59 protein-coding genes and 1 pseudogene (2 of these 60 cut by a window edge) are annotated in these 54,352 nt (G+C 65.8%); 28 read left to right on the top strand and 32 right to left on the bottom strand.

Features of this window, described 5'->3' with window-relative positions; translation table 11 throughout:
• From AC1DZY_RS17660 to AC1DZY_RS17650, 3 genes are all read right to left on the bottom strand, one after another.
• Window positions 1-1,132 carry the 5' portion of a methyl-accepting chemotaxis protein gene (locus tag AC1DZY_RS17660; protein WP_476821446.1) on the bottom strand. 686 nt of this gene lie to the left of the window's left edge, so only the first 1,132 of its 1,818 coding nucleotides appear in the window; the start codon lies at window positions 1,130-1,132; the stop codon falls past the left edge of the window.
• Window positions 1,133-1,462: 330 nt separating this feature from the next.
• Window positions 1,463-2,221, bottom strand: a complete 759-nt coding sequence (locus tag AC1DZY_RS17655; protein WP_476821445.1) for a competence/damage-inducible protein A — start codon at window positions 2,219-2,221, stop codon at window positions 1,463-1,465.
• 125 nt (window positions 2,222-2,346) lie between these two features.
• Window positions 2,347-3,198: an FkbM family methyltransferase gene (locus tag AC1DZY_RS17650; RefSeq protein ID WP_476821527.1), complete on the bottom strand. Its 852-nt coding sequence runs from the start codon at window positions 3,196-3,198 to the stop codon at window positions 2,347-2,349.
• 132 nt (window positions 3,199-3,330) lie between these two features.
• Between AC1DZY_RS17650 and AC1DZY_RS17645 the strand changes: the two genes are divergently transcribed.
• Window positions 3,331-4,311, top strand: a complete 981-nt coding sequence (locus AC1DZY_RS17645; protein ID WP_476821444.1) for a TRAP transporter substrate-binding protein — start codon at window positions 3,331-3,333, stop codon at window positions 4,309-4,311.
• A gap of 6 nt (window positions 4,312-4,317) precedes the next feature.
• Here the strand turns inward: AC1DZY_RS17645 and AC1DZY_RS17640 are convergent, their stop codons facing one another.
• Window positions 4,318-4,794: a CinA family protein gene (locus tag AC1DZY_RS17640; protein WP_476821443.1), complete on the bottom strand. Its 477-nt coding sequence runs from the start codon at window positions 4,792-4,794 to the stop codon at window positions 4,318-4,320.
• Between the two features lie 109 nt (window positions 4,795-4,903).
• On the opposite strand from AC1DZY_RS17640, the gene map reads away from it, so the two are divergent.
• The 7 genes from map to AC1DZY_RS17605 all read left to right on the top strand — a co-directional run bounded on the left by map (window position 4,904) and on the right by AC1DZY_RS17605 (window position 13,006).
• Entirely contained in the window at window positions 4,904-5,728 is an 825-nt protein-coding gene (gene map / locus AC1DZY_RS17635) for a type I methionyl aminopeptidase (protein WP_476821442.1), read from the top strand.
• Window positions 5,725-6,462: a RadC family protein gene (gene radC / locus AC1DZY_RS17630; protein ID WP_476821441.1), complete on the top strand. Its 738-nt coding sequence runs from the start codon at window positions 5,725-5,727 to the stop codon at window positions 6,460-6,462. Before map ends, radC begins: the two co-directional genes overlap by 4 nt.
• Window positions 6,463-6,571: 109 nt before the next feature.
• Complete coding sequence (locus tag AC1DZY_RS17625; protein ID WP_476821440.1) at window positions 6,572-7,987, top strand: circularly permuted type 2 ATP-grasp protein; 1,416 nt, start codon at window positions 6,572-6,574, stop codon at window positions 7,985-7,987.
• Between the two features lie 67 nt (window positions 7,988-8,054).
• A complete protein-coding gene (locus AC1DZY_RS17620) occupies window positions 8,055-8,996 on the top strand; it encodes an alpha-E domain-containing protein (RefSeq protein ID WP_476821439.1) in 942 nt (313 codons plus the stop codon).
• Window positions 8,997-9,095: 99 nt separating this feature from the next.
• Window positions 9,096-9,923: a transglutaminase family protein gene (locus AC1DZY_RS17615; RefSeq protein ID WP_476821438.1), complete on the top strand. Its 828-nt coding sequence runs from the start codon at window positions 9,096-9,098 to the stop codon at window positions 9,921-9,923.
• Between the two features lie 46 nt (window positions 9,924-9,969).
• Window positions 9,970-10,719, top strand: coding sequence for a proteasome-type protease (locus AC1DZY_RS17610; protein ID WP_476821437.1), 750 nt, complete (start codon window positions 9,970-9,972; stop codon window positions 10,717-10,719).
• Between the two features lie 136 nt (window positions 10,720-10,855).
• Window positions 10,856-13,006 (top strand): putative bifunctional diguanylate cyclase/phosphodiesterase, encoded by a 2,151-nt coding sequence (locus tag AC1DZY_RS17605; RefSeq protein ID WP_476821436.1) that lies wholly within the window; start codon window positions 10,856-10,858, stop codon window positions 13,004-13,006.
• 9 nt (window positions 13,007-13,015) lie between these two features.
• Here AC1DZY_RS17605 and AC1DZY_RS17600 read toward each other — a convergent pair whose 3' ends face one another.
• Together AC1DZY_RS17600 and AC1DZY_RS17595 are read right to left on the bottom strand one after the other, a co-directional pair.
• Complete coding sequence (locus tag AC1DZY_RS17600; RefSeq protein WP_476821435.1) at window positions 13,016-13,612, bottom strand: exopolysaccharide biosynthesis protein; 597 nt, start codon at window positions 13,610-13,612, stop codon at window positions 13,016-13,018.
• A gap of 97 nt (window positions 13,613-13,709) precedes the next feature.
• On the bottom strand, window positions 13,710-13,979 hold the full coding sequence (locus AC1DZY_RS17595; protein ID WP_476821434.1) for an usg protein: 270 nt from the start codon (window positions 13,977-13,979) through the stop codon (window positions 13,710-13,712).
• A 182-nt stretch (window positions 13,980-14,161) separates the two neighbouring features.
• Here AC1DZY_RS17595 and bcsS point away from each other — a divergent pair, with 182 nt between their 5' ends.
• Complete coding sequence (gene bcsS, locus AC1DZY_RS17590) at window positions 14,162-14,902, top strand: cellulose biosynthesis protein BcsS (RefSeq protein ID WP_476821433.1); 741 nt, start codon at window positions 14,162-14,164, stop codon at window positions 14,900-14,902.
• A gap of 9 nt (window positions 14,903-14,911) precedes the next feature.
• Here bcsS and AC1DZY_RS17585 read toward each other — a convergent pair whose 3' ends face one another.
• Entirely contained in the window at window positions 14,912-16,474 is a 1,563-nt protein-coding gene (locus AC1DZY_RS17585; protein ID WP_476821432.1) for a cryptochrome/photolyase family protein, read from the bottom strand.
• Between the two features lie 91 nt (window positions 16,475-16,565).
• On the opposite strand from AC1DZY_RS17585, the gene AC1DZY_RS17580 reads away from it, so the two are divergent.
• A complete protein-coding gene (locus AC1DZY_RS17580) occupies window positions 16,566-16,712 on the top strand; it encodes a DUF2256 domain-containing protein (RefSeq protein ID WP_476821431.1) in 147 nt (48 codons plus the stop codon).
• Window positions 16,713-16,721: 9 nt separating this feature from the next.
• Here the strand turns inward: AC1DZY_RS17580 and AC1DZY_RS17575 are convergent, their stop codons facing one another.
• The 12 genes from AC1DZY_RS17575 to AC1DZY_RS17520 form a co-directional block, all read right to left on the bottom strand.
• The gene (locus AC1DZY_RS17575) at window positions 16,722-17,114 is read right to left on the bottom strand and encodes a type II toxin-antitoxin system VapC family toxin (RefSeq protein ID WP_476821430.1); all 393 of its coding nucleotides are present in this window, start codon (window positions 17,112-17,114) and stop codon (window positions 16,722-16,724) included.
• Complete coding sequence (locus tag AC1DZY_RS17570; protein WP_476821429.1) at window positions 17,111-17,368, bottom strand: type II toxin-antitoxin system Phd/YefM family antitoxin; 258 nt, start codon at window positions 17,366-17,368, stop codon at window positions 17,111-17,113. The genes AC1DZY_RS17575 and AC1DZY_RS17570 overlap by 4 nt, the downstream gene beginning before the upstream one ends.
• Before the next feature lie 56 nt (window positions 17,369-17,424).
• The gene (locus AC1DZY_RS17565) at window positions 17,425-19,041 is read right to left on the bottom strand and encodes an NTP transferase domain-containing protein (protein ID WP_476821428.1); all 1,617 of its coding nucleotides are present in this window, start codon (window positions 19,039-19,041) and stop codon (window positions 17,425-17,427) included.
• A gap of 10 nt (window positions 19,042-19,051) precedes the next feature.
• Window positions 19,052-19,744, bottom strand: a complete 693-nt coding sequence (locus AC1DZY_RS17560) for an XdhC family protein (RefSeq protein ID WP_476821427.1) — start codon at window positions 19,742-19,744, stop codon at window positions 19,052-19,054.
• 5 nt (window positions 19,745-19,749) lie between these two features.
• Entirely contained in the window at window positions 19,750-20,379 is a 630-nt protein-coding gene (locus AC1DZY_RS17555) for a LysE family translocator (protein ID WP_476821426.1), read from the bottom strand.
• The gene (locus AC1DZY_RS17550; RefSeq protein ID WP_476821425.1) at window positions 20,379-20,702 is read right to left on the bottom strand and encodes an XdhC family protein; all 324 of its coding nucleotides are present in this window, start codon (window positions 20,700-20,702) and stop codon (window positions 20,379-20,381) included. The genes AC1DZY_RS17555 and AC1DZY_RS17550 overlap by 1 nt, the downstream gene beginning before the upstream one ends.
• Window positions 20,703-20,901: 199 nt before the next feature.
• Window positions 20,902-22,104 carry a vWA domain-containing protein gene (locus AC1DZY_RS17545; RefSeq protein ID WP_476821424.1) on the bottom strand — a complete coding sequence of 401 codons (1,203 nt, stop codon included), beginning with the start codon at window positions 22,102-22,104 and terminating at the stop codon, window positions 20,902-20,904.
• Window positions 22,105-22,149: 45 nt separating this feature from the next.
• Entirely contained in the window at window positions 22,150-22,524 is a 375-nt protein-coding gene (locus tag AC1DZY_RS17540; protein ID WP_476821423.1) for a nuclear transport factor 2 family protein, read from the bottom strand.
• 166 nt (window positions 22,525-22,690) lie between these two features.
• Window positions 22,691-23,605: an AAA family ATPase gene (locus AC1DZY_RS17535; protein WP_476821422.1), complete on the bottom strand. Its 915-nt coding sequence runs from the start codon at window positions 23,603-23,605 to the stop codon at window positions 22,691-22,693.
• Between the two features lie 118 nt (window positions 23,606-23,723).
• Window positions 23,724-24,527: an FAD binding domain-containing protein gene (locus AC1DZY_RS17530; protein ID WP_476821421.1), complete on the bottom strand. Its 804-nt coding sequence runs from the start codon at window positions 24,525-24,527 to the stop codon at window positions 23,724-23,726.
• Between the two features lie 126 nt (window positions 24,528-24,653).
• Window positions 24,654-27,032: a xanthine dehydrogenase family protein molybdopterin-binding subunit gene (locus AC1DZY_RS17525; protein WP_476821420.1), complete on the bottom strand. Its 2,379-nt coding sequence runs from the start codon at window positions 27,030-27,032 to the stop codon at window positions 24,654-24,656.
• An 87-nt stretch (window positions 27,033-27,119) separates the two neighbouring features.
• Entirely contained in the window at window positions 27,120-27,620 is a 501-nt protein-coding gene (locus AC1DZY_RS17520; protein ID WP_476821419.1) for a (2Fe-2S)-binding protein, read from the bottom strand.
• 335 nt (window positions 27,621-27,955) lie between these two features.
• On the opposite strand from AC1DZY_RS17520, the gene AC1DZY_RS17515 reads away from it, so the two are divergent.
• A complete protein-coding gene (locus AC1DZY_RS17515) occupies window positions 27,956-29,299 on the top strand; it encodes a methyl-accepting chemotaxis protein (protein WP_476821418.1) in 1,344 nt (447 codons plus the stop codon).
• A gap of 43 nt (window positions 29,300-29,342) precedes the next feature.
• Here the strand turns inward: AC1DZY_RS17515 and AC1DZY_RS17510 are convergent, their stop codons facing one another.
• Window positions 29,343-29,795, bottom strand: a complete 453-nt coding sequence (locus AC1DZY_RS17510; RefSeq protein WP_476821417.1) for an SRPBCC family protein — start codon at window positions 29,793-29,795, stop codon at window positions 29,343-29,345.
• A 170-nt stretch (window positions 29,796-29,965) separates the two neighbouring features.
• Here AC1DZY_RS17510 and pcaB point away from each other — a divergent pair, with 170 nt between their 5' ends.
• Genes pcaB through pcaC form a run of 5 tightly spaced genes read left to right on the top strand, consistent with a single transcriptional unit; the run spans window position 29,966 to window position 34,228 of the window.
• A complete protein-coding gene (gene pcaB / locus AC1DZY_RS17505; protein WP_476821416.1) occupies window positions 29,966-31,354 on the top strand; it encodes a 3-carboxy-cis,cis-muconate cycloisomerase in 1,389 nt (462 codons plus the stop codon).
• A gap of 3 nt (window positions 31,355-31,357) precedes the next feature.
• Window positions 31,358-32,617 (top strand): aconitase X, encoded by a 1,260-nt coding sequence (locus tag AC1DZY_RS17500; RefSeq protein WP_476821415.1) that lies wholly within the window; start codon window positions 31,358-31,360, stop codon window positions 32,615-32,617.
• Window positions 32,608-33,018, top strand: coding sequence for an aconitase X swivel domain-containing protein (locus tag AC1DZY_RS17495; RefSeq protein ID WP_476821414.1), 411 nt, complete (start codon window positions 32,608-32,610; stop codon window positions 33,016-33,018). The genes AC1DZY_RS17500 and AC1DZY_RS17495 overlap by 10 nt, the downstream gene beginning before the upstream one ends.
• Window positions 33,019-33,036: 18 nt before the next feature.
• Entirely contained in the window at window positions 33,037-33,816 is a 780-nt protein-coding gene (pcaD, locus tag AC1DZY_RS17490) for a 3-oxoadipate enol-lactonase (protein WP_476821413.1), read from the top strand.
• 25 nt (window positions 33,817-33,841) lie between these two features.
• Entirely contained in the window at window positions 33,842-34,228 is a 387-nt protein-coding gene (gene pcaC / locus AC1DZY_RS17485; RefSeq protein WP_476821412.1) for a 4-carboxymuconolactone decarboxylase, read from the top strand.
• A gap of 1 nt (window position 34,229) precedes the next feature.
• Here pcaC and AC1DZY_RS17480 read toward each other — a convergent pair whose 3' ends face one another.
• The 4 genes from AC1DZY_RS17480 to AC1DZY_RS17465 form a co-directional block, all read right to left on the bottom strand.
• Complete coding sequence (locus AC1DZY_RS17480; protein WP_476821411.1) at window positions 34,230-34,742, bottom strand: flavin reductase; 513 nt, start codon at window positions 34,740-34,742, stop codon at window positions 34,230-34,232.
• A 95-nt stretch (window positions 34,743-34,837) separates the two neighbouring features.
• Entirely contained in the window at window positions 34,838-35,218 is a 381-nt protein-coding gene (locus AC1DZY_RS17475; RefSeq protein WP_476821410.1) for a PIN domain-containing protein, read from the bottom strand.
• Window positions 35,218-35,430 (bottom strand): AbrB/MazE/SpoVT family DNA-binding domain-containing protein, encoded by a 213-nt coding sequence (locus AC1DZY_RS17470; RefSeq protein WP_476821409.1) that lies wholly within the window; start codon window positions 35,428-35,430, stop codon window positions 35,218-35,220. Before AC1DZY_RS17470 ends, AC1DZY_RS17475 begins: the two co-directional genes overlap by 1 nt.
• A gap of 107 nt (window positions 35,431-35,537) precedes the next feature.
• On the bottom strand, window positions 35,538-36,239 hold the full coding sequence (locus AC1DZY_RS17465) for a GntR family transcriptional regulator (RefSeq protein WP_476821408.1): 702 nt from the start codon (window positions 36,237-36,239) through the stop codon (window positions 35,538-35,540).
• 255 nt (window positions 36,240-36,494) lie between these two features.
• Between AC1DZY_RS17465 and AC1DZY_RS17460 the strand changes: the two genes are divergently transcribed.
• The 9 genes and pseudogenes from AC1DZY_RS17460 (at window position 36,495) to AC1DZY_RS17420 (ending at window position 45,032) form a co-directional block, all read left to right on the top strand.
• Window positions 36,495-36,821 (top strand): cupin domain-containing protein, encoded by a 327-nt coding sequence (locus AC1DZY_RS17460; RefSeq protein ID WP_476821407.1) that lies wholly within the window; start codon window positions 36,495-36,497, stop codon window positions 36,819-36,821.
• A 10-nt stretch (window positions 36,822-36,831) separates the two neighbouring features.
• Window positions 36,832-38,064: an NAD(P)/FAD-dependent oxidoreductase gene (locus tag AC1DZY_RS17455; RefSeq protein WP_476821406.1), complete on the top strand. Its 1,233-nt coding sequence runs from the start codon at window positions 36,832-36,834 to the stop codon at window positions 38,062-38,064.
• A 194-nt stretch (window positions 38,065-38,258) separates the two neighbouring features.
• Window positions 38,259-39,269 carry a 4-hydroxyproline epimerase gene (locus AC1DZY_RS17450; RefSeq protein WP_476821405.1) on the top strand — a complete coding sequence of 337 codons (1,011 nt, stop codon included), beginning with the start codon at window positions 38,259-38,261 and terminating at the stop codon, window positions 39,267-39,269.
• Window positions 39,270-39,537: 268 nt separating this feature from the next.
• Window positions 39,538-40,455, top strand: coding sequence for a branched-chain amino acid ABC transporter permease (locus AC1DZY_RS17445; RefSeq protein WP_476821404.1), 918 nt, complete (start codon window positions 39,538-39,540; stop codon window positions 40,453-40,455).
• Window positions 40,456-40,457: 2 nt separating this feature from the next.
• A complete protein-coding gene (gene livM / locus AC1DZY_RS17440; RefSeq protein ID WP_476821403.1) occupies window positions 40,458-41,843 on the top strand; it encodes a high-affinity branched-chain amino acid ABC transporter permease LivM in 1,386 nt (461 codons plus the stop codon).
• Window positions 41,843-42,652 (top strand): annotated as a pseudogene (locus AC1DZY_RS17435) (ABC transporter ATP-binding protein); the annotation flags it as partial. The gene livM and the pseudogene AC1DZY_RS17435, both read left to right, overlap by 1 nt.
• Window positions 42,653-42,678: 26 nt before the next feature.
• A complete protein-coding gene (locus AC1DZY_RS17430) occupies window positions 42,679-43,410 on the top strand; it encodes an ABC transporter ATP-binding protein (RefSeq protein ID WP_476821402.1) in 732 nt (243 codons plus the stop codon).
• Window positions 43,411-43,412: 2 nt separating this feature from the next.
• The gene (locus tag AC1DZY_RS17425) at window positions 43,413-43,778 is read left to right on the top strand and encodes a DUF6867 family protein (protein WP_476821401.1); all 366 of its coding nucleotides are present in this window, start codon (window positions 43,413-43,415) and stop codon (window positions 43,776-43,778) included.
• A 138-nt stretch (window positions 43,779-43,916) separates the two neighbouring features.
• Window positions 43,917-45,032: a branched-chain amino acid ABC transporter substrate-binding protein gene (locus AC1DZY_RS17420; protein WP_476821400.1), complete on the top strand. Its 1,116-nt coding sequence runs from the start codon at window positions 43,917-43,919 to the stop codon at window positions 45,030-45,032.
• A 142-nt stretch (window positions 45,033-45,174) separates the two neighbouring features.
• Here AC1DZY_RS17420 and AC1DZY_RS17415 read toward each other — a convergent pair whose 3' ends face one another.
• The 8 genes from AC1DZY_RS17415 to AC1DZY_RS17380 form a co-directional block, all read right to left on the bottom strand.
• Window positions 45,175-45,729 (bottom strand): RBBP9/YdeN family alpha/beta hydrolase, encoded by a 555-nt coding sequence (locus AC1DZY_RS17415; RefSeq protein ID WP_476821399.1) that lies wholly within the window; start codon window positions 45,727-45,729, stop codon window positions 45,175-45,177.
• 6 nt (window positions 45,730-45,735) lie between these two features.
• Window positions 45,736-46,482, bottom strand: a complete 747-nt coding sequence (locus tag AC1DZY_RS17410; RefSeq protein WP_476821398.1) for a metallophosphoesterase family protein — start codon at window positions 46,480-46,482, stop codon at window positions 45,736-45,738.
• 11 nt (window positions 46,483-46,493) lie between these two features.
• On the bottom strand, window positions 46,494-46,904 hold the full coding sequence (locus AC1DZY_RS17405) for a type II toxin-antitoxin system VapC family toxin (RefSeq protein ID WP_476821397.1): 411 nt from the start codon (window positions 46,902-46,904) through the stop codon (window positions 46,494-46,496).
• Window positions 46,904-47,170 (bottom strand): type II toxin-antitoxin system Phd/YefM family antitoxin, encoded by a 267-nt coding sequence (locus AC1DZY_RS17400; RefSeq protein ID WP_476821396.1) that lies wholly within the window; start codon window positions 47,168-47,170, stop codon window positions 46,904-46,906. Before AC1DZY_RS17400 ends, AC1DZY_RS17405 begins: the two co-directional genes overlap by 1 nt.
• A 31-nt stretch (window positions 47,171-47,201) precedes the next feature.
• Window positions 47,202-48,509 (bottom strand): adenylosuccinate lyase, encoded by a 1,308-nt coding sequence (gene purB / locus AC1DZY_RS17395; protein WP_476821395.1) that lies wholly within the window; start codon window positions 48,507-48,509, stop codon window positions 47,202-47,204.
• Between the two features lie 148 nt (window positions 48,510-48,657).
• Entirely contained in the window at window positions 48,658-49,341 is a 684-nt protein-coding gene (gene rpe / locus AC1DZY_RS17390) for a ribulose-phosphate 3-epimerase (protein ID WP_476821394.1), read from the bottom strand.
• 52 nt (window positions 49,342-49,393) lie between these two features.
• On the bottom strand, window positions 49,394-50,071 hold the full coding sequence (locus tag AC1DZY_RS17385; RefSeq protein ID WP_476821393.1) for a glutathione S-transferase family protein: 678 nt from the start codon (window positions 50,069-50,071) through the stop codon (window positions 49,394-49,396).
• A gap of 47 nt (window positions 50,072-50,118) precedes the next feature.
• Window positions 50,119-51,102 (bottom strand): hypothetical protein, encoded by a 984-nt coding sequence (locus tag AC1DZY_RS17380; RefSeq protein WP_476821392.1) that lies wholly within the window; start codon window positions 51,100-51,102, stop codon window positions 50,119-50,121.
• Window positions 51,103-51,361: 259 nt separating this feature from the next.
• Here AC1DZY_RS17380 and AC1DZY_RS17375 point away from each other — a divergent pair, with 259 nt between their 5' ends.
• The 3 genes from AC1DZY_RS17375 to AC1DZY_RS17365 form a co-directional block, all read left to right on the top strand.
• Window positions 51,362-52,609 carry an NAD(P)/FAD-dependent oxidoreductase gene (locus AC1DZY_RS17375; protein ID WP_476821391.1) on the top strand — a complete coding sequence of 416 codons (1,248 nt, stop codon included), beginning with the start codon at window positions 51,362-51,364 and terminating at the stop codon, window positions 52,607-52,609.
• Between the two features lie 192 nt (window positions 52,610-52,801).
• On the top strand, window positions 52,802-53,941 hold the full coding sequence (locus AC1DZY_RS17370; RefSeq protein WP_476821390.1) for a dipeptidase: 1,140 nt from the start codon (window positions 52,802-52,804) through the stop codon (window positions 53,939-53,941).
• Between the two features lie 181 nt (window positions 53,942-54,122).
• On the top strand, window positions 54,123-54,352 hold the 5' end (the start) of the coding sequence (locus AC1DZY_RS17365; protein WP_476821389.1) for a methyl-accepting chemotaxis protein. 1,630 nt of this gene lie beyond the right edge of the window; 230 of the gene's 1,860 nt are visible here — the first part of the coding sequence; its start codon is at window positions 54,123-54,125; its stop codon lies beyond the right edge, outside the window.

The following is a 54,352-nucleotide window of genomic DNA, read 5'->3' as shown; positions in this document are numbered from 1 at the left end:
CGCGCGTGGCGACTGTGCTCGCCTCCTGGCCGAGCTCGACGGCCGCGCGCGAATGGCCCGCGCTGTGCTTGACGGAAGCAGCCAGCTCCTCGGTCGTCGCCGCCGTCTCCTGCAGGCTGGAAGCATTGGCTTCGGTGCGCTCCGCGAGTTGCGCGCTGTCGGAGGAAATCTTCAGCGAGGCGGCGTCGATGCGTCCGGAAATGTTGCGCACGGAGCCGACGACACCGGCCATCGTGTCGATCAGGTCGTTCACGCCAGAACAGAGCTGGGCGATTTCGCCGCTCTTGCCGTCGAGCGAAATCCGGCCGGTCAGGTCCTTGTTCTTGGCGCGCGCGATCACCTCGCCGGTCTCGCGCACGGCCGCCTCGAGCTGTCGCCCCTTGAAGGTCGCGGTGATGTCGGTGGCGAACTTGACGACTTTGTAGGCGCGGCCCTTGCCGTCCATGATCGGGTTGTAGCTTGCCTGGATCCAGATTTCCCTGCCGCCCTTGCCGATGCGCCGGTACTGCGCGGCCTCGTATTCGCCGCGCCCGAGCCGCTCCCAGAACTGGCGATAGGCCGAGCTCTCGCGCTCGGCGGGGTCGACGAACATGCTGTGATGACGCCCGACGATCTCGGGCAGCGAATAGCCGAGCACCGCCAGAAAGTTCTCGTTGGCGGTCAGGATCTTGCCGGTGAGATCGAATTCGATCACCGCCTGCGCCTTGCTGATCGCCTGCTGCTGGCCCTCGAGATCGGCCAGCCGGTTCTTCTGCGCGGTGATGTCGGTGGCGAACTTGATGACGCTGACCGGCTTTCCGCCCGACATGACAGGATTGTAGCTCGCCTGGATCCAGATTTCCTTGCCCGTCTTGGTGACGCGCAGATACTGGCCGGTGGAAAACTCGCCGCGTCCGAGTTCGGTCCAGAACTGCTTGTAGGCTTGGCTTTCGCGCTCTTCCGGCGAGACGAACATGCTGTGATGCCGACCCTTGATCTCGGCCAGTGAATAGCCCAGCGCCGCCAGGAAGTTCTCGTTGGCGTCGAGCACCTTGCCGGTGAGATCGAATTCGATCACCGCCTGCGAGCGGTTGATGGCGGCGATCTGGCCGGCGGTGCGCCGGTTCGAGAACAGGCTGGACAGGAACGGCATAGGCTCTTCCCCCTTTGTTTCCGGCATCGCGCTCCCGGTGACCGAAAGCCTTCCGCCGGACCTGCCCTGATCTTCCCCCGAAGTGGTCAGGCATCGACATGCCGTAGCGTCATCGCTCGCGGCAAGACAAAGGATCGCTCAATACGGTTTACATTTCCTTTATGGCAATAAAAATCGCACAATATTTGGTCAATAAAAATAAATATCGGGACGATGAGCACGCTGATAGGACAATTCTTATGGAAATCACTCGATGGAAGAATACCGCAAGTCTATGCCGCTTCAATAAATTGAATTTTACCCGTATAAGTTGTAACCAAATACGATAGCTTACCCGATCCTCGCCTGCTCCGAAGCGATCATCATCTTCACCGCGCTCATCGCTTCTGCGAGTTTCTCAGCGTCACGCGAGCGCACGACGATGTTGGTATCGGGCCCGGTTTCGGAGAAGAATGGATAGGAGCCGATCGAGACGTCGGGATGCGCCTTGGCGACCGCCGCCAGAGCCGTCCCGATATCGCCCTCGCGCAGGCCGGCGCGCACGGTGTCGGACAAGACCTTGACGCCCGTCTTCAGGGTCGGCGCGACAGCGTCGAGCATCGCCTGCATGATCGAGGGCACGCCGGCCATGACATGGACATTGCCGATGCGGAAACCCGGCGCCTTCGACACCGAATTTGCGATCAGGTCCGCGCCGGCGGGAATGCGCGCCATCCGCATCCGGGCCTCGTTCAGCTGGTCGGCCGGGAAGCGTTCCGACAGCATGGCGACGGCGCGCGGATCATGGTCGATCGAGACGCCGAAGGCCGCCGCCACCGAGTCCGCCGTGATGTCGTCATGCGTCGGGCCGATGCCGCCGGTGGTGAAGACATAGGTGTAGCGCGCGCGCAGCGCATTCAGCGCGGCCACGATCTCGTCAGTCAGGTCGGGCACGACCCGGACTTCGCGCAGCTCGATACCGATATTGGTCAGGTATTCGGCGATGTAGCCGATATTCTTGTCCTTGGTCCGGCCCGAGAGGATCTCGTCGCCGATCACCAGGATCGCGGCCGTGACCGGCTGTTGGGAGAGCGCATCGCTGGTCGTCATCGCCGGATCCTTCCGCTGGGCGCAGGGCGGGGAACGCCGGCGACCATCTGCCTCATAGAGCTAGGGGGTTGCAGCCGCTGGCTCAAGCGGCGGGCGCGGCGCGGCTGCCATGCATGCGCTAAGGCTCAGGCGGGCTTGCGCTCGAAGACGAGATTGAGCCGCGTCTGCGCGAGCAGGCTGTAGCCGCTGCGCTCCAGCAGTCCGATCAGATCGATCTGCCAGCGCTCGCGCGAATCCTCGATCACGATCATGCCGGGCCACAGCCCTGCGGGCGCATCGCGCAGAAACGGCTCTAGGATCAGGTCTTCGGCGCCCTCGACGTCGAGCTTGATCGCATCGAGGCGGTCATAGCCCTCGCTCTGGACCAGCGCGAGCAGCGTCGTCGCGGGAACCTTGACGGTGCTGCCGGTGCTGGAGCGCAGGATTCGCACGCTGGATTCGCCGCGATTGGCGGGATCGAGGAAGAGCGTCAGTTCGCCGGGCTTGTCGGCAAGCGCGCAGGCAATCGCCTTGATCGTGCCGAACGGGTTTTGCGCGATGTTGAAGGCGAGCCTTGCAAACACCTCCGGCTGCGGCTCGACGGCCAGAATGCGCGCGCTCGGGCCGGCCTTGGCGGCGACGAAGAGCGAATAAGCCCCGATATTGGCGCCGATATCGATGAAGCTGAAACCCTCGCGCAGCCGCGAAGCCAGGAGATCGCGCTCGAGCGGGTCGAAATATTGCGGCGTGAACAGCACGCGCTTCTCGCAGACATTGCCGTCCGGGTAGAGCCGCATCCGCGCGCCAAGCGATTCGATGTCGACCGGCGCGCCGTCGAGCGAGCGCAGCCCAAGCCGCCGCAGCGCGTAGGCGACCTTGCGGCCCAGAAACGAGTCGGGCGCGCTGCGCGTCCACGAGATGATGCGCGAGAGGACGCCATGGGGCGCAAACGCGCCAAACGGCTTCGCCTCGGCGGAGGGGTGATCGATATTGGCCATGGCGCCAGCCTGATACACGGCGCGCACCGCCAACGCCAGCCGGATCGGCTCCGGCCAGCCTTTGCCCAACATCGGGGCTTGGCATTTGACCAGTCCGCTCTACGCTCACGGCCCCTCCTCCGGAACCGAGCCATGAGATTTCTGCCAGCCCTCGCGTTCATGCTCAGCCTGACCTGTCCCGCGCTGGCGCAGGAGGTGACCTGGGAGCTCATCAACGAATATCCGGCCTCGTCGCTGCCCGGCGAGGCCGATGCGGTCTTCGCCGCCGCGGTCAAAACCAAAGCCGGCGGGAAGCTCGCGATCAGGCCTATTCCGGACGCGAAATCGGGCTTGCGCACTCGCGAGCAGCTCAAGGCGGTCTCGGATGGACGCTTTGCGATGGCCAACAGCTTCGCCGGCGCGCTCAGCGACGAGGATCCGCTGTTCCTGCTGTCCTCTTTACCCTTTGTCACGGCCTCCACAGCCGACGCGAACGCGCTCTACGAGGCTGCCAAGCCGCTCTATGAGAAGCTCTTCGCGGCGCGTGGGCAAAAGCTGCTCTATATTTCGCCGTGGCCGGCATCGGGCATCTGGTCGGCCGCGCCGCTGAAGGACATCGCCGCGCTCAAGGCCCTGAAGATTCGGACCTACGACAGAACCGGCACCGATGTGCTGGCCCAGGTCGCCGCCAGCGCCAGCGTCGTTTCCTTCGCCGATCTCAATGCGAAGCTCGAAGCGGGCGAAATCAACGCCGTGCTCTCCTCGGGCGATGGCGGCGCCGGGCGCCAACTCTGGAAATACGCCCGCAATTTCTCGGAGATCGTCTACGCCCTGCCCCTGAGCTTCGGCTCGGTCTCGCTCGATGCCTGGAACAAGCTCGACGCAACCACGCAAGGCGCGGTTCTGGCGGCCGCCGCCGAGACCAGCGCACATCAATGGCAGGCGATGTCGGGCCGCGTCGCCATCAACTATGCGCGGATGCGCGAGAACGGCGTCGCCATCGATGAAGCGCCCCCCAGGGAGGTGATGGAAGCCCTGCGGGCGGCAGCCGCGCAATCCGTGGCGCAGTGGAAGACGAAGGCCAGCCCCGAGGCGCAGGCGATCCTGACGGAGTTCCTGGCCCGCCCGCGCTGAGGTTCGCTACAGGTTGTCGTGCAGCAAGGTCAGGGCCGACGCGGCGAAGACGCGCATATTCGCCTGCCGGTCGGCCGAGCCGGTTTCGATCGTCTTGACGAGTTCGACCGGGCCCGAGATCGCAAGGCAGCTATGGCCTGCCGCATCGCCATAGCGGTTGCCCGAAGGCCCGGACGCGCCGGTTTCTGCGAGCCCCCAGACCACGCCGAAGCGCTCGCGCAGCCGCCGCGCGAGCAGGAGCGCATAGGGCTCGCTTGAAGACCGCATGCCCGTCATATCGACGGCGGATATGCCCATCAGACCTTCGCGCGCCTGCATGGTGTAGACGACCGCGCCGCTGACGAAGAAGGCCGAAGCTCCCGCCTGCGCCAGCAAGGCGGCCGCGATCAGGCCGCCGGCGGAGGATTCGGCGACCGCAACCGTCTCGCCACGCGACTTCAGTCTGTCGCCAACCTGCCCCGCCAGTTCCAGCAATGCCTGCATGGCCTTGTCCGATCCCGCTACGCCTCGCGACGCCCCCGGCCGGGGCAATCGTCTTGCACCTTACGCCAAACGCAATAGATATGGTCCGCTAAGGAGCAGCACCGGCGCCATGACATTTGAAGAGAATATCGGCAGGTCGCGCAGCCGCGACCCGGTCATCAAGCTGCATGGCGCGGAGGCCTTCGCGGCGATGCGCAAGGCCGGCAGGCTGACCGCGCTGGGCCTCGACATGCTTGGCGACTACGTCAGGCCGGGCGTCACCACGCAGCGACTCGACGATCTCGCTTTCCAGTTCGCCATGGACAACGGCGCCTATCCGGCGACGCTGAACTATCGCGGCTACACCAAATCGATCTGCACCTCGATCAACCATGTCGTCTGTCACGGCATCCCCGACGACAAGCCGCTGCGCGAGGGCGATGTCCTCAACATCGACTACACCCTAATCGTCGATGGCTGGCACGGCGATTCGAGCCGGATGTACGGCGTCGGCGATATCTCGCGAAAGTCTGAGCGGCTGATCGAGATCACTTATGAAAGCCTTCTGCGCGGTATCAAGGCTGTCAGGGCCGGCGCGACCACCGGCGATATCGGCTTCGCCATCCAGCGCTATGCCGAGAGCGAACGCTGTTCCGTGGTGCGCGATTTCTGCGGCCACGGACTCGGCCAGGTCTTCCACGATGCGCCCAATATCCTGCATTACGGCTCGCCCGGCGAAGGCGCGCTGCTGAAGCCGGGCATGCTCTTCACCATCGAGCCGATGATCAATCTCGGCAAGGCAGGCGTGAAGGTGCTCTCCGACGGCTGGACCGCCGTGACGCGCGACCGCTCGCTCTCGGCCCAGTTCGAACACACCGTCGGCGTCACCGAGACCGGCTGCGAGATCTTCACGCTGTCGCCGGCCGGCCGCGACAATCCGCTGAAGCCGCAATGAGCGTAGGAGGCGGCAAAGGGCAGCCTTTGTCGCCGCCGCCTCCCGCCGTGCCCGACAGCCCAGCCCCGCATTATCACGGCCATCGCGAACGACTGCGCGCCCGCTTTCAGGACGCCGGCGGCGACGCCCTGCCCGACTACGAACTGCTCGAACTGCTGCTGTTTCGCTCGATCCCGCAGCGCGACGTCAAGCCGCTCGCCAAGGAGCTGATCCAGCGCTTCGGCTCCTTCGCCGAGGTGCTCGGCGCACCCGCCGCGCGCCTGACCGAGATCAAGGGCGTCGGCGCCGGCGTCGCGCTCGATCTCAAGATCGTCGAGGCCTCGCTCAGGCGCATGGCGAAGGGCGCGATCGCGAAACGCACCGTGCTGTCGTCCTGGTCGGCGGTGCTGGACTATTGCCGGACGGCGATGGCCTTCGCCGAGCGCGAGCAGTTCCGCATCCTCTTCCTCGACAAGAAGAACGCCGTCATCGCCGACGAGGTGCAGCAGACCGGCACCGTCGACCACACGCCGGTCTATCCCCGCGAGGTAATGCGCCGGGCGCTCGAACTCTCCGCCTCGGCTGTCATTCTCGTCCACAACCACCCTTCGGGCGATCCGACGCCCTCGGGCGCCGATGTGAGGATGACGCGCGAACTCGTTGATATCGCGAAGTCCCTGGGTCTGGCGATCCACGACCACGTCATCATCGGCCGCGACGGCCATGCGAGCTTCAAGGCGCTCGGGCTGCTGTGATCATGACTGCCCAAGAATGAGGCAGCCCCCGCCAAAGGGCTCAGCAAGAGGCCTCTTTCCGAACGCTCGCGAATAGGCATAGGCTGTCGCAAATGGGGAAGACGCCTGAATGGTCGCGTTCGATGAGATGTTGGGCGGCGGAAGCGAGCTCAGACCAGCCTATGCCGAGCTCGATCGCTGGCTGAAAGAAGCTCCGCCGGAGATGCTGGCGCTGCGCCGCAGCCAGGCGGAACTGTTCTTCCGGCGCATCGGCATCACCTTCGCCGTCTATGGCGATGAGGAATCGACCGAGCGCCTGATCCCCTTCGACATCATCCCGCGCGTCCTGACCAAGCCGGAATGGACCAAGCTGGAAAAGGGGCTGCGCCAGCGCGTCACGGCGCTGAACATGTTCCTGGCCGATGTCTATGGCCCCAAGGAATGCCTCAGGGCCGGCATCATCCCGCCCGATCTGGTCTATGGCAACGCCTGCTACCAGCTCGAAATGGTCGACTTCAAGGTCCCCCACGACATCTACTGCCATATCGCCGGCATCGATGTGGTCAGGGTCGATGCCGACACATTCTATGTGCTGGAGGACAATGCGCGCACCCCGTCCGGCGTCTCCTACATGATGGAGAACCGCGAGGTGATGCTGCGGCTCTTTCCGGAGCTGTTCGCCACCCACCGCGTCGCACCCGTCGACAACTATCCCGACCAGTTGCTGGCGACGCTGCGCTCGGTCGCACCGCGTTCGGCCCCCGCTGACCCGTCGATCTGCCTGCTGACGCCCGGCCAGTTCAACTCGGCCTTCTACGAGCACTCGTTCCTCGCCGACAAGCTCGGTGTCGAGCTGGTCGAGGGTTCCGATCTGCTCGTCAAGGACGACATCGTCTATATGCGGACCACACAGGGTCCCAAGCGCGTCGACGTGATCTATCGCCGCATCGACGACGAGTTCATCGACCCGCTCGTCTTCCGCAGCGACTCGATCCTGGGCGTGCCCGGCCTGATCGGCGCCTACAAGGCCGGCAACGTCACGCTGGCCAATGCAGTGGGCACCGGCGTCGCCGACGACAAGGCGGTCTACAGCTACATGCCCGAGATCGTGAAGTTCTTCACCGGCGAGGAGCCGATCCTGAAGAACGTCCCGACCTTCCGCTGCCGCGAGCCCGAGGCCAACGCCTATGTGCTCGACAATCTCGAGAAGCTCGTCGTCAAGGAGGTCAACGGCTCGGGCGGCTACGGCATGCTTGTCGGCCCGCACGCCAACAAGGCGCAGATCGAGACCTTCCGCAAGAAGCTCAAGGCAAGCCCCGAGGGCTTCATCGCCCAGCCGACGCTGGCGCTCTCGACCTGCCCGACCTTCGTGGCGTCCGGCGTCGCGCCCCGCCATGTCGACCTGCGCCCCTATGTGCTCTCGGGCGCCAACGGCATCTCCTGCGTGCCCGGCGGCCTGACGCGGGTCGCGCTCAAGGAAGGTTCGCTCGTGGTCAATTCCAGCCAGGGCGGCGGCACCAAGGACACCTGGGTACTCGATGCATGACATTGGCCGCGCCGCTGAACCCGCCCCAGACACTCCGCGCCTCTTCGCGAAAAGGCCCGAACTGACAATGCTCTCGCGCACCGCCGATGCTCTCTACTGGGTCTCCCGCTATGTCGAGCGGGCCGAATACCTCGCCCGCATCCTCGATGCGACGACGCGACTGACCAACCTGCCTCACGCCTATGGCGGCGCCGGCACCGAATGGCAGAGCGCGGTCTCGACCGCCGGCTGCGAGGACACTTTCGCCAAGGCCTATGGCGAGGCCAATGAGCGCAATGTCTGCGACTTCCTGACCTTCAACCCCGATAACGCCTCCTCGATCCGCAACTGCCTGGCGCTGGCGCGCTCCAATGCGCGCGCGGTCCGCACCGCGCTGACCTCGGAAATGTGGGACGCGCTGAACGGCGCCTGGCTCGAACTCCAGCGTTTCGAGAAGAAACGCATGGACCGCGAGGAGTTTGCCCGCTTCCTCGACTGGGTGAAGAACGTCTCGCTCGTCTTCGACGGCTCGGCCTACCGCACCATGCTGCGCGACGACGGCTACTGGTTCTCGAGGCTCGGCGTCTATGTCGAGCGCGCCGACAACACCGCGCGCATCCTCGATGTGAAGTACCACGTCCTCCTGCCCGACACCGAGCAGGTCGGCGGCTCGCTCGACTACTTCCAGTGGACGACCGTGCTGCGCGAGGTCTCTGCGCTGACGGCCTATCACTGGGTTTATCGCGAGGCGGTGAAGCCGCTGCTGATCGCCGACCTGCTGATCCTGAACCGGCGCATGCCGCGTTCGCTGGCCGCCTGCTACGAGAACATCTCTCGCTTCCTCGACCAGCTCGGCGACGCCTATGGCCGGCAGGGCCCAGCCCAGCGACAGGCCCGCAAGACGCTGGCCAACCTGTCCAACACCCGCATCGACGACATCTTCCAGCACGGTCTGCACGAGTTCATCTCGGACTTCATCACCGAGAACAACCGGCTCGGCGGCACCATCATCGAGCAATATCTGCAATAGGCGCGGGCTGCGGGCTCGCGTCCTGCGGCGCAGGTCGTTAAGAGAAGCCGAGCACACACGCCAAGAACCAGACGCCAGACCCGAGACCCAGCGATCGCCATGCGGATCCGGATTTCCCACTCGATCAGTTACGCCTATGCCGAACCCGCCCGGCACATCACGCAGATCCTGCGGCTGACCCCGCGCGACCATGACGGCCAGCATGTCATGTCCTGGCGCATCGAGCCCAATGTCGACGGCCGCCTGCGTACGGGCCAGGATCCGCATGGCAACGTCACCCATACCTTCTCGGCCGACGGCCCGATCTCGGGCCTGACCATCCAGATCAGCGGCCTGATCGAAACCCTGAATCTCGCCGGCGTGGTCCGCGGCGGCATCGAACGCGTGCCGCCGGAAGTGTTTCGCCGCGAAACGCTGCTGAGCGCATCCGACGAGGCGCTGCGCGGCTTTGCGATCGATGCGATCCGCGACGCCGATACGCCGCTTGGCCGCATGCATGCCCTGATGGACGCGCTCCATGCCGAGATGACCTGCCTCGAACCGACCGACCGCGTCGGCATCGGCGCAGCCAAGGCCTTCGCCGAGCGGGAGGGCATCGCCCAGGATCTGGCGCATGTCTTCATCGCCTGCGCCCGCCATCTCGAAATGCCGGCGCGCTATGTCTCGGGCTATGTCGCCGAGAGCGACAGCCTCCCCCATCAGGATCGCGCCCATGCCTGGGCCGAGGTCTTTGTGGAGGGTTTCGGCTGGATCGGCTTCGACTGCGCCAATGGGGTCTGCCCGATCGACACCCATATCCGCATCGCATCCGGTCTGGACTACTCCGACGCGGCGCCGGTTCGCGGCGCACGCAAGGGTGGCGATGGCGAAAGCCTCTCGGTCGTCGTCAGGGCGACACAGGCCGGCGACCGCCAGACCAATCAGTGAACGCCCGGACCGGCCTCCCCGGCCGCAGCCTGCGAGGATACGCACCGTGACCTATTGCGCCGGAATTCTCGTGCAGGATGGCCTCGTGATGATCGCCGACACCCGGACCAATGCCGGGCTGGACGACGTCTCGACCTTCCGCAAGCTGCATGTCTTCTCCTGGCCGGGCGAGCGCACCTTCGCGCTCGCGACGGCGGGCAACCTGTCGGTGACGCAGTCCGTCGTCAGCCTGCTGCATGAGGGCCTCCCCAACCCCGAGACGGGCGAACTCGATACGTTGCGCAACGCATCCTCGATGTTCCGCGCCGCACAGCTGGTCGGCCGGGCCATTCGCTCGGTGCGCGACACCGACGGCCCGGCGCTGCGGGACGCCGGTGTGAAATTCGACGTCTCCATGCTGTTCGGCGGCCAGATCAAGGGCGAGCCGATGCGGCTGTTCATGATCTACGGCGCCGGCAACTTCATCGAATGCGGCATGGATGCGCCGTTCCTGCAGGTCGGCGAGCATAAATACGGCAAGCCGATCCTCGATCGCGCCGTGACCTACAAGACGCATCTCTACGACGCGCTGAAAGTCGGCCTGATCTCGATGGATTCGACGATGCGCTCCAATCTCGGCGTCGGCCTGCCGATCGACCTGATCGTGATGCGCCGCGACACCGACGAACCCGAGCTGAACCGCCGCATCGAGGCCGGGGAGCCCTATTTCCACGACCTGCGCGAGCGCTGGTCGGCCGCGTTGCGCGCCGCCCATACCGCGATTCCGCGTCCGCCTTACGGATCGCCTACTGGTTGAGAAATGTCGGCAACGCCCGTCTCTGGCAACGGGATGTCAACATTCCCTTGTCATGGTTCGCTTCAGAAGCTCCTTGGGACAGCTGATGCGCGCGCCTAAAGTCGCGAAGATGACGAACGCGGACTCCTCGGCGCGAATGCTCAAGAGCACCGTGGCGACGCTTGGCTGCGCGTTCGTGCTCGTTATCGGTGCGGCGATCGGGGTGGTGCTCGCGATCGCCAACGACGCCAACCGGCTCGAGGCGATGCGCCAGCGCGACCGGGTCGAGGCGGCGATCGACAGCCAGGTCCGGTTGCGCCGGCTGCGCATGGACAACATGGCAGCGACTGGCGAGCTGCAGGCCGCGCTTGCCGATCCTGAGCCCCTTCAGGCGCTTCAAAGGGCCTTTGTCAGGCTGAGCACGCGCTTTCTGGAGTTCGACGGCGCCTATATCGTTACGGCGTCGGGGCGGGTTCTGGCGGGCGTCGAATCCGGCGTCGCAGCCGGCCAGGCCGGTTATGACGGGCTGAAGCATTTCAACCGAACGTTGCCGGGCAGCCCCCCCACCGTTGAAGGTCAGGCCGCTTCCGCCAAGACCCTGATGATCCACGACGATCACGAAGCCATCGCCATGATCGTCGTGGATCTCGCCACGTCGTCGACGCCCGTCATCGCGGCGCGCCTCGGCGGCTTGCGACTCGTCGGCTATCGCCGGCTGACGGGGTCGATGCTGAACGATCTCGGCGATCGCTATCGTGTCGCCGGGATCAGGATCACCGGTGAAACCCCGTCCGATCCGGCGGCTCGCCGCGAGATCCTCGCGCCGGACGGTGCTGTCAAGGCATGGCTGACCTGGACGCCGGACCGGCCAGGCGACGCCATGCTGCGCCAGTTCCTGTCCGGGCTGATCGCCGTCGGCGTGCTGTTTGCAGCCATCTTCGCTTTCGTGGTCCATCGGCTGCGCGGCGCCGCGATCGAGATCGCGCTACGCGAGCGCCAGATCCAGCGCCTCGCCGGCCAGGACGAGCTCTCCATGCTGCCCAACCGGCGCACCTTCGACCTGCGCCTCGACCAGGAACTGGCGCAGCTCCAGCGCACCGGTTCCGGCCTTGCCGTGCTGTTGCTCGATCTCGACCGCTTCAAGGCCGTCAACGACACTTATGGCCACACCGCCGGCGACGAATTGATACGCCAGGTCGCCGACCGACTCGCCAACATGATGCGTCTCGGCGACACCGTCGCAAGGCTGGGCGGCGACGAGTTCGGCATCATCCAGACCAACATCCTCGATCCTGCCGGCAGCGCGGCGCTGGGCGAACGGATCCTCGCCAGCCTGACCCAGCCGTTCTCGATCTTCGGTGTCGAAACCGCGATTGGCTGCTCGATCGGCATTGCGCTCGCACCGCAGGACGGCAGCGACCGCGAGACGCTGCTGAAGCTCGCCGACACCGCGCTCTATCAATCGAAGAACAGCGGTCGTAACCGCTACTCGTTCTTCGAGGAGCGGATGAACCGCTCGCTCCAGCTCAAGCGCATGGTCGAGGAGGATCTGCGCAAGGCGATCGACCGTGACGAGCTCGTGCTGCACTATCAGCCGCAGGTCTCTATCGACGGCTCGACGATCGTCGGCGTCGAGGCGCTGGTGCGCTGGCCGCACCCCGTCCACGGCATGGTGCCGCCGTCCGAATTCATCAGCATCGCCGAGGAGCGCGGCCTGATCGTGCCGCTGAGCGAATGGGTGCTGCGCCGCGCCTGTTCGGAGGCGAAGCGCTGGGAAGGCATCAGGCTCTCCGTCAACGTCTCGCCGATCCAGTTCCGTCACAAGGATTTCGTCGCCAACGTCATCCGCATCATCGAGGAAACCGGCTTCGACCCGAGCCGGCTCGAACTGGAACTGACCGAGGGCGTGGTGGTCGAGGACGCCGATGCGGCGGAAGCGGCGATGATGGATTTGCGCGGCCACGGCATCGGCCTGGCGCTCGACGATTTCGGCACCGGCTATTCGAGCCTGATCTACCTGCGCCGCTTCGCCTTCGACAAGATCAAGATCGACCGCTCTTTCCTCGAATACATGGAAACGACCGGCGAATCCGCGATCCTTGTCCATTCGATCGCCCATCTTGGCCGGGCGCTGGGCCTGCGCGTCTGCGCCGAAGGCGTCGAGACGGCCGAGCAGCACCGCTTCTTGCAGGCGATAGGCTGCCACGAACTGCAGGGCTTCCTGTTCTCCAAGGGCGTCACGGCGTCGGAGATCGACCGCCTGCTGGCGCTCGATGCGCCCTTCGCCGCCATTCTGGCCGCGGCCTGATCTGAACGCCTAGAACAGGCCCGACAGGCCGCTGACGATTGCATAGGCGAAGCCGGCGCTCAGGATCAGCCCGCCCGCGCCGACCACGGCGCCAGCGATGATGAACAGCCCGTCGCGCTCGACGAGACCAAGTCCAACAAGGCAGACGGCCAGACCGAGCGGGATCTGCCCGATGAAAGGCGCCGCCACCACCAGACCGAGCGCCAGCGCCAGGATCAGCACGCCGAGCACGGGAATGGCGATCGAGCCACCGAGCACCGTCAGGCGCGGGCGCGAGAACCGCTCCAGCCGCGACAGCACGGGCACGGCGCGCGCAACCGCGCGGCTGAGTTCGGGCTTGCCGATGCTCTTGGCGAGAAGCACCTGCGGCAGCCACGGCACCGAGCGGCCGGTCAGCATCTGCGCCGCGACGAAGGCGAGCACGAGGCCGCAGACCAGCGGAATCGGTGGCGGCATCGGCAGGCAGTTCGGCAGGCCGAGCAGCACGACCAGCAGCGCATAGGTCCGGTCTTTCAGCGCCGAAACGATGGTCGACACGCCGATGCGCTCTCCGGGCAGTGCGGCGAGCGCCGTCAGAAGTCCGGAGGTGCGAAGCGGAGAGGACAAGCGATATGGGCCAGGCCGGGGCGGGACGTGCGGCCTAGCATGGCAAGCCACCGTGCAACAAGCACGGCGCACGCATGCCGCGATCTCGTTTGCGGTTCTAGTGCAGCGTCAGCACGCCATTGACGTTGACGATCTCGGCGGGCCGGATCAGCCGCGAATGCGCCACGGTGATCGAATGCAGCGGCCCCTCGAGCTCTCGCTTCCAGAAGTCGAGGAAATCATGCAGCACCGGAAAGCGGGGTGCGAGATCATATTGCTGCCAGATATAGGTCTGGAGCAATTTCGGATGATCCGGCATGCGGTAGAGGATCGTCGCCGTGGTCAGGCCGTAGCCTGCAAGTTGCCGGATGAAGTCCGCTGAAGCCATCGCCATCTCCTTCGTCATCACGCGATGAAAATTGAGCCGGTTAAGTCAAAGCTGCGCCCGTCTGGTTAACAAAAGCTTGCAAGGCTCCTGCCAAGCTGCTGCAATCATGGCGTGCAGCAGAGGCGCTGCGGTTGCGTATGCGTTCGGGAGCCTGCGTGGCGCATCAAGGAGCCAGACGATTTTTGGCCAGGCTCGCCGCCGTGGCGGGGATTGTCCTGTCGGTTCCCGCCATGGCCGAGGACGAGATCGGCGAACGGGACCCGGTCTCGACCGTGCTGTTCGGCTCGCTCGAAGCCGGGCCGACCAAGACCTTCACTGCCCTCGGCATGAAGCGCAGCTATGGCGAAGGCGGGCTCGACGCCAGCGGCTTCAGGACCCTGGTGAAGGTCGGTCTGGCGCGCGAGCAGGCCGGCCGCGTCACGCCGCGCGGCATCGCCTACAAGAGCGAGGCCCAGGCCCTGATCGGGTATGAATGGCGTATCGGCGACACCTTCGTCGCAGTTTACGCCGGCACCGACTACGAGAGCGAGCAGCGCCCCTGCGGCTGCGTCGTCAGCCGCTTCGGCCAGCGCCTGCAGGGCGATCTCTGGGCGACGCCATTGCCGGAGATGATGCTGCAGGCAAGCGCCTACGCCTCGACGATCGAGCGGCGGCTCTGGGGCAGGCTCGCGACCGGCTGGACGTTCCCGCCCGATCTGCTGCCTCAAGGCTATCTGCCCGAAAGCGTTTCGCTGCGCGGCGTCTATGTCGGCCCCGAAATCGAAAGCTATCGCCAGAACGACTACAGCAAGCTCCGGCTCGGCCTGCACTTGACCGGGCTTCGGCTGTTCGGCCTGACATGGCGGCTTTCGGGCGGCTGGCAGCGCACCAGCGACCGTCCCTCGGAAGCCTATGCGACGCTGGGCCTGCACTGGCGCAAATGAGCGGGCGAATCAGGCAAGCGCACCCAGAAAACGGACCGCATCGGCGACGATCTCGCTGCGACGCTCCCCGGTCATCTTCGCCAGCGTGCGATAAGGCATCGCCAGGCGCGGATTGCGCCCGAGCCGCGTCTCGTTCTCGATCAGAAAATTCCAGTAGAGGTAATTGAACGGGCAGGCCTGCTCGCCCGCTTTCGCCTTCACATCATAGGCGCAGGTCCCGCAATAATCCGACATCCGGTCGATGTAAGCGCCCGAGGCCGCATAGGGCTTCGAGGCCAGCAGGCCGCCATCGGCAAACATCACCATGCCGTGGGTGTTGGGGAGTTCGACCCAGTCGAAGGCGTCGGCATAGACGGCGAGATACCACGCCTCGATCTCAGCCGGCGCGATGCCCGCCAGCAGCGCGAAATTGCCGGTCACCATCAGGCGCTGGATATGGTGGGCATAGGCGTGCCGGCGCGTCTCACTGATGCACTGCTTCAGGCAGTTCATTGGCGTCTCGCCGCTCCAGTAGAACCACGGCAGCTTGCGGGTCGCGTTCAGCGCGTTCGTCTGCGCGTAGTCGGGCATCTCCAGCCAGTAGATGCCGCGGACATATTCGCGCCAGCCAACGATCTGCCGGATGAAGCCTTCCACGGCGTTGAGCGGCGCTTTGCCCGCCTGCCAGGCTGCCTCCGCCGCACGGCAGACCTCCAGCGGCTCGAGCAGCCCGAGATTGAGATAGGGCGAGATCAGCCCGTGGAAGAGGAACGGTTCGCCCGCCTTCATCGCGTCCTGATAATCGCCGAAGCGCGCCAACGCGACATCGACGAAACCCTGCAGCGCTGTCAGCGCATCCGCTCGCGTCACCCCCCAGCAAAACGGCTCCAGATCGCCGAAATTCTCCGGAAAGCGCGCGGCGACCATCTCCAGCACCTCACGCGTCGTCGCGTCGACCTCGAACGTTTTGCGCGCCGGCGGCGAGACCCCTTTCGGCAGGGCCTTGCGGTTCTCGGGGTCGAAATTCCATTGGCCGCCCTGAGGCTCGCCATCGACCATCAACAATCCGGTCTTGCGGCGCATCTCCCGATAAAAGAACTCCATCCGATAGCTTTTGCGGCCATGGGCCCAGGCGGCGAACTCGGTCCGCGAGCAGATGAAGCGCGTGTCCGGCAGGATATGGAGCGGAACGGCGAGTTCCTCGCGCCAGTCCTGCATCATCTGCCAGACGCGCCATTCGCCGGGCTCGGTCATGAGCACCGTATCGGGCTGGTGGCGCGCGACCGCTCGCGCCAGTTCCCCGCCGAAAGAGCCGGTGTTGGCGCTGTCGTCGAGGCGGACATAATCGACCGTGACGCCTTCGTCCCGCAGCGCCTGCGCGAAATGGCACATCGCCGAGAGGATCAGCGCGATCTTCTGCTTGTGATGGCCGACATAGGAGGTCTCCTCCGCCACCTCGACCATCAGCACGACATCGCGGGCAGGGTCGAGCCCTCTGAGAGCCGAAACCGAGCGCGTCAGCTGGTCACCAAGGACGAAACGGAGCGCGCCGGTTCGCGCGGTCCGGCCAGTTCCCCTGCCCGCTGCCACCATGTCCCTCGCGCCCCGCCTGCCCTATCTTCGACACGACCGGCCGCGCCCGAAAGCGAAGCTAGGGCAGCCGGACGACGAAGCGAGGCGGGCCATGCCGAAAATGCTGCGCAAGGGCGATCTGCCACAGAAGCCATGCCAGCATTGCGGCCGGCCCTTCGCCTGGCGCAGGAAATGGGCGCGGGTCTGGGACGAGGTGAAATTCTGTTCGGAGCGCTGTCGGCGGGAAGCGAAGCAGTAGGTCGATGACTCAATTGTGCTTGAGGACAGGCTCCAGATCGGTCTGTGCAAAATCTTGACCAATGAAAAGCAGCGGGCAGTTTCGGTCTTTGGCCAGTGCATAAGCGAAACAGTCGCCGAAATTGAGCTTGGCGCTGTGGCGGCCACGGCCCCATTTCCGATGCGCAGCTGCTGCGCTGCGCGCGCCATCGTGGCTCACAGATACGACTTCCAGCGACAGACGCCCGACGAGCGTTTCCATCTGATCGGTAAGATCGCGGCCTCCCGCAACAATGAAGGCCTCAGCCAAAGTACCGGCGGAGATCAGAACAACCGGCTCAAACGCAATCGCCTTCATGCATGAAGCGGCTTCCGGTTCCTCGAGAATGATCGCCATCAATGCCGACGTATCGACCGCAATCATTTTGGCAGGCCATCCTCGTCATAGAGAAAATCCTGGCTGCGCGCCGCACAGGGTCCAGGCAGCGCCTTGCCGCGCGCCATCGCCTGAACCTCTGTCATGATGCGCATGCGTTCTTCGGGCGTCTGAAGCTGATGCACTGGCACAAGCCTAACGGCAGGCTGACCATGCCGGGTCAGAACGACGTCTTCGCCGGCCTCGGCACGACGAACGAGGTCTGTCAACTGCCCCTTCGCCTCGCTGACGGGAACATCCATCTGCGCCTCCCCGCATCAAAACAGACACCTTCAAATAGACCAATCATTGGTCCAAATCAAGATTGCGGCGCACCGCCCGTCAACGCCTTCAGCGCTTCTGGCGTATCGACATCGAGCGCGATGGCGGGATCGGTGAACGGCACCTCCACGGTCGCGTCGCCCGCCTCGTCGAGCAGCCGCCGCGCGCCCTGATCGCCCGAAAGCCCCGCGACGGCTGAAAACAGCCCGCGTGCCAGCAGCACCGGATTGCCACGCTGTCCAAACAGCGTCGGCGCCACCGCAAGCGCCTCGCCGCGCTCGCCGAAAACCTGTGCCAGCCGGTCGATGACCTCGGGCGTGACATTGGGCATGTCGCCGAGCGACATCACGACGCCCGCAATGCCCTCCGGCAAGGCGGCGACGCCGGCCTTCACCGACCCTGCGAGCCCCGAGRCGAAATCCGGGTTGTGCACGAGCCTGATGTCGAGCCCCGCCAGCGCGACCTCGACCTCATCATGCTGGTGGCCGGTCACGACGATGACCGGCGCGGCGCAGGAGGCGACCTGCGCCTCCACCGCGTGCCGCACCATCGGCTTGCCCCGCACCATCTGCAGCAGCTTGTTGGCCTGCCCCATCCGGGTCGAGCGCCCGGCCGCCAGCACGATTCCGGCCACGCGCGCCGCCTCGATCCGGCCCGGCGCACGCGGCTGCGGCCGAGACACGATCTCCATCAAAAGCCCGCCGACGCCCATCGCCTGGATGTCGCCACGGCTGACCTTGATACCGGCAAGGCAGCGCTGCAGCACCCAGTCGAAGCCGTTCTCCTTGGGCGAGCGCGCGCAGCCGGGCGCGCCGATCACCGGCTTGCCGTCGAGTTCGCCGATCAAAAGCAGGTTGCCGGGATCGACCGGCATGCCGAGATGCTCGATCCGCCCGCCCGCCGCCAGCAGCGCCTGCGGGATCACGTCGCGCCGGTCTGTGATCGCCGATGCCCCGAAGACGACGACGATGTCGGAGGGCCCCGCAGCCATCGCCTGGATCGCGCCGGAGAGCGCCGCCGCCTCGTGGGCCACACGGACATCGCCGGACAGACGCGCTCCGGCCGGGCCGATCCTCTCATCCATCACCCGCAGCGTCTTGTCTACGACGGAGGGCTTCAGGCCAGGCAGCAGCGTCGAGATCACGCCGATCTTCGCCGGGCGATACGCGGCGACAGCGACAGGCCGCGTCCCTGCCAGGCTCGCCAACCCTTCCTCCACCAGGCTTTCGGGCAGTCCGTAGGGGATGATCTTGACGGTGCCGACCATTTCGCCGGCGACGACGGCCTTCATCGCCGGCAACGTCGCCGCGGTGATCGCCTCGTCGATCCGGTTGAAGCGGTCGATCGCGGCCGCGTCGATCGTCAGCACGCCGGCGGATGCCGCAAACAGATTGACCCTGCCTGTGAAGGGAGCCTCGACGGTAACGCCCTGACCCGCCAGCGCGACGCCGAGCCTGGCGGCGGCGGCGTTTTCGTCGATGTCGCCGGCCTCGAAGCGAACGGCGACGAGTTCCGTCAGGCCAGCCGCGCTTAGCCGGATCACATCTGCGGCCGTGATCGTCGCGCCCTTGCGCAGAATGACATCGCCGGCGCGCACGCTGTGCGCGGCGACGCAGCCTGCGGAATCGGCGATCGCGACCGGTCCGAATTTCATGATTGCGGGCTCAAACGGGTTTCCGGCGCGGACCGCGAAGTGCGCTGACGATCTCGCCCAGGATCGCGAGCGCGATCTCGGCGGGTGAAACCGCGCCGATGTCGAGCCCGACCGGGGCGTGGATGCGCCCGGTCGCGGCCTCGTCGAACCCTGCCGCCATCAGCCGCTCCATGCGTTTGGCGTTCGTCTTCCGGCTGCCGAGCGCGCCGATATAGAAGCACTCCGAGCGCAGCGCCGCCTCGAGCCCGGGATCGTCGATCTTGGGGTCGTGCGTCAGCGCGACGAAGGCCGTGTAGCCGTCGAGACCGAGCCTCGCCAGCGCCTCGTCGGGCCATTCCGTCAGCAGCGTCACATCGGGGAAGCGCTCGGGCGTGGCGAAGGCGGTGCGCGGGTCGATGATCGCAACGTCCAGATCGAGCAGTTTCGCCATCGGCGCCATCGCCTGCGAGATATGCACCGCGCCGGTGACGACGATGCGCGGATGCGGCGCCTGCACGGTCAGGAAATAAGACGCGCCCTCGGCCTCGATCATCGCGCTCTTGGCCATGCGCAACTGCTTGTCGAGCGCGGCCGCCAGCGGATCCGCGGCGATGTCGGCGGCCTTGACCAGCCGCTGCGCGCCGCTGGCGACATCGGTCACCAGAATGGTGGCGCGGCGCGCGCTACGCTCGGCGTTCAGCGCCGAGAGAATGGCGATATCCATGCGTCTCAGCCCTTGTCCGTCGCGAGCTTGACGCCGAGCCCGATCATCAAGGAACCGCCGAGCCAGCGACCGAAGGCAAAGCCCGCCTTGGTCTGCTTCATCGTTTTGATCACGGCGGACGCGCCCAGGACAGTGACGAAATCGGCCGAGGAGAAGGCGAAGTTGACGATGGTGCCCAGGATCAGGAACTGCGCCCAGACCGGCAGAGAGCCGGCCGGGTCGACGAACTGCGGCAGGAGCGCGATGAAGAACAGCGCGACCTTCGGGTTGAGGATCTCGACGATGAACGAATCGATCAGCGCGCGCTTGACCGTCTTCGGAGGCGTGACAGCGACATCCGCCTGCGCCAGCTTCGCGCGGATCATGCCGATGCCGAGCCAGACCAGATAGAGCGCGCCGGCAAGCTTCACCGCGACGTAGAGCTCCGGCACGTGCTTGAACACGGCCGAGAGACCGAAGGCCGCCGCCATCACATGAACGTAGCAGCCGAGATGAATGCCCAGCATCGCCATGAAGCCTGCGCGCCTGCCATGCGCGATCGTCTGCGCGGCTGTATAGAGCAGCGCCGGCCCCGGAAAATAGGCGACCAGCACGGTCAGCGTCGCGAAGGCGACGAGCGTCTCCCAGGAGGCCATCAGTTCACCTTTTCCACATAGACCCGGATGCGCCCGCCACAGGAGAGGCCGACCTTCCAGGCGGTCTCGTCGGCGACGCCGAATTCGAGCGTGCGCGCTTTTCCGTCGGCGATCACATCCGCCGCCTCCTCGACGACCGCGCCTTCGACGCAGCCGCCCGAGACCGAGCCCTGGAAATTACCCTCGCCGTCGATGACCAGATGCGAGCCGACCGGGCGCGGCGCCGAGCCCCAGGTCTCGATCACGGTGGCGAGTGCAACGCTGCGGCCAGATTTCGCCCAGGCTTCGGCCGTAGAGAGGATGTCGGTGTCGGTGCTGATCATGGCGGCAATTCTCACTTTTGTTCAACCAGCGACCTTCCTTCTCCCCTCGGGGGAGAAGGTGGCAGCGCGAAGCGCTGACGGATGAGGGCCGCGCCGACGCACGACTATCGATGCTAGCGCCAAGACCACCCGCCCCCCATCCGTCTGCTACGCAGACACCTTCTCCCCCGAGGGGAGAAGGAAATGACAACATCATGCCTCAACCCGCCTTCTTCAACCACTGGCGCGGATCGCTCTTCTGCCCTGCATGGGGCGAAAGCGCGGCGCACAGATCGGCCATCGCGGCGAGGCTGTGGATCGGCCGGAACGAATCGACATGGGGCAGCATCGCGCGGATGCCGCTCGCCCTCGCCTCGAAGGCGTCGAAGCGCAGCAGCGGATTGAGCCAGACGAGTTGCCGGCAGGAGCGATGCAGCCGGTCCATCTCGAAGGCGAGTTGACCGTCGAGGTCGCGCTCCAGCCCGTCGGTGAAGAGCAGCACGACCGCCCCGCCCGCCAGCACCCGGCGCGACCAGATGCGGTTGAACGTGTGCAGCGCAGTCGAGATGCGCGTGCCGCCCTCCCAGTCCGGCGCGGCGCGGCCCGCCAGCGCCAGCGCCTCGTCGGGGTCGCGGGCGCGCAGGCTGCGTGTGATGTTGGTCAGCCGCGTGCCGAAGACGAAGGAATGCACCCGCCTGCGCTGCTCGGTGATCGCATGCAGGAAATGCAGGAAGATGCGCGAATACTCCGCCATCGAGCCGGAGATATCGACCAGCGCCACCACCGGCGGATGCACCTCCGCCCGCTCGCGAAAGGCGAGATCGATCGAGCCGCCGCCGCCCCGCAGCGACTGCCGGAAGGTCCGGCGCGGATCGATCCTCAGCCCCCGATGCGCCGCCTGGAAGCGCCGCGTCGGCACGGTGTCATCGGGCAGCCGAAGGCTGGCGATCAACTGCTTCGCCCTGGCGATTTCGGCCGCGCTCATCTGGGCGAAATCGCGCGATTTCAGTGTCTCCTTGTCCGACAGGGTCAGGCGCGCCGACAATTCGGTGAGTTCGGTCGGCGGCTCCTCGTCCTCGCGTTTGGGCGGCGCGAAGGCCTCGGCCACGCGCAGCGCGCCGGCCTCTTCCTTCTGCGGCTGGCTGTCGGCGCCGGGCGCGATCGGCGACATCTGCGCCATCAGCTTTTCGATTAAGGCGCGGCGGCGCCAGAACAGCCGGAAGGCCTGATCGTAGATCACGCTGTCCTCGTGCTTCTTCACGAAGATCGCATGCAGCGCCCAATAGACGTCGTCGCGCTCGCCCAGCGCGCCGTCGGCCAGCGCCTCGACGGCCTCGACGACCGCGCCGGGCCCGACCGACAGGCCGGCGATCCGCAGCGCGCGGGCGAAATAGGCGACGTTTTCGGGGAGCTTGCCGGTCATCCTAAAACCTTGGCTGCCCCGCAGCCGTCAGTTTGCGAAGGCGCCTCAAGCCCCCATCTCCGTCATGAACACCTTCTGCGCCACGACCCATTTGCCCTCGACCTTCAGGAACGACAGCAGATCGGTGAAGTAGCGCGGCGGCATCTGGCATTTCACCTTCACCAGCGCCAGCGTCGGCCCGACGAGATCGACGGTCAGGATATGGTCGCCGCGCGCCATGCCGGACGCCTTGGGCGAAGGCCGGTTGCGCACCGCCTCGAACCACTCGTCGCGCGGCACGATCTTAACCGCGCCCTCATGGGACTGCGTCAGCGCGCTGGTCGGATGAAACACCGCGCCGAGCTTCTCGACGTCGCCCTCATAGAGACCGTCGAGATAGGTCCAGGTCGCAGCCTCGATGGCTTTGATGTCGTCGTTCATGGTCGCAATCCTCCCAAAGCCTCGCCGTCATTCCGGACAAGCGGCGAAGCCGCGCCGATCCGGAATCCATCGCAAGGCACTCCCGGTGCTCGACGATGGATTCCGGGTCTCCGCTGCGCTGCGCCCGGAATGACGGCGCATTCCCGTCTTGGTACTGCGACGAGGCTTAGGCCCGCGCCTCGGCCTTCACCTGATCCAGCAGTTCGCGCACCTTCGAGCCCTGCATCGCCTGGATGTCGTCCTGATACTTCAGCAGGGCGCCCAGCGTGTCCGAGACCAGCGCCGGGTCGAGCGCGACTGCATCGAGCTCGACCAGCGCGCTCGCCCAGTCCAGCGTCTCCGCGACGCCGGGCGCCTTGAACAGTTCTTCCTTGCGGATCGCCTGCACGAACGACACCACCTGCTTCGAGAGTTTCGCCGGGGCGTTCGGCGCGCGCGACTTCAAAATCGCGAGTTCGCGGGCAGCGTCTGGATAGCCGACCCAATGATAAAGGCAGCGTCGCTTCAGCGCGTCATGGATCTCGCGGGTGCGGTTCGAGGTCAGGATCACGATCGGCGGTTCTGCCGCCTTGATCGTGCCGAGTTCGGGAATCGTCACCTGCGAATCCGCCAGGACCTCGAGCAGAAAGGCCTCGAAGGCCTCGTCTGTCCGGTCGAGCTCGTCGATCAGCAGGATCGGAGCGCCACCCTCCTGCGGCTCCAGCGCCTGCAGCAGCGGGCGCTTGACGAGGTATTTTTCCGAGAAGATGTCGGCTTCCAGCCGCTCTCTGTCGCCCGTCGCGCCGCCGGCCTCGGCGAGCCTGATCGCCATCATCTGCCCGGCATAGTTCCACTCATAGACCGCCGAGGCGAGATCCAGCCCCTCATAGCATTGCAGCCGGATCAGCTTGCGCCCGAGCGCAGCCGACAGAACCTTGGCGATCTCGGTCTTGCCGGTGCCGGCCTCACCTTCGAGCAGCAGCGGACGCTTCATCCGAAGCGCGAGGAACAGAACCGTCGCGAGCGAGCGGTCGGCGACATAGCCCTGACTCTGCAGGAGGGTCAGGGTGGCGTCGATGGAGGCGGGCAGAGCAGAGGGCATGACAACTCGCGTCATGCTCGGGCCTGGCCCGAGCATCTCGTGGGGATGAGCCGTAGCTAGGCTTGCGCGAGACGCCCGGGTCAAGCCCGGGCATGACGCGACGGGGTTGCGCCCAGGCCTACTTCCCGGTCGCGCGCGCCACCGCCTCCTTGGCCATCACGCCGATCAGATGGGCGCGATACTCAGCGTCCGCATGCATGTCGGCATTGATGCCCTTGGCCGAGGCCTTGACGCCATCGAGAGATTTCGGCGCGAAGCGGGCCTTCAGGGCGGCCTCTCCCTCGGGCCACCGGAAGACGCCGCCCTCGCCCGCGCCGGTCACCGCGACGCGCACGTCGGCGCCGCGCTTGGCGACGAAGACGCCAACCAGCGCATAGCGCGAGGCCGGATTGCGGAATTTCGCATAGGCTGCCTTGGACGCCAGCGGGAACACGATCCTGGTGATGATCTCGCCCTCCTCCAGCGCCGTCTCGTAGAGGCCCGTGAAGAACTCGTCCGCGCCGATCTTGCGCTTGTTGGTGACGATGGTGGCGCCCAGCGCGAGACACGCGGCGGGATAATCGGCCGCCGGGTCGTTGTTGGCGACCGAGCCGCCGATCGTGCCGCGATGGCGCACATGCGGATCGCCGATATGGGAGGCGAGCCAGGCCAGCCCCGGAATGGCCTCCTGCACGATCGCAGAATCCGCGACCTCGGCATGGGTCGACATCGCGCCGATGACGACGGTGCGGCCCTTGCGCTCGATGCCCTTGAGGTCGGCGCAGGCTCCGAGATCGACCAGCGCGCCGGGAGAGGCCAGCCGCTGCTTCATCGTCGGCAGCAGCGTATGGCCGCCGGCGAGCAGCTTCGCCTCTTCCTTCTTGGCGAGCAGGCCCGCGGCCTGACGCGCGGTGGCGGGGCGGTGATAGGTGAAGGCGTACATGGTGGTTCTCCGCTCGGTTCCAGAACCGTCATGCTCGGGCTTGACCCGGGCATCTCTTCGAGAGTGCGTTTCAACGCCTCACCGGGGAGAGATGGTCGGATCAAGTCCGACCATGACGCGTTTCAATTATTCGGCTGCCATTCTCTTGATGCTCTTCTGTGCGGCGCGCCAGACGCCCTGCGGCGTCGCCGGCATGGCGATGTCCTCATGGCCGAGCGCGTCGGTGATGGCGTTGATGACGGCAGGCGGCGAGGCGATCGCGCCGGCCTCCCCGCAGCCCTTGATGCCGAGCGGATTGGACGGGCACGCGGTCACGGTCATGCCGACATCGAAGGACGGCAGGTCGTCGGCGCGCGGCATGCAGTAATCCATGAAGCTCGCGGTCACGAGCTGCCCGTCGGCATTGTATTTCGCCCCTTCGAGCAGCGCCTGGCCGACGCCCTGGGCGATGCCGCCATGGACCTGGCCCTCGACGATCATCGGGTTGATGACGTTGCCGAAATCATCCACCGCCGCCCAGCGTTCGATCTTGGTGACGCCGGTCTCGGGGTCGATCTCAAGTTCGCAGATATGGACACCGGCCGGAAAGGTGAAGTTGGTCGGGTCGTAGAACGCGCCCTCCTTCAGCCCCGGCTCGAGATCCTGGCCGTTGAACTTGTGGGCGACATAGGCCTGCAGCGCGCAGGAGCCGAAATCGAGCGTCTTGTCGGTGCCCTTCACCTTGAAGTGGCCGTCCGCGAAGTCGATGTCGGCCTCATCGGCCTCCAGCACATAGGCCGCGACCTTCTTGCCCTTGGCGATGACCTTGTCGATCGCCTTGAAGATGGCGGACATCCCGACCGCGCCCGAGCGCGAGCCATAGGTGCCCATGCCCATCTGCACCTTGTCGGTATCGCCATGGATGATCGAGACGTTCTCGATGGGGATGCCGAGCCGTCCCGAGACGAGCTGGGCGAAGGTCGTCTCATGACCCTGGCCGTGGCTGTGCGAGCCGGTCAGGACCTCGACCGTCCCGACCGGATTGACCCGGACCTCGGCCGATTCCCACAGGCCCACGCCTGCGCCAAGCGACCCGACCGCAGCCGAGGGCGCGATGCCGCACGCCTCGATATAGGAGGAGAAACCGATGCCGCGCAGCTTGCCGTTGCGGGCGGAGTCGCGCTTGCGCTTGCCCAGCCCCTTGTAGTCGATGATCTCCAGCGCCTTCTTCATCGACGCGCCGTAATTGCCGGCGTCGTACATCATGATCACCGGGGTCTGGTGCGGGAACTTCTTGACGTAGTTCTGCATCCGGAACTTCGCCGGGTCCTTGCCGAGTTCGCGCGCCGCGACCTCGACCAGCCGCTCGACCACGAAGGTCGCCTCGGGCCGTCCCGCGCCACGATAGGCGTCGACGGGTGCGGTGTTGGTGTAGACCGCGTCGACCTCGGCATAGATCGCCGGGATGTCGTAGGAGCCCGACAAAAGCGGCGCATAGAGATAGGTCGGCACCGAGGACGAGAACGTCGAGAGATAGGCGCCGAGATTGGCGGTGGTCTTGACCCGGAGCGCCGTGATCTTGCCGTCCGCATCAGTCGCGAGTTCGGCATGGGTGACATGGTCGCGGCCATGCGCGTCCGACAGGAAGGCCTCGGTCCGATCCGAGGTCCATTTCACCGGCCGGCCAACCTTCTTCGCCGCCCAGACGCAGACCGTCTCCTCGGCATAGATGAAGATCTTCGAGCCGAAACCGCCACCGACATCGGGCGCGATCACGCGCAGCTTGTTTTCGGGCGCGATGCCGATGAAGGCCGAGAGCACGAGGCGCGCCACATGAGGGTTCTGGCTCGTGGTGTAGAGCGTGAACTGCCCCTCGCCCTGATCATAGTCGCCGACTGCCGCGCGCGGCTCCATCGGGTTTGGCACCAGCCGGTTGTTGACGATGTCGAGCTTCGTGATGTGCTTGGCGACCTTGAAGGCCTGCTCGGTCTCGTCCTTGTTGCCGAGATGCCAGTTGAACACGGTGTTGTCGGGCGCCTCGGCATGGACGACGCTCTTGGCGCCGGCGGCCTTCGCGGTATCGACCACCGCCGGCAGCACGCCGTAGTCGACGATAATCGCCTCGGCGGCGTCGCGCGCCTGCGACAGCGTCTCGGCCACGACCACGCAGACATGGTCGCCGACATAGCGCACCTTGCCCTGCGCCAGCGCCGGGTGGGCGCCGGCCCGCATCGGCGAACCGTCCTTGTTGTGGATCATCCAGCCGCAGATCAGCCCGCCGACCTTGTCAGCGGCGAGATCGTCGCCCGTGAAGATGCCGAGCACGCCCGGCATTTTGGCTGCAGCCTTCGCGTCGATTGTCTTCAGCGTGGCATGCGCATGCGGCGAGCGCAGGAAATAGGCGTATGTCTGGCCCGGACGGTTGATGTCGTCGGTGTAGCGGCCCTGGCCGGTGATGAAGCGGTGGTCTTCCTTGCGGCGGACAGATGCGCCGATTCCGGTTGCGGAGCTTGACTGAGACGACATTGGTGTTCCCCTCCTCGCACGGCGCCTCTGGCGGGCGCGTCATGGCATGAGAAAAAGCCCGCGCGGGATAGCGCGGGCTGAAACGCCTTACTCGGCGGCCTGGCGGGCCGGCGCGGCCTTGCCGCCCATGGCCTCGGCGCCGGCCGCAATCGCCTTGACGATGTTGTGGTAGCCGGTGCAGCGGCAGATATTGCCGTCGAGATCCTCGCGGATCGTGGCTTCGTCGAGCACGTTGCCGCGACGGTTCACGATATCGACGGCGGCCATGATCATGCCCGGCGTGCAGTAGCCGCATTGCAGCCCGTGATGCTCGCGGAAGGCTTCCTGCATCGGGTGCAGCGTGCCGTTGACGGCCAGCCCCTCGATCGTCGTCACCTCGGCGCCTTCGAGCGACAGCGCCAGCGTCGTGCAGGATTTGACGGCCTTGCCATCGACATGGACGACGCAGGCGCCGCACTGGCTGGTGTCGCAGCCGACATGTGTGCCGGTGAGGCGAAGGTTCTCGCGCAGGAACTGCACGAGCAGCGTGCGGGGATCGATTGTGCCGGTGACGGCTTTGCCGTTCACCGTCATCGAAACGGTGGCCATTGGGACTTCCTCCTGTGACCCGGGTCTGGCGCCCGGCTAAGACATCTCGAAGCCGTCGCGTATCGGTCCTTCGCTTGCACGAAGGGAAGCTTTTCCTTGGAACAGCTCAAAACGGAATGTGGACCCGCGTTTTTGCGCGGTCAAGCGGTCAGGTGAATTGCGGAACCAGCCGTTTGGTCACGTTTTGACGTGGTTTTTCGCCGTTGCGGCATCACGTCGCGAATTCGCGAGACGCCCCCGGCCGCCTCTGGGCGACATTTGCTGATTCTTAACAGCCCTCCGCCAGAGTCGAACTCGCGTGGCGACGTGTCGTCGTCGCGATCATGGATTGCGCAGTGCTGTCGATTGAGGACCAGATCCAGCGCCGGTTGCGCGCGATCGGCTATGGCGATGCGCAGCGGGCGCGGCTGCAGCGCTACCGCGCGATCGTCGACCGCGTCATCGATCGCCTCGTCTTGGAGGATTTCGAGCGCGCCTTCACGATCCACCCGGCGCTGCGCAACTCGGTCGGCCCCGTCGCGGCGGAATTGTATCCGCTCGAAAGCAATCATTTCCGACTATTGTTCGAGGGCGTCTTCGGCGAGCGCTACCGCGCGTCGATAGACGAACTCTGCCGGCTCGAGCGCAAGGCGAAGGTCGGGCCGCGCGCCCGCGTCTCCATCAGCATGGCGCTGCTCAAGGAGATCCTGCTCGAAAGCCGAAGGGCGATGATCCTGTCGCCCAGACAGCTGGCGCGCGATCTTTTCATCATCGAACGCATCCTGACCTACGATATCAACACCGCCATCACGCTCGATCAGGACATCGAGGCCGGCGAGGCCAAACGTCGCGAGATCGCCCTCGACGAGGCCGCCGCAACGCTGAACACGCGGATCGGCGGGCTCGACGCGACGATCAGCCTTGCCGTCGAGCAGTTCGTCTCGACGGCAAGCGAAACCACCGACGCCACCAGTTTCATCAAGGACAAGGTCGGCTCGCTGGCGCGCGCCTCGGTGCTGGTGCGCGAAAAATCGCTGCAGACCGCCGCCGCCACCGAGGAGATGTCGGCCAACATTGCCGAGATCGGCCAGCGTGCCCGCCAGAGCCTGACGATCGCCAACCGCGCCGTGCTCGACGCCGATCAGATGAACCAGGCCATCGCCCGCCTGCGCCACGTCACCCACAGCATCGGCAAGGTCGTCGGCATGATCTCCGACATCGCAGCGCAGACCAATCTGCTTGCGCTCAACGCCACGATCGAGGCCGCTCGCGCAGGCGAAGCCGGGCGGGGCTTCGCCGTCGTCGCTTCCGAGGTGAAATCGCTGGCGACACAGACCGCCAGCGCGACGCAGGACATCGCCAGCCAGATCGCCGAACTCGCCTTGAGCGCACAGGCCTGCAGCGCGCACGCCGCCTCGATCGGCGCGACGATCGGCGAGATCAGGCTCGATTCCGAGGCGATCTCGGACGCCGTCTCGCAGCAGAGCACCGTCACGGCCAGCATCGCGCGCGATGCGTCCGCCGTCGCCGAAAGCTCCGACGAGGCGATCGCCAGCGCCAACGACGTGAATGACAGCCTTGAGCGGACGGCCAGGACGCTGGAGCGCGCCAACGACGCGGCGGCCGGCATCGCCCGCCAGGTTGGCGCGGCCGAAGCGACGGTCGGAGATGCGCTGGCGTCCCTGCGCCGGGCGTCGTGACGGATTCAGCTCTCGCCGATCAAACCCCTGAACAGGGTTCGGCTCAGCCCTCGCTGACCGCTTTGGCGAAATTCGCGAAGAACTCGTCGGCGAGCTTCTTCGAGACCGAATCGATCAGGCGTGCCCCAAGCTGCATCAGCTTGCCGCCGACCTGCGCCTCGACATCGTAGCGCAGCAGCGTCTGGCCGGCTTCGGCCTCGCTGAGCGCAACCTTCGCGCCGCCCTTGGCGAAACCCGCGATGCCGCCCTCGCCCTCGCCCTGGATCCGGTAGCCGTTGGGCGGGTCGAGATCGACAAGTTCGACCTTGCCGCGAAACGTCGCCTTCACCGGGCCGAGCTTGATCTTCACGACCGCCGAGAAATGCGTCTCGTCATCCTTGTTCAGCTGATCGCAGCCGGGGATGCAGGCCTTCAGCACCTCGGGATCGTTGAGCTTGGCCCAGACCACGTCCTTGGCGGCGGGCAGCAGCACCTCGCCATTCATCGTCATCGCCATCGCGCTTCTCCCCGAGCTCCATGCGGCCAACGACCGGCCGCTGTTGCAGGCGGCCCCGCCTCGGGTCTATCCAAGGCTGTCGCGCCTATCCATGAGCGGAAAGCGCCGACCGGCACAAGAGGACCAGGCGTGAAGACGCATCGCAGCCGCCGCATGACTCGCGCCTCCCGATGACATCAGGCGCTTCAGCTCTGTTCGGCGAGATTTTCGTCGACGGCGAAATGGCTTCGGCGATGAGCGACAGGGCGCTGCTGCACGGCATGCTCGGTTTCGAGGCGATGCTCGCAAGCGCGCTGGAAGCCGAAGGCATCGCGCCCGCCGGCACGGCGGCTGCCGTCATCCGACAATGCGACCCGGACCTCTACGACATCGCCGAACTCGGACGCGCGGCGACGCTGGCGGGCAACCCCGCAATCCCATTGGTCAAGGCGCTGATCGCGCGTGTGGCCGATGCATCGCCCGAGCAGGCCAAGTGGGTTCACTACGGCGCGACCAGCCAGGACGTGATCGACTCCGGCTATGTCCATGTCCTCGGCCGCGGCCTGAAGCTCGTCGGGCTCCGGCTCGACCGGCTGGTCGACGCCCTGCGTTCGCTGTTGGAGACGCATCGCGCGACGCCCGTGATCGGCCGGACTTTTTTGCAGCAGGCCGTCCCGATCACCTTCGGCGTCAAGGTTGCGCTCTGGTTCGATCCTTTGTTGGAGAGCCGGGACGTCCTTCATGCCATTCTGGCGGCGCCGGTCGTCCAGCTAGCGGGAGCTGCCGGCACTCTGGCGGCTTTCGGTGACGATGGCGACCGCGTCCAGGCGCGTTTCGTGGAGCTGACGCGGGGCGCGAAGCCTTCGTTCATACCCTGGCACGCGCAGCGCCATCGCATCGTCCGCCTTGCGAGCGAGCTCGCCATCCTGACGGGCAATCTCGGCAAGATCGCGCGCGACGTCTCCCTGATGGCCCAGACCGAGATCGGCGAACTGGCCGAGCCGGAGGCCGCCGGCAAGGGCGGCTCCTCCGCCATGCCGCACAAGCGCAATCCGGTGCTCTGCACGCTGATCCTTGCGGCGGCGCAGCGCGCGCCGGGCCTCGTCGCCACCATGCTTGCCGCCATGCCGCATGAGCACGAGCGCGCGCTCGGCGGCTGGCATGCCGAATGGCCGACGCTGCCCGAACTCTTCCGCATCGCCGGATCGTCTCTCGCGCAGGCTGTGACGCTGCTCGAGGGGCTTCAGGTCTTTCCGGAGCGCATGCGCGCCAACATCGATCTCACCCACGGACTCGTCATGTCGGAGCGCGTCTCGGGCGCGCTCGCAGGCGCGTTGGGCAAGGCGCAGGCCCATCACCTTCTGGAGGAAGCGAGCCGCGCCTGCTTGTCCGAGAAGCGGCATCTGCGCGACGTGCTCGGGGACATCGCGGCCGTGACGTCGCATCTCGACAAGGCCGCATTGGCCGATCTTTTCGACCCCACGACCTATCGCGGGGCGTCGGACGCCATCATCGACCGCGTGCTCGCCCGCTGCGAGACATCGCGCAACAAGGCCGCCCCCGAAACGAATCCGGCATGAGTTATGCTTGAACTGACACCAGAACAACAAGTCGCCGCCGCAGGCGACGAAGGTCCCGGCCCCGCCATGGCGATGCGGATCGTCGCCGAATCGGCGCGGCTCATGGGCGCGCCCCGGTTGATCCCGGTCGCATCCGCCCATATCGACGGCGCGCTCTACCATGGCGATTCCGGCACGCTGTTCGCCGAGCGGCTGGTTGCCGACGGCGCGAAGGTGGCGGTCCGCGCCACGCTGAACGTCGGCGCGCTCGCGCCCGCCGGCTGCGCGGCGATCCGCTTGGCCGACCATGAGCGCGACATGGCCGGCCGGATGATGCGCGCCTATGAGGCGATGGGCTGCGAGCCGAGCTGGACCTGCGCGCCTTATCAGGCCGGCCATCGCCCCGCCAAGGGAACCGACGTCGCCTGGGGCGAATCCAACGCGGTCGTGTTCTGCAACTCAGTGCTCGGCGCCCGGACCAACCGCTATGGCGATTTCCTCGATATCGCCTGCGCGATTGCCGGCGTCGCGCCCGATTACGGCCTGCACCGGCCGGAGAACCGTGTCGCCACGCTGCTGATCGACGCCGGCCGCCTGTCGCCGGCCTTGCGCGCCTCGGACGTGTTCTACCCCGTGCTCGGCACGCTTCTCGGCCGCCTCGCCGGCAGCGCGATCGCGGTCATCGACGGCTTGCAGGGCTGCACGACCGAGGACCGGCTGAAGGCGCTCGGCGCGGCAGCCGCATCGGCCGGCGGCGTCGGCCTGTTCCATATCGCCGGCGTGACGCCTGAAGCGCCCGACACGGAGACGGCGCTGGGCCATGTGCCGGCACGCGAAACCGTCGTGCTGACACCCGCGCAGGTGCAGGATGCGCTGGCGCGGCTCTCGACCGCCGGCGACACCGACCGCATCGACGCCGTCGCGATCGGCTCGCCGCATCTCTCGCTCGCAGAAATCACCGAGGTCGAGCAGCTTCTGGCGGGGCGCAGGCTGAGCGTGCCGCTTTACGCCAACACCGGCCGCCATGTCGTCGGGCCGCTCGCCAGGGATGGCCGCCGCGCCGCGCTGGAGGCCGCCGGACTGGTCTTCGTGGTCGATACCTGTGTCGTCGTGACCCCGATCCTGCCCGAACGGCAAGACGCCGTGCTGATGACCAACTCCGGCAAATTCGCCCATTATGCGCCCGGCAACACCGGATATGCCGTGAGCTACGGTTCGCTCGCCGAATGCGTCGAGAGCGCGGTCGCCGGCCGGCTCATTCGGGAGCCGCGCGCATGGTCCTGACGACGGAAATCCTGATTCCCGGCGCCGACGCCAGCGGCGAATGCCTCGCCTTGACCGCGCCGATCAGCTTCTGGGGCGGCGTCGATCCGCGCAGCGGCATGATCATCGATGCGCGCCATCCCCAGCGTGGCCGCAACGTCGCCGGCACGATCCTGGCGCTGCCGGGCACGATCGGCTCGTCCTCCGCCTCGGCGGTGCTGCTCGAACTCGTTCATGCCGGCAAGGCGCCAGCCGCCCTGCTGATGGACGAGCCCGACGCGATCCTGCTGCTCGGCATCATCGTGGCGCGCGAGATGGGCTGGGCGACGCCGCCGGCCTATCGCCTGCCGGCGGCACAGCAGCAGGCACTCGCCGGCCGCCGCATTCTGCTATCGAGCGCGGGCGCGCTCACCGTCCAGTGAGACCAGGAGACGAGGCCGATGCCGATCGAGACCATCAAGGGCGAGCCCTTCAACCTGCAATTCGACGGGCCGGCGGACGCACCCGTGCTGCTGCTGTCGAACTCGCTCGGCACCAATCTGACGATGTGGAATCCGCAGATCGCGTTGTGGGCGCAGTCCTTCCGCGTCGTGCGCTATGATTCGCGCGGCCACGGCCAGTCGACCGCGCCGGACCGGGCCTATTCGATCGCCGAACTCGGACATGACGCCCTGGCGATCCTGGACCATCTGCGCATCGAGAGCGCCCATTTTTGCGGCCTGTCCAAGGGCGGGATGGTCGGCCAGTGGCTGGCGACCCATGCCCGCAAACGCGTCGACCGCGTCGTGCTCGCCAACACCGGCGCGCGGATGGGCCCGCCCGACCTCTGGAACAGCCGCATCAAAGCCGTGCGCGCAAACGGCATGGCCGGGCTGGTCCAGCCGACGCTGGAACGCTGGTTCAGCAAGGATTTTCGCGAGCGTGATGCCGCCACTGTTGCGAAGGTCAGTGCCATGCTGGCGACGACGCCGCCGCTCGGCTATGCTGGCTGTTGCGCCGCGATCCGCGACATGGACCAGCGCGAGCCGATCCGCGCGATCGCCAATCCCGTGCTCGTCATCATCGGCAAGGTCGATCCGGCGACGCCGCCGGCCGCCGGCAATCTGATCGCCGACGCCATCCACGGTGCGCAGCGGATCGAACTCGATGCCGCCCATCTGTCGAACCTCGAGCAGCCGGACGCCTTCGGCAAGGCCGTGCTCGACTTCCTGCAAGCCTGATACAGCAGAACCTGAGGAGCCCGTCATGGACGAAAGCGAACGCCACGCCGCTGGCATGAAGACGCGCCGCGCCGTCCTGAGCGACGCCTATGTCGACAAGGCCAGCGCCGGCATCACCGATTTCAATCGGGACTGGCAGGATTTCATCACCCGCACCGCCTGGAACGACATCTGGAACCGGCCCGGCCTCGTCCGGCGCGAACGCTCGATCATCGTGCTGTCGATCGCGGCCGCGCTCGGGGCCTGGGGCGAGTTCCGCATCCATGTCCGCGGCGCGCTGAACAACGGATTGACACGCGACGAGATCAAGGAGGTGCTGATGCAGGCGGCGATCTATGCCGGCGTGCCCGCCGCCAACCACGCCTTCAAGGAAGCGGCAAGCGTCTTCGCCGAGATCGACGCCGAAGGTTAGTTCAGACCGTCTCGAAGCGCCGGCGGCGGTAGATCAGGCCGGCGCCCCTGCCCGCTCCGCCCAGCGCCACCACCTCGCCGACGACGATGCGATGGCTCGCCGCCTCGTGGATCGCGACAAGCCGGCAGTCGAAGGCGGCGATGGCGTCGTCGAGGACCGGCGCACCGGTCGCAAGCCTGCTCCAGCGCGGCGAGGTAAATCGCGCCTCGCCCTCGATGCCGCGCCGGCCAGCGAAGATTTCGGCGAGCTCGACCTGATCGCCGGGAAGCGTGTTGATGCAGAACACGCCATTCGCACGGATCGCGGCAAGCGTTCGGCTGCTGGCCTCGATGCAGACGAGCACTGTCGGCGGCGCATCCGAGACCGAGGCCACGGCCGTCGCCGTCAGCCCCGTCCGGCCGGCGATTCCGGCCGTCGTGACGACATGCACGGCGCTCGCGACCTGCGCCATCGCATCGCGGAAAGCGGGAGCGTCTGGCGCGTGCGAGCGCACGAATTCGGCAATCTCGGTCATTGGCTCTGTCAGGGGGACGATCCGTAGTCGCCCCGATTTAGGGAGTTCGGCAGGTGAAAGCCAGACAGGGTTTCCGCGTAAGAACCCAAAGGATGTCAGCCGCTATCCTTCGGAACGAAAATAACCTGCTCCAGTCCTTCGAATTGCCGGTCGCACGTCACGCAATCCCCGCCCAGTTCCAGCGCCGTCGCGTAGATGATCGCATCGGCCATCGCCAGCTTGCGGGTCTGGCCGAGTTCGGCGGCGCGCAATGCGATACGCGTGTCCAGCGCAACGACGTGGCACGTCTGGGTATAGGCGACCAACCGATCGGACGCCTCCTCGGACACTTCACGCGTGATCCATTTCACAAGTTCGAACTGGACGAGGGTCGGCACGACAAGATCGTCGCGGACTGGCCAGAACGGCTCCAGCAAGACACCGGTCGGTGAATCGGTCAGCCATTCGATCCACGCCGACGTGTCGACGACCCGCATCAGACGCGGTCTTTGCGAACGCGATAGCCGTCGCGCTTTGCGCCCCTCGCGATGCCACGCAGATCCTCGATGTCGGGCGCGGGAATGACCAGCACGCCGGCGCCCTTGGGAATGAAGACGAACTCCTGACCTGCCTGCCAGGACTGTGCCTGCCTGACGGACTTCGGCAGGCTGATCTGGAATTTCGACGAGAGTTTCGCGCGCGCGGTCATGACGGGCTCTTTATCGATCGATCGCTCGTTCGTAAGAACCTATCACATCGGGGGCGGCAGCGCATTCCACGCCTGCGGGCGCTTTAAATATATGAGCAGGCCGTGCTTCACTCGCGCCCCAGCGTCGCCAGCAGCCCGGCCCGCAGATGCAGCATCAGCGCGTCGCTCGCCGCCATCGCCGCCACGGGATCAGCCGTCGCCAGCGCTTGCGCGAAGGCGACATGGTGGTGGGCCGCCGGCAGCAGATCGTCCTGACGCTCGAAATGATACCAGGCCCTCCGGATCAGCGCCTGCAACGGCTCGACGGCGCGCGTCGCGTAGGGACTGCGGGCGGCGGCGGCGACCGCCCCGTCGAGTTCCTTGTCGATCCGCATATAGGCGTTGGCGTCGCCTGCTTCGGCCGCCGCCCGCATCGCCCGCGCCCGCTCGACGATGGCGATGCGCTCGGCCGGGCTCGCCCTTTTGGCGGCGTCGGAGGCAATGAGACGCTCCAGCACCTCGCGTGCATCGAGCGCGGCCATGATGTCGATGGCGTTGATGTCGGCGACCGCGACGCCCTTGCGCGGCAGGATCTCGACGAGCCCCTGCTGCGCCAGTCGGATCAGCGCCTCCCGCACCGGCGTACGCCCGACGCCGACGAGATCGATCAGCTGTGCCTCGGTCAGCACCGCGCCCGGCCGCAGCGAAAGCGTCACGATCGCTTCCTCGAGCCGACGATAGGCGACTTCCGCGAGGCTCAAGGCGCCGCCCGGAAGCAGGGCGACCACCTCCCCTTCGAGGTTCGCATCGGCGGCGAAACGCATGGTCATGCTGTCGGCTTTCGATACGGACTCCGGTTTGACGCAGGATGAAGCATTGATATATCAATCTCGGTCATGGTGGGTGCGCTTGTCGCCGCGGTGCAATCTGCAAGCGAAAGGCTCCGCCGCGCAAGGAACATTGTGTCATGGCGAAACCGGCTGATCTGGCCGGTCGGCGCGCTGTCCTTGACAGATCGGGCTGGCCGGGACGCTCACGATCAGCTCCAATCAGCATCGCCGATTGTTCAGAAACCGGGAACGCCGATGGCCTTCACCTGCACGATTCCAGCCATTGCGACCATCCAGCAGGATGACGAGACCATCCGCATCACGCGCTGGGACTTCGAGCCCGGCGCGGTGACCGGCTGGCACAGCCATGGCTGGCCCTATTTCGTGGTGATGCTGATGGCCGGGACTCTGCGCATCCATGACGGCAAGACCGAAACCGATGTCCCGCTCGCGCAGGGGCAGGCCTATATGCGCCCGGCCGGGGTCGAGCACGATGTGATGAACGGTTCGGCCCATCCGATCGCCTTCGTCGAGATCGAGGTCAAGCAGCCCTCGGCACTGAAGGAATTGTCGCTGCCATGAAGGCCCGGTCGTGAAAATTGCAGTCATCGGCGCGGGCATCGTCGGCGCGGCAATCGCCCATGCGCTGCTCGACGAGGGCCATGACGTCCTGATCCTCGACAAGGAGGGGCCGGCCTTCGGCCCGTCCCGCGGCAATGCCGGCTGGATGGCGCATACCGACATCCTGCCGATCGCGAGCCCCAAGATACTGCGACAGGTGCCGAAATTCCTGATGGACCCGCTCGGGCCATTGTCGATTAGGCCGGCTTATCTTCCGAAGCTCCTGCCCTGGCTCGTCCGCTTCGTGCTGGCGGCGCGTCCGGCCGCCTATGAACGGTCGATCCAGAGGCTGGCGGCGCTCCAGCAACGCGCCCTGCCGGCCTGGTTGGCGCGCGCCGAGAGCGCCGGCCTGACCGGCCATATCCACCGCAAGGGCGGGCTCTACGCCTTCACCGATCAGTCGGCCTTCGACGAGGCGAGCCACGTCGCCAGGCGCCAGGCGGAGTTCGGCATCAAGGTCGAGATGATCGGCCCCGACGAGTTGCGCCAGTTCGAGCCGGCGCTGAACCCGGGCTTCGTCGGCGCGGCCTTCCATCCCGACACCGCCCATATCAGCGACCCTCTGGAGCTGACGCTGGCGCTGTTCGAGGCGGCGCTGGCGCGCGGCGCGATCTTCGAGAAGGCCGAGGTCACCAATATCTCGACGGGCGAGCGCCCTGCCCTCATTGGACCCGATGGCTGGCAGCGCGTGGTCGACCGCGCGGTCGTTGCGGCCGGCGCGTGGTCGAAACCGCTGGCATCGGCGCTGGGCGACAGCATCCCGCTCGACACCGAGCGCGGCTACAATGTCAGCTTTCCCGGCGTGACTGGCCTGACCCAGCGCCCGGTCGGCTTCGAGGGCCATGGCTTCGTGATGACGCCGCTGGAATCGGGCCTGCGCATCGGCGGCGCGGTCGAGTTCGGCGGGCTGGACGCAGCCCCCAATCATGCCCGCACGAAAGTGCTCTATGACAAGGCGGCAGGTTTCGTCGACGGATTGCCCGCCTTCGACACCGGCAAACTCTGGATGGGTTTTCGCCCGTCCCTGCCCGATTCCCTGCCGGTGATCGGCGCCGCCACCCGCAATGCTCACGTCGTCTACGCTTTCGGCCACGGCCATTACGGCATGACCCAATCGACGGCGACGGCCGACCTCGTCGCAGAGCTGATCGCCGGCCGTCCTCCGGCGATCGATCTCGCGCCATTCAGCCCCAAGCGGTTTTGAAGTGGCCATGACCCTACTCAGCCCTCATCCTGAGGAGCCGCGCAGCGGCGTCTCGAAGGATGCTCCAGATATATCCGGAGCCTCCTGGAGCATCCTTCGAGACGCGCCCTGCAGGCGCTCCTCAGGATGAGGGCTGTGGGTCCGCCGCAAGACTTGCGTTCTGAATCAAAATCCCAACCGACCGAGCCAAACCCATGACGACCCACACCTTCTTCTGCGTCGACGGCCACACCTGCGGCAACCCGGTGCGCATGGTCACCGGCGGCGGCCCTGTCCTGAAGGGCGCCAACATGGTCGAGAAGCGCGCGCATTTCCTGGCTGAGTTCGACTGGATCCGCACCGGTCTGATGTTCGAGCCGCGCGGCCACGACATGATGTCGGGCGCAATCCTCTACCCGCCGACGCGTGACGACGCCGACATCGCCTTCCTCTTCATCGAGACCTCGGGCTGCCTGCCGATGTGCGGCCACGGCACCATCGGCACCGTGACTATGGCGCTGGAGCGCGGGCTGGTGACGCCGCGACAGGAGGGCGTACTGAAGATCGATACGCCCGCCGGCCTCGTGACCGCGACCTATGTCCGCAACGGCCCTTATGTCGACAGCGTCCGCATCACCAACATCGCATCTTACCTGCACGCGACGAACCTCACCGCCGAGATCGAGGGCCTTGGCGAGGTCACCGTCGATGTCGCCTATGGCGGCAATTTCTACGCGATCGTCGATCCTCAAGCGGCGATCCACGACATCGCCGATGTGAATCCATCCGACTTGCTGCGATGGAGCCCGAAGCTGCGCGCCGCGCTTAACGCCAAATATCAGTTCGTCCACCCGGAAAACCCGGCGATCAACGGCTTGAGCCACATCCTCTGGACCGGCGCGCCGACCAGGCCCGAGGCCCACGCCCGCAACGCCGTGTTCTATGGCGACAAGGCGCTCGACCGCTCGCCCTGCGGCACCGGCACCTCCTCGCGCATGGCGCAATGGGCGGCGCAGGGGAAGCTGAAGGTCGGCGACGAATTCGTCCATGAGAGCATCATCGGCACGCTGTTCAAGGGGCGCGTCGAAGCAGCCGCGAAGGTCGGCCCACACGATGCGATCATCCCCTCGATCGAGGGCTGGGCCCGGATGACCGGCTACAACACCATCTTCATCGACGACCGCGACCCGCTGGCGCACGGCTTCACGGTGGCGGACCGCTCCTGAAGCCAGGGACAGTCCGGTTCACGTCGATGTGACCGTAAACCCGCTGCACAGGCAGCAATCATCTTGCGCTGAATAGGGGCTTGGCCGCAGAATTGTCTGCTTATTTGGTGTGCACACCCGGCCAGATTGTTTTTGACAGAAATATGGCCCGGCGCGATTGTCGAAGCTGCAAGCCGTTGGTAGCTCTGCATAGCAATCGCATCCCGCATGCGCAGGCGTCATGCCTGTGAAAAGAACGGGAGCGGATGAGAGGGGTTAGGCGTCGTCAATGGAAGTGTTTCTCCAGCAGCTCATCAATGGGCTGACCCTGGGGTCGATCTACGGCCTCATCGCCATCGGCTACACGATGGTCTTCGGCATCATCGGCATGGTGAACTTCGCCCATGGCGACATCTTCATGCTGTCGGCTTTCATCGCGCTGATCTTTTTCATGCTGATCGCCTCCTGGTTCGGTGCGGGGCTGATCGTGGTCGCGCTGATCTTCGTGCTGATCCTGGCGATGTTCTTCACCTCGCTTTGGAACTGGGCGATCGAGCGCGTCGCCTATCGGCCGCTGCGCGGCTCATTCCGCCTCGCCCCGCTGATCTCGGCGATCGGCATGTCGATCTTCCTCACCAATTTCGTCCAGCTCGTGCAGGGTCCGCGCAACAAGTCGACCGCGCCGATGCTGAACAACGCGATCACGCTGATCGACAGCGCGACCTACACCGTCCAGATTTCCTACAAGCAGATCGTCATCATCGTGACGACGGCGGTGCTGCTGCTTGCCTTCTGGTGGATCGTCCAGAAGACGCCGCTGGGCCGTTCGCAGCGTGCCTGCGAACAGGATCGCAAGATGGCGGCGCTGCTGGGCGTCGATGTCGACCGCACCATCTCGATCACCTTCGTGATGGGCGCGGCGCTGGCTGCGGTGGCGGGCGTGATGTACCTCGTGCTCTACGGCGTGGTTTCGTTCAATGACGGCTTCATTCCGGGCGTGAAGGCCTTCACGGCCGCGGTGCTGGGCGGCATCGGCTCACTGCCCGGCGCGGTCGTCGGCGGCCTGCTGATCGGCCTGATCGAGGTGATGTGGTCGGCCTATTTCACCATCGACTACAAGGACGTCGCGGCCTTCTGCATTTTGGCTGTCGTGCTCGTCTTCATGCCGTCTGGCCTGCTCGGCCGGCCCGAAGTCGAGAAGGTCTGACGATGACCAGCGTCCCGACCCCGGCCGGCTCCGGCTACGACATGAAGGCGGCCTTCAAGGAGGCGGGCTTTGCGGCCCTCGTCACCTTCGGCCTTTGCATCCCTATCATCGCCTGGGGCACGCGCCAGAACCTCGACAACGTCCTGGTGCTCGACCAGCGCTGGGAGGCCGTCGCCTGGGCAGTCGCCATTGTCTTCGTCGGCCGGCTGCTCGTGGTCCTGCGCCAGCAAGAGCGCGGCAAGGCCAAGGACAAGCCGATCGTCCGTATTCTGCCGCACGGCACTTTCGCCTTCTTCCAGCGTCATTCCGGCTTCTTCTCGGCCATCGGTCTCGGCTTTCTGATCACCTTCCCGATCATCGCGATCACCCTGACCGGCTGGGGCGGCGCGCTGAAATGGATCGACAATTTCGGCGTCCAGATCCTGATCTACGTCATGCTCGGCTGGGGGCTGAACATCGTCGTCGGCCTCGCCGGCCTGCTCGACCTCGGCTATGTCGCCTTCTATGCGGTCGGCGCCTATTCCTATGCGCTGCTGGCCAAGAATTTCGGCCTGTCATTCTGGGTCCTGCTGCCGCTCTCGGGTATTCTCGCCGCTTTCTGGGGCATGCTGCTCGGCTTCCCCGTACTGCGCCTGCGCGGCGACTATCTCGCCATCGTGACGCTGGCCTTCGGCGAGATCATCCGGCTCGTCCTGATCAACTGGGTCGATTTCTCCGGCGGCTATGCCGGCATCTCCGGCATTCCGCGCCCGAGCTTCTTCGGCATTCCGTTCAACGCCAGCGACGAGGGTTTCGCGGCGAGGTTCGGTCTCGAATTCTCGCCGCTCTACCGCACGATCTTCCTGTACTACCTGATCCTGGCGCTCGCCCTGCTGACCGCCTTCGTCACCCTGCGATTGCGACGCCTGCCCGTCGGCCGGGCCTGGGAAGCGCTGCGCGAGGACGAGATCGCCTGCCGCTCGCTCGGCATCAACACCACCAACACCAAGCTGACGGCCTTCTCGATCGGGGCGATGTTCGGCGGCTTCGCCGGCGCGTTCTTCTCGGCGCGTCAGGGTTTCATCTCGCCTGAATCCTTCGTCTTCATGGAGTCGGCGATCATCCTGGCGATCGTCGTGCTCGGCGGCATGGGCTCGCTCTGGGGCTGCGCCATCGCCGCCATCGCGATGGTCGGCGGCACGGAACTGCTGCGCGAGCTCGACTGGCTCAAGCAGATCTTCGGCAATGACTTCGACCCGACCAAATACCGCATGCTGATCTTCGGCCTCGCCATGGTCGTGATCATGATCTGGAAGCCGCGCGGACTGATCTCGACCCGCGAGCCCACCGCCTTCCTGAAGGAAAAGAAGCAGATCTCGTCGGACATGGTGCAGGAGGGGCACGGCTGATGGCACATCCCCCGCTGCTTCAGGTCGAGCATCTGACCATGCGCTTCGGCGGCCTGACCGCCGTCAACGACCTCTCCTTCGAGGCCCGCAAGGGCGACATCACCGCGCTGATCGGCCCCAACGGCGCCGGCAAGACCACCGTCTTCAACTGCATCACCGGCTTCTACAAGCCGACCGAAGGCATGATGACGCTTACGCAGGATTCAGGGTCCAGTTTCCTGCTCGAACGCATGCCCGATTTCCAGATCTCCTGGAAAGCCAAGGTCGCCCGCACCTTCCAGAACATCCGCCTGTTTGGCGGCATGACGGTTCTGGAGAACCTGCTCGTCGCGCAGCACAACCCGCTGATGATCGCCTCGGGCTTCACTTTCCTCGGCGTGCTCGGCATCGGCGGCTACAAGGCGCGTGAGAAGGAAGCGATCGAGAAGGCCACGTTCTGGCTGGAGAAGATCAACCTGATCGACCGCGCCGACGATCCCGCAGCCGACCTGCCCTATGGCGACCAGCGCCGCCTCGAGATCGCGCGCGCCATGTGCACCGATCCGGTGCTGCTGTGCCTCGACGAGCCGGCCGCCGGCCTGAACCCGCGCGAGAGCCACGACCTCAACACGTTGCTGCTCTCGATCCGCAAGGACATCGGCACTGCCCTGCTCCTGATCGAGCACGACATGTCGGTGGTGATGGAAATCTCGGACCATGTCGTGGTGCTCGACTACGGCACCAAGATCGCCGACGGCACGCCAGCCCAGATCCAGGCCGACCCGAAGGTGATCGCAGCCTATCTCGGCGTCGACGACGAAGAGGTCGCGGCTGTCGAAGCGGAGGTCGGAATCGCGTGACTGAGACCGCTCCCCTGCTCGCCATACGCGGCGTCAAAACCTATTACGGCAAGATCATCGCGCTGAAGGGCGTCGATATGGACGTCCGCGAGGGCGAGATCGTGACCATGATCGGCGCCAACGGCGCCGGCAAATCGACCCTCATGATGACGATCTTCGGCAACCCGCAGGCGCGCGAAGGCACGATCACCTATGAGGGCCGCGACATCACCAAGATGCCGAGCCACGAGATTGCGCGCCTGGGAATAGCCCAGTCCCCCGAGGGACGCCGCATCTTCCCGCGCATGACCGTGTTCGAGAACCTGCAGATGGGCGCGGCCGTGCGCGACCTCAGCCATTTCGACGAGGATCTCGAGAAGATCTGCGTGCTCTTTCCGCGCGTGAAGGAGCGTCTCCAGCAGCGCGGCGGCACGCTTTCGGGCGGCGAGCAGCAGATGGTGGCGATCGCGCGCGCCTTGATGGCCCGCCCGAAGCTGCTTTTGCTCGACGAGCCTTCGCTTGGCCTCGCCCCGCTGATCGTGAAGCAGATCTTCGAGGCGATCCGCGAACTCAACAAGACCGAAGGACTGACCGTCTTCCTGGTCGAACAGAACGCCTTCCATGCGCTCAAGCTCGCCCACCGCGGCTATGTCATGGTCAACGGCGTCGTCACCCTGAGCGGCACCGGCCAGGAACTGCTGGCCAATCCGCAGGTGCGGGCAGCCTATCTCGAAGGCGGGAGGCACTGACGATGCAGGGCATCCTTTACGAAGAACCGACGGTCTGGCTGTTCCTGCTGGTCACGGTGGTGATGGGCGGCTGGCTCGCATGGATGTCGGGTCGCGCCATCGCCAGAACCTGGAAGCCGGCCTGGCAGATCGTCATCTACATGCTCGTGCTCGGGCTGGTCGTGCGCTTCATCCATTTCGCCCTGTTCGAGGCGACATTGCTGACGTTTCACTACTACGTCGTCGACACCATCGTGCTGATGGGCTTCGGCTTCGCCGGCTGGCGCTACAACAGGGCCAAGCAGATGACGACGCAGTATCGCTGGCTTTACGAGCGCACCGGCCCCTTCGGCTGGAAGGCTCGAGAGGGCGGCTCGGCAGGCGTCTGAAAGACGAAAAGATCAAGCGAGCTTGACGCGTGACAGACCGTTGAAAAAGCGCAAGACTGCGTTTCACGGTAGCACCACGCGCCGAGACGGGCGGACATTCCGGCCCGTTCATGGTTATAAGACAGGGGAGTTGATCTCATGAAGAAACTGCTGTTGAGCGGTATTGCGCTCGGCGCGGTCCTCGCCTTCTCCGGCGTGGCCAATGCCCAGATCAAGTTCGGCGTCGCCGGGCCGATCACGGGTCCCAACGCCGCCTTTGGCGCGCAGCTGAAGAACGGCACCGAGCAGGCGATCGAGGACATCAATGCCGCCGGCGGCATCATGGGCCAGAAGATCGTGCTCTCGGTTGGTGACGACGTCTCCGATCCCAAGCAGGGCGTCTCGGTCGCCAACAAGTTCGTCGGCGACGGCGTCAAGTTCGTGGTCGGCCACTTCAACTCCGGCGTCACCATGCCGGCCTCGGAAGTCTATGCCGAGAACGGCATCGCCATGATCACGCCTTCGGCCACCAACCCGAAGATCACCGAGCGCGGCCTCTGGAACGTCTTCCGCACCTGCGGCCGCGACGACCAGCAGGGCGAGGTCGCGGCGGCCTACATCGCCAAGAACCTCAAGGGCAAGAAGATCGCCGTCGTCCACGACAAGACCACCTATGGTCAGGGCCTGGCCGACGAGACGCGCAAGAGCATGACCAAGGCTGGCGTCAAGGACGTGCTCTATGAGGGCGTGAACGCCGGCGAGAAGGATTTCTCGGCGCTCATCTCCAAGCTGAAGTCGACCGGCGCGGACTACCTCTACTGGGGCGGTCTCCACACTGAAGGCGGTCTGATCGTGCGTCAGATGCGCGACCAGGGCCTGAAGACGGTCATGATCTCGGGCGACGGCATCACCACCGACGAATTCTCGACGATCGGCGGACCCGGTGTCGAAGGCACCCTGATGACCTTCCCGCCGGACCCGCAGAAGCGCCCGCAGGCGGCTGCAGTCCTCAAGAAGTTCGAGGCCCGCAAGTTCAAGCCGGAAGCCTACACGCTCTACTCCTACGCTTCGGTCGAAATCCTGAAGCAGGCGGCCGAGGGCGCCAAGTCGCTCGATCCCAAGAAGGTCGCCGAGTACATGCGCTCGGGCAAGACCTTCAAGACCGTGATCGGCGACATCACCTACGACAAGAAGGGCGACATCACCCGCCCGGACTACACCATGTACACCTGGAAGAAGGGTGCGGACGGCAAGATCACCTACGTCGAGAATTGATCTCCAAGGCTCTCTGACCTTCGAGACTGATCGCGCTCACGCGTAAGACGAGACCGCCCCGGTGGAAGCCGGGGCGGTTTTTTGTTGTCGTTACGGGGCGAGCCGAAGGCTCGAACCCGGAATGACAGGCCAGTTCGGCGTTTCAGCCCAGGCGCCTGAGAAATCCCGCGAATTGCAGCAGCCCGTCCGGCCAGGGGCCATGCCCCGACTCGGTGTTGATGTGGCCGCTGTCGCCGGCGTCGACGAAATCCGCGCCCCAGGCCTGCGCCAGCGCTTTCGCCTCCTTCTGGGTGCAGTAAGGGTCGGTGGCGCTGCCGATGAGTACGGCGGGAAACGGCAGGGTCTCGCGCCGGTGTTTGGCGAAGGCCGGCTCAATCTCTTCGATCGTACGCTTGGTCGCCTCCGAGGGAGGCGCGACGAGAAATGCGCCAGCGACCTCCCCCGGCTTCAGGTGCTCGGCCGCATGGGCGATGGCGCTGACGCCGGCGGAATGCCCGACCAGCACGACCGGCCGCTTGGCCGCACGCACCGCCGCAACGATGCGCTGCGCCCATTCATCGCGCGCAGGCCTGTGCCAGTTCGCCTGCTCGACGAGGCGCGCTGTCGAGAGTTTGGCCAGCCAACGGCTCTGCCAATGGTCGGGGCCGGAGCCGCCCAGGCCGGGAGCAATGAGAATGTCAGCGTCGGAGGATTTCATGGCGACTCAATCAGGCATCAGGGCAAGGCCGGTCGACAGGGCATGGGCCCAGTCGCGGCGGCCACGCGACAGGGCGAGTTCGGCAGCGGAGTTCCAGTCATAGCGCAGCGCCTCGAAAGAGAAACGCCAGCCCGTGCGGCAGCGCTCGGCGATGCCGTAGCGCGCATGCGGACTCTCGGCCTGCATCCCGTGCAGAACAGGCTGGTCGTCCCAATAGGCCGGCTGGCCGACGCTGCCGGGATTGAAGATGCACCGGCCGCCGGACAGTTCGGTCACGCGTGGGATGTGCGAATGGCCACACAGGATCAGGCTCGCCGCGACGCCGGCGAGATCGGCCTCGACGTCTTCGAGCGGCCTGATCTCGCGACCTAGGCCCGCCGCACGCTCGGTCAGATAGGTGTTGTCGTCGCCCGGCGTCGCATGGAACAGGACGACGTCGTCAGCCGCCCGCGTCGAAAACGGCAGCGCCCTCAACCAGTCGAAATGCTCCGGCGAGAGCTGCAGGGCAGCCGCCTTGTCGGATTCGGCAAGTTCGTCGATCGGCGTCTCGATCAGATAGCGGTCATGGTTGCCGCGCACCGTCAGCCAGTTCTTGGCCATCAGCAGATCGGCCGTCTCGCGCGCCTGCAGCGGCCCCGACAGGCAATCGCCGAGATTGACCACGAGATCGGGCTTCGTCCGCTCCAGATCCTCGACCACGGCCTGAAGTGCACCGAAATTGCCGTGGATGTCCGCGATGACTGCTATGCGCATGGTCGCTCCCGTCAGTTCGCCAGCACCGCGCAACCAACGCTTTGGGCGGCGTCGCGCATGCGCCTGTCCAGTGTCGCGAGGGTGAGCCGCCGCCGCAGGGCCAGTTCGAGATAGGCTGCGTCATAGACCGGCAGATTATGCGCGAAAGCGAGTTCGAGCATGGCGGGCCTCAACGAAGGATGGTCCGGAACATCCAGCACGACGTTCATGACCTCGATATCGCCGAGGATAAGCGCCATTTCCTGCGCCGTCAGCCGGCCTCGGCGCCGCGCCACCACACAGCCATTCGCGACCTCGAACGGCCAATGCATCGGCACGATCGCCCCGTCACGAAAGATGCGCTCGGCGACGTCGCCGGCGGGAAGGCTTTCATCGGGCAGGAACAGCGCAAGCGTCATGCCCGCATCGAGGACGAAGCCCATCAGCGCCGGCCTTCACCGACCCAGCCCACGATCTCATCTGCTGTAATCGGCTGTTCGCCGGCTGCATCAAGCCGCGCCGCGATGGCGTCGCGCCGGTTTCTGACACGCTCGACAAGAGCCCCGGCTTGGTCGGCATGCGTATTGTCGGCGACCAGCCGCGCCACGGTCTTGCCATGGCGCGTGATCACGACCTCCTCGCCCCGCTCGACGCGGTCGAGCAGTTCGGAGAATTTGGTCTTGGCCTCGAAGGCGCCGACGGTGATCATCCGTCGAATTTAGACTGGTTGACCAGTTGGTTCAAGCAGCCCCGAACACCCGCGCGAAGATCGTGTCGACATGCTTGAAATGATAGCCCTCGTCGAACATCGCTTCGAGTTCGGCGGCTGAGAGCTTGGCCGTCACGTCCTTGTCGGCCTTCAGATTGGTGAGGAAGTCCTCGCCGTGCTCCCAGGTCCGCATCGCGTTGCGCTGCACGAGCGAGTAGCTCTCCTCGCGGCTCGCACCGGCCTGGGTCAGGGCCAGCAGCACGCGCTGGGAGTTATGCAGGCCACCGAGCTTGTCGAGATTCTTGCGCATGTTCTGCGGATAGATCAGCAGCTTGTCGACGACACCGGTCAGCCGCGCCAGCGCGAAATCGAGCGTCACGGTGGCGTCAGGCCCGATCATGCGCTCGACCGAGGAATGCGAGATGTCGCGCTCGTGCCAGAGCGCGACGTTCTCCAGCGCCGGCACGACCATGCCGCGCACGAGGCGCGCGAGACCCGTCAGGTTTTCGGTCAGCACCGGATTGCGCTTGTGCGGCATCGCCGAGGAGCCCTTCTGGCCGGGCGAGAAGAACTCCTCCGCCTCGTAGACCTCGGTGCGCTGCAGATGCCGTATCTCGGTCGCAAGCCGCTCGACGGATGATGCGACGACGCCGAGCGTGGCGAAATACATCGCGTGCCGGTCGCGCGGGATGACTTGGGTCGAAACCGGCTCAGGCGTCAGCCCCATCTTCTGCGCGACATAGGCCTCCACGCTCGGATCGATATTGGCAAAGGTGCCGACAGCGCCCGAAATCGCACAGGTCGCGATCTCGGCGCGCGCCGCGACCAGGCGAGCCTTGCAGCGGTCGAACTCGGCATAGGCCTGCGCGAGCTTGAGCCCAAAGGTCACCGGCTCGGCATGGATGCCGTGCGAACGGCCGATCGTCGGCGTCAGCTTGTGCTCGAAGGCCCGGCGCTTGATGGCGGCGAGCAGCCCCTCCACATCGGCGATCAGGATGTCCGTGGCGCGCGCGAGCTGCACCGACAGCGTCGTGTCGAGGATATCCGACGAGGTCATGCCCTGATGGACGAAGCGGGCTTCCGGCCCGACGATCTCGGCCAGATGCGTCAGGAAGGCGATGACGTCGTGCTTGGTGACGCGCTCGATCTCGTCGATGCGGGCGACGTCGAAGGTGGCGTCCCTGGCCTTGGCCCAGATCGTCGCGGCGGCCTCCTTCGGCACCACGCCGAGTTCGGCGAGCTTGTCGGTGGCGTGAGCCTCGATCTCGAACCAGATCCTGAACCGCGTCTGCGGCTCCCAGATCGCGACCATCTCAGGGCGGGAATAGCGCGGGATCATGCTCGACCTCTTGTCACGACGCGTGCCGTCATTCCGGACCAGCGGCAAAGCCGCGCCGATCCGGAATCCATCATAAAGCTCGACAGCGCCCTATGATGGATTCCGGGTCTGCGCTTCGCTTCGCCCGGAATGACGGCGCAGTTACAGTTCAAACCCACTGCCCGCGCGCGGCTTGCGCCGCTTTGCGGATCGCGGAAATATTCCCGGCATAGGCGGCAGGCCCGCCCTTGAACACGGCCGAGCCGGCGACGAATACGTTCGCGCCGGCCTTCGCCGCCAGCGGCGCGGTCTCGGGCGTCGCCCCGCCATCGATCTCCAGCTCGATCGGTCGCTCGCCGATCATGGCGCGGACGCGGGCGATCTTGTCGACCACAGAAGGGATGAAGCTCTGCCCGCCGAAGCCGGGATTGACCGTCATCAGCAAGACGAGATCGACCGCGTCGAGCAGCGGCTCCAGCGCGCTCGCATCCGTGCCGGGGTTGAGCACGAGGCCTGCCTTCTTTCCGTGAGCCCTCACCGCCTGCAGCGAGCGATGCACATGCGGCCCGGCCTCGACATGCAGCGAGATCAGATCGGCGCCAGCCTTGGCGAAGGCCTCGATATAGGGGTCGACCGGCGCGATCATCAGATGGACGTCGAAGGGCTTCTTCGTGTGCGGGCGGATCGCCTTCAGCACATCGGGGCCGAAGCTGATGTTGGGCACGAAATGCCCGTCCATCACGTCGCAATGGATCCAGTCGGCGCCGGCCTCGTCGATCGCGCGCACCTCGTCGCCCAGCTTCGAGAAATCGGCCGAGAGGATCGAGGGGGCGATGCGGATGGGGGAGCTCATGGGGGCGGTTTAGCCCCCGCGCGCACCTGCCGCAATCGCGAAAGGACGCTTTTCAGCGTCGCTTCACCGGAACCGACAGCCGACGGTCGGCTTCCGCGATCTCGGTTGCGATCGCCGAGAAGGCCGGGCGCTGGCCCAGTCGCGAAAACCACGCCGACAGCGCAGGATGGCGCGACAGCGAGGGGCCGCCGAGCCGCAGCGAGAACAGCACGCTCATGAACAGCGCGATATCGGCCGCCGACAGCCCCGGCCCGAAGAATTCGCGGCCGCCCAGCCGCTCCTCCAGCGTGCAGTAATGGCCGGCCAGAACGTCTTCGGCGATCAATGCGTCGGCGTCCTGCGCGGCGCGGCGGTTGGCGTCCATGGAGCGCGGACCGGTGCGGTGCATCAGCGGCTTCAACGCCGCCAGCATGATCTCGTCGGCGAAGAGTTCGTCGAGCCGGCAGCGCGCCCGCTGCGCCGGCGTCGCCGGAAACAGCGGCGGCTGCGGATAGGCCTCGTCGAGATATTCGATGATGACGGTCGAGTCGAAGAGTACGAGCCCGTCATCGTTGAGCACCGGCACCTGTCCCTTTGGGTTCAGCGCCAGCACCTCCGGGTGCTTTGGATCATAGCCGACGCTCTGGTCGAACGGCACCATGACGCGCTCGAAGGGAAGGCCCTTTTCGCGCAGCGCGATCTCGACCTTGCGGGAAAACAGGCTGAGCGGCCCGGAATAGAGCGTGATCATGGCGAAGCTCCTGCTTGCGATGCGAGAAGGCCTCGCAGGCCGCGCCGTCAGCCGGCGGCAGGAGAGTCGTTCTCGGCCCGGCGGATGCGCGCCGCGACGCCGCGCAAAAGCCAGGGCAACAGGTAGATCGGGAACTGCGCCAGCGCGAAGAACAGGAAGGTCGTCGGCGGGACGCCTGCCCCCAGAGCGGCGATCAGCAGCCCCATATTGCGCTGTCCGGTGCCGTAGCCGACCATGAAGCGCTCGGACAGCCGCAGCGGCCGCAGCATCACGCTGGCCAGCACCAGCCCCGCGCCCGACATCGCAAACGCGATCGCAATGAAGAGCAGGACCCGGAACGGATCGTCGAACGCCGCCTGCGTGACGCCGTCCATCGCGGCGATGGCGAAGACGAAATACATCAGCACGCCGAAGCCATCGAGATTGGGCTTCAGCGCCATGATCCGCGCCCTGCCGAGCAAACGCCGCAGCACGGACGCGACGATCGCCCCACCGCCGATGAAGAGCGCCAGCCGCAGCGCCAGGACCCAGCGATCGAGCGGAACGGCCGCTCCTGCGAGCCATTCCACCAGCAGCGGGGCGGCGAAAGGGCTGATGATGGTCGTCAGGATGACGCTGGCGATCAGCCGTGACGGCTCGAACCCATAGAGGATCGCCACCGCGGGCGACGACATCACCGGCGGGGCCGCCCCCAGAATGGCAAGGCCGAGCACGAGGCCAGGATCGAGCGCCGCGCGTCCCAACACGGCGAAAGCGCCGCCGATCAACAGCGCCGGCCCGGCGATCAGCCAGAGGCAGGCCAGGATCAGCTTGCCCGGCCGCCTGAGCATGCCCGCGATGATGCCGAGATCGGCGCGCATGAAGACGACGGTCGTGAAGCAGAAGATCGTCACCGGCAGCAGCGGCCGCGCCGCGGCCGAGAACTGCGGCAGCGCCAGTCCGAGGAAGATCGAGAGTGCGAAGCCTTGCGTGCCATGGCGGCCAAGCCAGGCCAGGGCGGAGGCGAGCAAAGTGGGTAGGCGCGACAGCATGAAGGCTCAAATCGAACGGGAAAGGCCGAGACACTGGCCGATCCCGGGGCTTGCGTCACCCGCCATCTCGGCAAGGCCGTCCTGCGCCGGCAGAAAATTGCGGGGCGACGGCGATATCGCCGAATCGAGGCATGCCCGGCGATGCTTTGGCGCAAATCTTGCGAAACTTTCAGCCCAAGACCGCAAACATGCATCGTGGCGCTGACACCGCTCCGTAAACGGCTATTTTGGTGCGGGGACAGGCTGGCAGGAGCATGACATGCAGACCGACACCATCGTCGTTGGCGCAGGGATCGTCGGTATTTCGGTGGCGCTGCATCTGCAGAAGGCGGGCCGCTCCGTCCTGCTCGTCGACAAGCGCGGACCGGGCGAGGAGACGAGCTACGGCAATGCCGGGCTGATCCAGCGCGAGGGTGTCTACCCCTACGGCTTCCCGCATGATTTCGGCGCGCTCATCCGCTACGCGATGAACAACACCATCGACGCGCATTATCACTGGAGCGCCATCCCCAAGCTCGCGCCCTTCCTGTGGTCGTACTGGATGCATTCGCGCGCCTCGCAGCACGAAGCGATCGCCCGCAAATACGCCACCCTGATCGAGCATTGCGTCAGCGAACATGACGCCCTCGCCCAGGAAGCCGGCGCGACCGGGCTTCTGCGCCGCAAGGGCTGGATGAAGGTCTTCCGCACGCAAGCCCAGCAGGATGAGCGCCTCACCGAGGCCGCAAGGTGGAACCGCGATTACGGCCTGAACTACGAGGCCCTCGACGTCGCGAAGCTGCGCGCCGAGGAGCCCCATCTCGATCAGAGCCTGATCGGCGGCCTGCACTGGACCGACCCGGTCACCGTGATCGACCCGCTCGGCCTGTCGCGATCCTATGTCGCGCTGTTTGAGAAACTCGGCGGCAAGCTCGCGCTCGGCGATGCGGCGACGCTGGCGCAGGACATGTCGGGCTGGAGCATCGTGCTCGCCGACGGCGTCAAGGCCTATGCGAAGGACGCGGTCGTGGCGCTCGGCCCCTGGGCCGATGTGGTCACGAAAAAGCTCGGCTACAACCTGCCGCTCGCGGTCAAGCGCGGCTACCACATGCACTACAAGCCGCTCGGCAACGCCGTGCTGAACCATCCGGTGCTCGACACCGAGCGCGGCTATTTCCTTGCGCCGATGCTGCAGGGCGTGCGCCTCACCACCGGCGCGGAATTCGCCGATCGCGATGCGCCCAAGACGCCGGTCCAACTCGCCCGTGCCGAGCCGATCGCGAAAACGCTGTTCCCGCTCGGCGAACGCCTCGACGCCGAGCCCTGGCTCGGCCGCAGGCCCTGCACGCCCGACATGATGCCGATCATCGGCCCCGCGCCGAAACATAAAAACCTCTGGTTCTCGATCGGCCACGCCCATCACGGGCTGACGCTGGCCGCCGTCACCGGCCGCATGATCGCCGAGATGGTGACCGGGCAGAAGGTCTTCGTCGACCCCACCCCCTTCGCGCCGGCGCGCTTCGGCTGACGGTTGGAGAGCGTCATTCTCGGGCCGCGCCTGGCGCGGACCCGAGGACCTCCGGCGGGGGATGGTCCAGTCCGCGCTGCGCTTCGCCCGAGCATGATGCGGGATGCAGCCCTGCGCGACGCGCCCTCGCCTCGCCACGCCAGACCTGCCACGATCGCTGCCGCTGCCGATTCCCGACCCAAAGGTTGCCCCATGGCCCTCGCCGCCCCGCCCGTCCAGGACAATGCCTACGCCGCCGCTCTCGCTCTGCTCGACCGCGCGCCGCTGATCGACGGCCATAACGACCTGCCCTTCGTGATCAGGCTGAACCGGAACGCGAAGGGCGATGTCGGCGTCTTCGACCTCGCCACCGTCCATCCCCATGGCGACACCGACATCCCGCGCATGCAGGCGGGCAAGCTCGCGGGCCAGTTCTTCGCCGCCTATGTCCCGCCCAGTCACAAGCATCCCGCCGGCTTCGCGCTGGCGCAGATCGCGCTGATGCGCGACATCCTGAAGCGCCATGCCGACGTGTTCAGGCCCGGCCTCGCGGCCGATGATGTCGAGGCCGCCAAGGCCGAAGGCCGCATGGCGCTGTTCATGACGATCGAGAACGGCTCGGCCCTCGACAACGAACTCGACGCGCTCGACGCCTATTACGGGCTTGGCGTCCGCCTGATGACGCTTTGCCACAACGGCACCCATGACTGGTGCGATTCCGCGACCGACGCGCCCCGGCACAACGGGCTCTCGGCCTTCGGCAAGGATGTCATCGGCCGCATGAACAAACTCGGCATGATCGTCGATCTCGCCCATGTCTCGCCCAAGGTGATGCATGACGTGCTCGACATCGCCAGCGCGCCGCCGGTCTGGTCGCACTCCAACGCCTTCACTTTGTGCGACCACCCCCGCAACGTCCCCGATGACGTGCTCGACCGGGTTGCGGCAGCACATGGCATCGTCATGGCGACCTTCGTGCCCGATTTCATCAGCCAGGCCTCGCGCGACTGGCACCGCCCGGCCAAGGACCAGTACGGCAAGACGCCCGACGGCATGGATTATGTGAAGGCCGAGGCCGAAATCGTCGCCAAATCAGGTCCGCGCCCCAAGGCCACGATCGTCGAATATTGCGACCATCTCGACTACCTCGCCAAGCGCATCGGCCACGACCATGTCGGCATCGGCTCGGATTTCTTCGGCGGTCCGGCGCCGCAGGGGCTGGAGGACACCAGCGTCTTCCCGTCGCTGATCGCCGAGCTGATCCGGCGCGGCTGGTCGGAGGACAACCTCGAAAAGCTCGCCGGCGGCAATATGCTGCGCGTGATGCGGGCGGTGGAAAAGGCTGCCGGGTGAGTTCAGGCAATCTCCATGTTTTGTAGGAAACTGCAATTTATGAAGAAGAAACGCCTGTTTTCTTGAACAGACGCGGGAGAAAACCCCAAAAAAGCTGAAAATTCCGGCGAAATCGCTGCGATTCACCTATATTTAACCGTGTCCGTCAACAATCTCGATCTCTTGCAGCGTCGATATCGAGATGACCATGATCAACCTGAACAACATCAAGATCGGGACCAAGTTCGCCGGCGCCATCATCGCGATGGGCCTGATCGGCCTTGGCGCCTGTGTCTACGCCGGCCTGCAATTAAAGAAGGTCGATGCCGACTACTCGGCGATGCTCAACACCCACCCGAAAGCAATCCTGGCGACAGGACGGGCATCGCGCACTGCAAACGACCTGATTGCGCAAACCTACAAGATCATCGC

The organism is Allobosea sp. P2_A10, from assembly GCF_056405115.1.
The sequence above is the reverse complement of the archived record's forward strand: the minus strand, read 5'-3'. Positions and strand labels throughout refer to the sequence as shown.

Excerpts from the sequence above, each read along its gene's own strand:
- AC1DZY_RS17625 (WP_476821440.1), top strand. The coding sequence starts at position 6,572 with ATGGTCGCGTTCGATGAGATGTTGGGCGGCGGAAGCGAGCTCAGACCA.
- AC1DZY_RS17445 (WP_476821404.1), top strand. The coding sequence starts at position 39,538 with ATGGAAGTGTTTCTCCAGCAGCTCATCAATGGGCTGACCCTGGGGTCG.
- AC1DZY_RS17640 (WP_476821443.1), bottom strand. The coding sequence starts at position 4,794 with ATGCAGGCATTGCTGGAACTGGCGGGGCAGGTTGGCGACAGACTGAAG.
- AC1DZY_RS17575 (WP_476821430.1), bottom strand. The coding sequence starts at position 17,114 with ATGATTGCGGTCGATACGTCGGCATTGATGGCGATCATTCTCGAGGAA.
- AC1DZY_RS17450 (WP_476821405.1), top strand. The coding sequence starts at position 38,259 with ATGACGACCCACACCTTCTTCTGCGTCGACGGCCACACCTGCGGCAAC.
- AC1DZY_RS17475 (WP_476821410.1), bottom strand. The coding sequence starts at position 35,218 with ATGCGGGTCGTCGACACGTCGGCGTGGATCGAATGGCTGACCGATTCA.
- AC1DZY_RS17545 (WP_476821424.1), bottom strand. The coding sequence starts at position 22,104 with ATGACCGGCAAGCTCCCCGAAAACGTCGCCTATTTCGCCCGCGCGCTG.
- AC1DZY_RS17425 (WP_476821401.1), top strand. The coding sequence starts at position 43,413 with ATGCAGGGCATCCTTTACGAAGAACCGACGGTCTGGCTGTTCCTGCTG.
- AC1DZY_RS17655 (WP_476821445.1), bottom strand. The coding sequence starts at position 2,221 with ATGACGACCAGCGATGCGCTCTCCCAACAGCCGGTCACGGCCGCGATC.
- AC1DZY_RS17415 (WP_476821399.1), bottom strand. The coding sequence starts at position 45,729 with ATGAAATCCTCCGACGCTGACATTCTCATTGCTCCCGGCCTGGGCGGC.
- AC1DZY_RS17560 (WP_476821427.1), bottom strand. The coding sequence starts at position 19,744 with ATGGATATCGCCATTCTCTCGGCGCTGAACGCCGAGCGTAGCGCGCGC.
- AC1DZY_RS17650 (WP_476821527.1), bottom strand. The coding sequence starts at position 3,198 with ATGGCCAATATCGATCACCCCTCCGCCGAGGCGAAGCCGTTTGGCGCG.
- AC1DZY_RS17480 (WP_476821411.1), bottom strand. The coding sequence starts at position 34,742 with ATGACCGAGATTGCCGAATTCGTGCGCTCGCACGCGCCAGACGCTCCC.
- AC1DZY_RS17645 (WP_476821444.1), top strand. The coding sequence starts at position 3,331 with ATGAGATTTCTGCCAGCCCTCGCGTTCATGCTCAGCCTGACCTGTCCC.
- AC1DZY_RS17540 (WP_476821423.1), bottom strand. The coding sequence starts at position 22,524 with ATGAACGACGACATCAAAGCCATCGAGGCTGCGACCTGGACCTATCTC.
- AC1DZY_RS17535 (WP_476821422.1), bottom strand. The coding sequence starts at position 23,605 with ATGCCCTCTGCTCTGCCCGCCTCCATCGACGCCACCCTGACCCTCCTG.
- pcaD (WP_476821413.1), top strand. The coding sequence starts at position 33,037 with ATGCCGATCGAGACCATCAAGGGCGAGCCCTTCAACCTGCAATTCGAC.
- rpe (WP_476821394.1), bottom strand. The coding sequence starts at position 49,341 with ATGAGCTCCCCCATCCGCATCGCCCCCTCGATCCTCTCGGCCGATTTC.
- AC1DZY_RS17620 (WP_476821439.1), top strand. The coding sequence starts at position 8,055 with ATGCTCTCGCGCACCGCCGATGCTCTCTACTGGGTCTCCCGCTATGTC.
- AC1DZY_RS17550 (WP_476821425.1), bottom strand. The coding sequence starts at position 20,702 with ATGATCAGCACCGACACCGACATCCTCTCTACGGCCGAAGCCTGGGCG.
- AC1DZY_RS17595 (WP_476821434.1), bottom strand. The coding sequence starts at position 13,979 with ATGGCTTCAGCGGACTTCATCCGGCAACTTGCAGGCTACGGCCTGACC.
- AC1DZY_RS17380 (WP_476821392.1), bottom strand. The coding sequence starts at position 51,102 with ATGCTGTCGCGCCTACCCACTTTGCTCGCCTCCGCCCTGGCCTGGCTT.
- AC1DZY_RS17615 (WP_476821438.1), top strand. The coding sequence starts at position 9,096 with ATGCGGATCCGGATTTCCCACTCGATCAGTTACGCCTATGCCGAACCC.
- purB (WP_476821395.1), bottom strand. The coding sequence starts at position 48,509 with ATGATCCCGCGCTATTCCCGCCCTGAGATGGTCGCGATCTGGGAGCCG.
- AC1DZY_RS17500 (WP_476821415.1), top strand. The coding sequence starts at position 31,358 with ATGCTTGAACTGACACCAGAACAACAAGTCGCCGCCGCAGGCGACGAA.
- AC1DZY_RS17370 (WP_476821390.1), top strand. The coding sequence starts at position 52,802 with ATGGCCCTCGCCGCCCCGCCCGTCCAGGACAATGCCTACGCCGCCGCT.
- pcaB (WP_476821416.1), top strand. The coding sequence starts at position 29,966 with ATGACATCAGGCGCTTCAGCTCTGTTCGGCGAGATTTTCGTCGACGGC.
- AC1DZY_RS17375 (WP_476821391.1), top strand. The coding sequence starts at position 51,362 with ATGCAGACCGACACCATCGTCGTTGGCGCAGGGATCGTCGGTATTTCG.
- map (WP_476821442.1), top strand. The coding sequence starts at position 4,904 with ATGACATTTGAAGAGAATATCGGCAGGTCGCGCAGCCGCGACCCGGTC.
- AC1DZY_RS17525 (WP_476821420.1), bottom strand. The coding sequence starts at position 27,032 with ATGTCGTCTCAGTCAAGCTCCGCAACCGGAATCGGCGCATCTGTCCGC.
- AC1DZY_RS17495 (WP_476821414.1), top strand. The coding sequence starts at position 32,608 with ATGGTCCTGACGACGGAAATCCTGATTCCCGGCGCCGACGCCAGCGGC.
- AC1DZY_RS17555 (WP_476821426.1), bottom strand. The coding sequence starts at position 20,379 with ATGGCCTCCTGGGAGACGCTCGTCGCCTTCGCGACGCTGACCGTGCTG.
- AC1DZY_RS17530 (WP_476821421.1), bottom strand. The coding sequence starts at position 24,527 with ATGTACGCCTTCACCTATCACCGCCCCGCCACCGCGCGTCAGGCCGCG.
- AC1DZY_RS17580 (WP_476821431.1), top strand. The coding sequence starts at position 16,566 with ATGCCGAAAATGCTGCGCAAGGGCGATCTGCCACAGAAGCCATGCCAG.
- livM (WP_476821403.1), top strand. The coding sequence starts at position 40,458 with ATGACCAGCGTCCCGACCCCGGCCGGCTCCGGCTACGACATGAAGGCG.
- AC1DZY_RS17520 (WP_476821419.1), bottom strand. The coding sequence starts at position 27,620 with ATGGCCACCGTTTCGATGACGGTGAACGGCAAAGCCGTCACCGGCACA.
- AC1DZY_RS17410 (WP_476821398.1), bottom strand. The coding sequence starts at position 46,482 with ATGCGCATAGCAGTCATCGCGGACATCCACGGCAATTTCGGTGCACTT.
- AC1DZY_RS17585 (WP_476821432.1), bottom strand. The coding sequence starts at position 16,474 with ATGGTGGCAGCGGGCAGGGGAACTGGCCGGACCGCGCGAACCGGCGCG.
- AC1DZY_RS17405 (WP_476821397.1), bottom strand. The coding sequence starts at position 46,904 with ATGGGCTTCGTCCTCGATGCGGGCATGACGCTTGCGCTGTTCCTGCCC.
- AC1DZY_RS17385 (WP_476821393.1), bottom strand. The coding sequence starts at position 50,071 with ATGATCACGCTCTATTCCGGGCCGCTCAGCCTGTTTTCCCGCAAGGTC.
- radC (WP_476821441.1), top strand. The coding sequence starts at position 5,725 with ATGAGCGTAGGAGGCGGCAAAGGGCAGCCTTTGTCGCCGCCGCCTCCC.
- AC1DZY_RS17400 (WP_476821396.1), bottom strand. The coding sequence starts at position 47,170 with ATGATCACCGTCGGCGCCTTCGAGGCCAAGACCAAATTCTCCGAACTG.
- AC1DZY_RS17420 (WP_476821400.1), top strand. The coding sequence starts at position 43,917 with ATGAAGAAACTGCTGTTGAGCGGTATTGCGCTCGGCGCGGTCCTCGCC.
- AC1DZY_RS17570 (WP_476821429.1), bottom strand. The coding sequence starts at position 17,368 with ATGGATGTTCCCGTCAGCGAGGCGAAGGGGCAGTTGACAGACCTCGTT.
- AC1DZY_RS17465 (WP_476821408.1), bottom strand. The coding sequence starts at position 36,239 with ATGACCATGCGTTTCGCCGCCGATGCGAACCTCGAAGGGGAGGTGGTC.
- AC1DZY_RS17510 (WP_476821417.1), bottom strand. The coding sequence starts at position 29,795 with ATGGCGATGACGATGAATGGCGAGGTGCTGCTGCCCGCCGCCAAGGAC.
- AC1DZY_RS17470 (WP_476821409.1), bottom strand. The coding sequence starts at position 35,430 with ATGACCGCGCGCGCGAAACTCTCGTCGAAATTCCAGATCAGCCTGCCG.
- AC1DZY_RS17460 (WP_476821407.1), top strand. The coding sequence starts at position 36,495 with ATGGCCTTCACCTGCACGATTCCAGCCATTGCGACCATCCAGCAGGAT.
- AC1DZY_RS17605 (WP_476821436.1), top strand. The coding sequence starts at position 10,856 with ATGCTCAAGAGCACCGTGGCGACGCTTGGCTGCGCGTTCGTGCTCGTT.
- pcaC (WP_476821412.1), top strand. The coding sequence starts at position 33,842 with ATGGACGAAAGCGAACGCCACGCCGCTGGCATGAAGACGCGCCGCGCC.